This window comes from Priestia endophytica DSM 13796, from assembly GCF_900115845.1.
GTDB lineage: Bacteria > Bacillota > Bacilli > Bacillales > Bacillaceae_H > Bacillus_I > Bacillus_I endophytica.
Genome location: NZ_FOXX01000013.1, coordinates 1 through 57671, shown reverse-complemented (window position 1 = coordinate 57671; position 57671 = coordinate 1). Strand labels below are relative to the sequence as shown.

The 57671-nt window shown below is 36.2% G+C and carries 63 protein-coding genes and 1 pseudogene (1 of these 64 running past the window's edge); 37 read left to right on the top strand and 27 right to left on the bottom strand.

Translation table 11 applies throughout. The annotated features are described in order from the left end of the window. Positions 1-508, top strand: partial view of a non-oxidative hydroxyarylic acid decarboxylases subunit C gene (locus BM012_RS20045; protein ID WP_061802561.1) — the 3' end only. 914 nt of this gene lie to the left of the window's left edge; 508 of the gene's 1422 nt are visible here — the last part of the coding sequence; its start codon lies beyond the left edge, outside the window; its stop codon occupies positions 506-508. Positions 509-523: 15 nt separating this feature from the next. Then, positions 524-751, top strand: coding sequence for a non-oxidative hydroxyarylic acid decarboxylases subunit D (locus tag BM012_RS20040; RefSeq protein WP_019392685.1), 228 nt, complete (start codon positions 524-526; stop codon positions 749-751). A gap of 18 nt (positions 752-769) precedes the next feature. On the opposite strand, the gene BM012_RS20035 is transcribed toward BM012_RS20040, so the two are convergent. Further along, positions 770-2107 carry an amino acid permease gene (locus tag BM012_RS20035; RefSeq protein WP_061802562.1) on the bottom strand — a complete coding sequence of 446 codons (1338 nt, stop codon included), beginning with the start codon at positions 2105-2107 and terminating at the stop codon, positions 770-772. Between the two features lie 521 nt (positions 2108-2628). Here BM012_RS20035 and BM012_RS20030 point away from each other — a divergent pair. Beyond that, positions 2629-3093 (top strand): ribonuclease, encoded by a 465-nt coding sequence (locus BM012_RS20030; RefSeq protein WP_372439965.1) that lies wholly within the window; start codon positions 2629-2631, stop codon positions 3091-3093. 15 nt (positions 3094-3108) lie between these two features. After that, positions 3109-3381, top strand: coding sequence for a barstar family protein (locus BM012_RS20025; protein ID WP_061802563.1), 273 nt, complete (start codon positions 3109-3111; stop codon positions 3379-3381). 81 nt (positions 3382-3462) lie between these two features. Here BM012_RS20025 and BM012_RS20020 read toward each other — a convergent pair whose 3' ends face one another. From BM012_RS20020 to BM012_RS20010, 3 genes are read right to left on the bottom strand one after another with little or no spacing between them, the layout of a single operon-like run. Then, positions 3463-4422 carry a hydroxymethylglutaryl-CoA lyase gene (locus BM012_RS20020; RefSeq protein ID WP_061802564.1) on the bottom strand — a complete coding sequence of 320 codons (960 nt, stop codon included), beginning with the start codon at positions 4420-4422 and terminating at the stop codon, positions 3463-3465. Further along, positions 4422-5630 carry a CaiB/BaiF CoA transferase family protein gene (locus BM012_RS20015; RefSeq protein ID WP_061802565.1) on the bottom strand — a complete coding sequence of 403 codons (1209 nt, stop codon included), beginning with the start codon at positions 5628-5630 and terminating at the stop codon, positions 4422-4424. Before BM012_RS20015 ends, BM012_RS20020 begins: the two co-directional genes overlap by 1 nt. Positions 5631-5645: 15 nt before the next feature. After that, entirely contained in the window at positions 5646-6356 is a 711-nt protein-coding gene (locus BM012_RS20010; RefSeq protein ID WP_061802566.1) for a FadR/GntR family transcriptional regulator, read from the bottom strand. 334 nt (positions 6357-6690) lie between these two features. Here BM012_RS20010 and BM012_RS20005 point away from each other — a divergent pair, with 334 nt between their 5' ends. From BM012_RS20005 to BM012_RS19990, 4 genes are all read left to right on the top strand, one after another. Next, positions 6691-7395: a GntR family transcriptional regulator gene (locus tag BM012_RS20005; protein WP_061802567.1), complete on the top strand. Its 705-nt coding sequence runs from the start codon at positions 6691-6693 to the stop codon at positions 7393-7395. A gap of 385 nt (positions 7396-7780) precedes the next feature. After that, a complete protein-coding gene (locus BM012_RS20000) occupies positions 7781-9229 on the top strand; it encodes an aldehyde dehydrogenase family protein (protein ID WP_061802568.1) in 1449 nt (482 codons plus the stop codon). Positions 9230-9282: 53 nt separating this feature from the next. Continuing rightward, the gene (locus tag BM012_RS19995; RefSeq protein WP_061802569.1) at positions 9283-11040 is read left to right on the top strand and encodes a thiamine pyrophosphate-binding protein; all 1758 of its coding nucleotides are present in this window, start codon (positions 9283-9285) and stop codon (positions 11038-11040) included. Between the two features lie 485 nt (positions 11041-11525). Continuing rightward, positions 11526-12866, top strand: a complete 1341-nt coding sequence (locus BM012_RS19990) for an MFS transporter (RefSeq protein ID WP_061802570.1) — start codon at positions 11526-11528, stop codon at positions 12864-12866. Between the two features lie 387 nt (positions 12867-13253). Here the strand turns inward: BM012_RS19990 and BM012_RS19985 are convergent, their stop codons facing one another. Further along, on the bottom strand, positions 13254-13670 hold the full coding sequence (locus BM012_RS19985) for a hypothetical protein (protein ID WP_061802571.1): 417 nt from the start codon (positions 13668-13670) through the stop codon (positions 13254-13256). 275 nt (positions 13671-13945) lie between these two features. Here BM012_RS19985 and BM012_RS19980 point away from each other — a divergent pair, with 275 nt between their 5' ends. The 6 genes from BM012_RS19980 (at position 13946) to BM012_RS19955 (ending at position 19402) form a co-directional block, all read left to right on the top strand. Next, the gene (locus BM012_RS19980) at positions 13946-14461 is read left to right on the top strand and encodes a mismatch-specific DNA-glycosylase (RefSeq protein ID WP_061802572.1); all 516 of its coding nucleotides are present in this window, start codon (positions 13946-13948) and stop codon (positions 14459-14461) included. 161 nt (positions 14462-14622) lie between these two features. After that, entirely contained in the window at positions 14623-16701 is a 2079-nt protein-coding gene (locus BM012_RS19975; RefSeq protein WP_061802573.1) for a BglG family transcription antiterminator, read from the top strand. 14 nt (positions 16702-16715) lie between these two features. After that, positions 16716-16982 carry a PTS sugar transporter subunit IIB gene (locus BM012_RS19970; RefSeq protein ID WP_040061066.1) on the top strand — a complete coding sequence of 89 codons (267 nt, stop codon included), beginning with the start codon at positions 16716-16718 and terminating at the stop codon, positions 16980-16982. Positions 16983-17024: 42 nt separating this feature from the next. After that, a complete protein-coding gene (locus BM012_RS19965; protein WP_061802574.1) occupies positions 17025-18287 on the top strand; it encodes a PTS ascorbate transporter subunit IIC in 1263 nt (420 codons plus the stop codon). A gap of 23 nt (positions 18288-18310) precedes the next feature. Next, complete coding sequence (alsE, locus tag BM012_RS19960) at positions 18311-19003, top strand: D-allulose 6-phosphate 3-epimerase (protein ID WP_061802575.1); 693 nt, start codon at positions 18311-18313, stop codon at positions 19001-19003. 72 nt (positions 19004-19075) lie between these two features. Next, complete coding sequence (locus BM012_RS19955; protein WP_061802576.1) at positions 19076-19402, top strand: YckD family protein; 327 nt, start codon at positions 19076-19078, stop codon at positions 19400-19402. A 12-nt stretch (positions 19403-19414) separates the two neighbouring features. Here the strand turns inward: BM012_RS19955 and BM012_RS19950 are convergent, their stop codons facing one another. After that, complete coding sequence (locus BM012_RS19950) at positions 19415-20158, bottom strand: PRC-barrel domain-containing protein (RefSeq protein ID WP_061802577.1); 744 nt, start codon at positions 20156-20158, stop codon at positions 19415-19417. A 181-nt stretch (positions 20159-20339) separates the two neighbouring features. On the opposite strand from BM012_RS19950, the gene BM012_RS19945 reads away from it, so the two are divergent. From BM012_RS19945 to BM012_RS19930, 4 genes are all read left to right on the top strand, one after another. Beyond that, on the top strand, positions 20340-20954 hold the full coding sequence (locus BM012_RS19945; protein WP_061802578.1) for a hypothetical protein: 615 nt from the start codon (positions 20340-20342) through the stop codon (positions 20952-20954). A gap of 111 nt (positions 20955-21065) precedes the next feature. Beyond that, complete coding sequence (locus BM012_RS19940) at positions 21066-21299, top strand: hypothetical protein (protein ID WP_061802579.1); 234 nt, start codon at positions 21066-21068, stop codon at positions 21297-21299. 156 nt (positions 21300-21455) lie between these two features. Further along, entirely contained in the window at positions 21456-22565 is a 1110-nt protein-coding gene (locus BM012_RS19935) for a tetratricopeptide repeat-containing glycosyltransferase family 2 protein (protein ID WP_061802580.1), read from the top strand. After that, positions 22552-24084, top strand: coding sequence for a glycosyltransferase family 2 protein (locus BM012_RS19930; RefSeq protein ID WP_061802581.1), 1533 nt, complete (start codon positions 22552-22554; stop codon positions 24082-24084). The genes BM012_RS19935 and BM012_RS19930 overlap by 14 nt, the downstream gene beginning before the upstream one ends. Positions 24085-24240: 156 nt before the next feature. Here BM012_RS19930 and BM012_RS19925 read toward each other — a convergent pair whose 3' ends face one another. The 4 genes from BM012_RS19925 to BM012_RS19910 all read right to left on the bottom strand — a co-directional run bounded on the left by BM012_RS19925 (position 24241) and on the right by BM012_RS19910 (position 27675). Beyond that, positions 24241-24984: an ABC transporter permease gene (locus BM012_RS19925; RefSeq protein WP_328586497.1), complete on the bottom strand. Its 744-nt coding sequence runs from the start codon at positions 24982-24984 to the stop codon at positions 24241-24243. Further along, positions 24968-25888, bottom strand: a complete 921-nt coding sequence (locus BM012_RS19920; RefSeq protein WP_061802583.1) for an ABC transporter ATP-binding protein — start codon at positions 25886-25888, stop codon at positions 24968-24970. The genes BM012_RS19925 and BM012_RS19920 overlap by 17 nt, the downstream gene beginning before the upstream one ends. An 82-nt stretch (positions 25889-25970) precedes the next feature. Beyond that, positions 25971-26975, bottom strand: coding sequence for a sensor histidine kinase (locus BM012_RS19915; RefSeq protein WP_061802584.1), 1005 nt, complete (start codon positions 26973-26975; stop codon positions 25971-25973). Beyond that, the gene (locus tag BM012_RS19910) at positions 26965-27675 is read right to left on the bottom strand and encodes a response regulator transcription factor (protein ID WP_061802585.1); all 711 of its coding nucleotides are present in this window, start codon (positions 27673-27675) and stop codon (positions 26965-26967) included. Before BM012_RS19910 ends, BM012_RS19915 begins: the two co-directional genes overlap by 11 nt. 276 nt (positions 27676-27951) lie before the next feature. On the opposite strand from BM012_RS19910, the gene BM012_RS19905 reads away from it, so the two are divergent. Then, positions 27952-28281, top strand: coding sequence for a hypothetical protein (locus tag BM012_RS19905; protein WP_061802586.1), 330 nt, complete (start codon positions 27952-27954; stop codon positions 28279-28281). Positions 28282-28306: 25 nt separating this feature from the next. Then, positions 28307-28435, top strand: coding sequence for a hypothetical protein (locus BM012_RS27115; protein ID WP_260393133.1), 129 nt, complete (start codon positions 28307-28309; stop codon positions 28433-28435). A gap of 36 nt (positions 28436-28471) precedes the next feature. Here BM012_RS27115 and tatC read toward each other — a convergent pair whose 3' ends face one another. After that, complete coding sequence (tatC, locus tag BM012_RS19900) at positions 28472-29215, bottom strand: twin-arginine translocase subunit TatC (RefSeq protein ID WP_061802587.1); 744 nt, start codon at positions 29213-29215, stop codon at positions 28472-28474. 547 nt (positions 29216-29762) lie between these two features. Between tatC and BM012_RS19895 the strand changes: the two genes are divergently transcribed. After that, on the top strand, positions 29763-31496 hold the full coding sequence (locus tag BM012_RS19895; protein ID WP_139210401.1) for an alkaline phosphatase D family protein: 1734 nt from the start codon (positions 29763-29765) through the stop codon (positions 31494-31496). A gap of 21 nt (positions 31497-31517) precedes the next feature. Further along, complete coding sequence (locus BM012_RS19890; RefSeq protein WP_061802589.1) at positions 31518-31718, top strand: twin-arginine translocase TatA/TatE family subunit; 201 nt, start codon at positions 31518-31520, stop codon at positions 31716-31718. A 61-nt stretch (positions 31719-31779) separates the two neighbouring features. On the opposite strand, the gene BM012_RS19885 is transcribed toward BM012_RS19890, so the two are convergent. Further along, a complete protein-coding gene (locus BM012_RS19885) occupies positions 31780-32460 on the bottom strand; it encodes a YetF domain-containing protein (RefSeq protein WP_061802590.1) in 681 nt (226 codons plus the stop codon). Between the two features lie 151 nt (positions 32461-32611). Here BM012_RS19885 and BM012_RS19880 point away from each other — a divergent pair, with 151 nt between their 5' ends. Continuing rightward, positions 32612-33529, top strand: a complete 918-nt coding sequence (locus BM012_RS19880; RefSeq protein ID WP_061802591.1) for a VanW family protein — start codon at positions 32612-32614, stop codon at positions 33527-33529. Positions 33530-33540: 11 nt separating this feature from the next. Here BM012_RS19880 and BM012_RS19875 read toward each other — a convergent pair whose 3' ends face one another. Beyond that, positions 33541-33828 carry a hypothetical protein gene (locus BM012_RS19875; RefSeq protein ID WP_061802592.1) on the bottom strand — a complete coding sequence of 96 codons (288 nt, stop codon included), beginning with the start codon at positions 33826-33828 and terminating at the stop codon, positions 33541-33543. A 212-nt stretch (positions 33829-34040) separates the two neighbouring features. Between BM012_RS19875 and BM012_RS19870 the strand changes: the two genes are divergently transcribed. Continuing rightward, the gene (locus BM012_RS19870) at positions 34041-34871 is read left to right on the top strand and encodes a hypothetical protein (protein ID WP_061802593.1); all 831 of its coding nucleotides are present in this window, start codon (positions 34041-34043) and stop codon (positions 34869-34871) included. Between the two features lie 30 nt (positions 34872-34901). Here BM012_RS19870 and BM012_RS19865 read toward each other — a convergent pair whose 3' ends face one another. The 10 genes from BM012_RS19865 to BM012_RS19825 form a co-directional block, all read right to left on the bottom strand. Continuing rightward, a complete protein-coding gene (locus tag BM012_RS19865; protein ID WP_061802594.1) occupies positions 34902-35663 on the bottom strand; it encodes an N-acetylmuramoyl-L-alanine amidase in 762 nt (253 codons plus the stop codon). Positions 35664-35962: 299 nt separating this feature from the next. Further along, a complete protein-coding gene (locus BM012_RS19860; RefSeq protein ID WP_235862814.1) occupies positions 35963-36466 on the bottom strand; it encodes a GNAT family N-acetyltransferase in 504 nt (167 codons plus the stop codon). A gap of 187 nt (positions 36467-36653) precedes the next feature. Further along, positions 36654-36881 (bottom strand): hypothetical protein, encoded by a 228-nt coding sequence (locus BM012_RS19855; RefSeq protein ID WP_139210393.1) that lies wholly within the window; start codon positions 36879-36881, stop codon positions 36654-36656. Positions 36882-37150: 269 nt separating this feature from the next. Then, positions 37151-37345, bottom strand: coding sequence for an alpha/beta-type small acid-soluble spore protein (locus BM012_RS19850; RefSeq protein ID WP_061802597.1), 195 nt, complete (start codon positions 37343-37345; stop codon positions 37151-37153). Between the two features lie 109 nt (positions 37346-37454). Further along, positions 37455-37976, bottom strand: coding sequence for an acyl-CoA thioesterase (locus BM012_RS19845; protein WP_061802598.1), 522 nt, complete (start codon positions 37974-37976; stop codon positions 37455-37457). Between the two features lie 141 nt (positions 37977-38117). After that, positions 38118-39188, bottom strand: coding sequence for a dual-specificity RNA methyltransferase RlmN (gene rlmN, locus BM012_RS19840; protein WP_061802599.1), 1071 nt, complete (start codon positions 39186-39188; stop codon positions 38118-38120). Positions 39189-39363: 175 nt separating this feature from the next. Continuing rightward, on the bottom strand, positions 39364-39549 hold the full coding sequence (locus BM012_RS19835; RefSeq protein ID WP_061802600.1) for a hypothetical protein: 186 nt from the start codon (positions 39547-39549) through the stop codon (positions 39364-39366). 101 nt (positions 39550-39650) lie between these two features. Beyond that, positions 39651-40139: a phospholipase D-like domain-containing protein gene (locus BM012_RS25955; protein WP_139210390.1), complete on the bottom strand. Its 489-nt coding sequence runs from the start codon at positions 40137-40139 to the stop codon at positions 39651-39653. A 105-nt stretch (positions 40140-40244) separates the two neighbouring features. Beyond that, the gene (locus BM012_RS25950) at positions 40245-40862 is read right to left on the bottom strand and encodes a phospholipase D-like domain-containing protein (protein WP_061802602.1); all 618 of its coding nucleotides are present in this window, start codon (positions 40860-40862) and stop codon (positions 40245-40247) included. 146 nt (positions 40863-41008) lie between these two features. Beyond that, entirely contained in the window at positions 41009-41329 is a 321-nt protein-coding gene (locus BM012_RS19825; RefSeq protein ID WP_061802603.1) for a general stress protein, read from the bottom strand. A 330-nt stretch (positions 41330-41659) separates the two neighbouring features. Here BM012_RS19825 and BM012_RS19820 point away from each other — a divergent pair, with 330 nt between their 5' ends. Both BM012_RS19820 and BM012_RS19815 read left to right on the top strand, forming a co-directional pair. Further along, positions 41660-42511: an STAS domain-containing protein gene (locus tag BM012_RS19820; RefSeq protein WP_061802604.1), complete on the top strand. Its 852-nt coding sequence runs from the start codon at positions 41660-41662 to the stop codon at positions 42509-42511. A gap of 76 nt (positions 42512-42587) precedes the next feature. Next, on the top strand, positions 42588-43034 hold the full coding sequence (locus BM012_RS19815; protein ID WP_061802605.1) for an ASCH domain-containing protein: 447 nt from the start codon (positions 42588-42590) through the stop codon (positions 43032-43034). 37 nt (positions 43035-43071) lie between these two features. On the opposite strand, the gene BM012_RS19810 is transcribed toward BM012_RS19815, so the two are convergent. Then, a complete protein-coding gene (locus BM012_RS19810) occupies positions 43072-44565 on the bottom strand; it encodes a peptide MFS transporter (protein WP_111922553.1) in 1494 nt (497 codons plus the stop codon). Between the two features lie 230 nt (positions 44566-44795). On the opposite strand from BM012_RS19810, the gene BM012_RS19805 reads away from it, so the two are divergent. The 8 genes from BM012_RS19805 (at position 44796) to BM012_RS19770 (ending at position 51769) form a co-directional block, all read left to right on the top strand. Further along, positions 44796-45269, top strand: a complete 474-nt coding sequence (locus BM012_RS19805; protein ID WP_061802607.1) for a VOC family protein — start codon at positions 44796-44798, stop codon at positions 45267-45269. A gap of 90 nt (positions 45270-45359) precedes the next feature. After that, positions 45360-45794: a GNAT family N-acetyltransferase gene (locus tag BM012_RS19800; RefSeq protein ID WP_061802608.1), complete on the top strand. Its 435-nt coding sequence runs from the start codon at positions 45360-45362 to the stop codon at positions 45792-45794. 231 nt (positions 45795-46025) lie between these two features. Beyond that, on the top strand, positions 46026-46523 hold the full coding sequence (locus BM012_RS19795) for a L,D-transpeptidase family protein (protein ID WP_061802609.1): 498 nt from the start codon (positions 46026-46028) through the stop codon (positions 46521-46523). A 162-nt stretch (positions 46524-46685) separates the two neighbouring features. Beyond that, positions 46686-47666 carry an extracellular catalytic domain type 1 short-chain-length polyhydroxyalkanoate depolymerase gene (locus tag BM012_RS19790; RefSeq protein WP_061802623.1) on the top strand — a complete coding sequence of 327 codons (981 nt, stop codon included), beginning with the start codon at positions 46686-46688 and terminating at the stop codon, positions 47664-47666. Between the two features lie 150 nt (positions 47667-47816). Continuing rightward, entirely contained in the window at positions 47817-48059 is a 243-nt protein-coding gene (locus BM012_RS19785) for a DUF5683 domain-containing protein (RefSeq protein ID WP_061802610.1), read from the top strand. Between the two features lie 264 nt (positions 48060-48323). After that, positions 48324-49334, top strand: coding sequence for an LLM class flavin-dependent oxidoreductase (locus BM012_RS19780; RefSeq protein WP_061802611.1), 1011 nt, complete (start codon positions 48324-48326; stop codon positions 49332-49334). A gap of 340 nt (positions 49335-49674) precedes the next feature. Beyond that, positions 49675-51072, top strand: coding sequence for a C40 family peptidase (locus BM012_RS19775; RefSeq protein ID WP_061802612.1), 1398 nt, complete (start codon positions 49675-49677; stop codon positions 51070-51072). 112 nt (positions 51073-51184) lie between these two features. Next, positions 51185-51769, top strand: coding sequence for a hypothetical protein (locus BM012_RS19770; RefSeq protein WP_061802624.1), 585 nt, complete (start codon positions 51185-51187; stop codon positions 51767-51769). 24 nt (positions 51770-51793) lie between these two features. On the opposite strand, the gene BM012_RS19765 is transcribed toward BM012_RS19770, so the two are convergent. Next, positions 51794-52936: a CAP domain-containing protein gene (locus BM012_RS19765; protein ID WP_201030238.1), complete on the bottom strand. Its 1143-nt coding sequence runs from the start codon at positions 52934-52936 to the stop codon at positions 51794-51796. 215 nt (positions 52937-53151) lie between these two features. Between BM012_RS19765 and BM012_RS19760 the strand changes: the two genes are divergently transcribed. Both BM012_RS19760 and BM012_RS19755 read left to right on the top strand, forming a co-directional pair. Next, positions 53152-55338, top strand: coding sequence for a malate synthase G (locus tag BM012_RS19760; RefSeq protein ID WP_061802614.1), 2187 nt, complete (start codon positions 53152-53154; stop codon positions 55336-55338). 13 nt (positions 55339-55351) lie between these two features. Then, complete coding sequence (locus BM012_RS19755; protein ID WP_061802615.1) at positions 55352-55921, top strand: nitroreductase family protein; 570 nt, start codon at positions 55352-55354, stop codon at positions 55919-55921. Between the two features lie 466 nt (positions 55922-56387). Here the strand turns inward: BM012_RS19755 and BM012_RS26540 are convergent, their stop codons facing one another. Both BM012_RS26540 and BM012_RS19750 read right to left on the bottom strand, forming a co-directional pair. Further along, positions 56388-56558, bottom strand: coding sequence for a hypothetical protein (locus BM012_RS26540; protein ID WP_161939274.1), 171 nt, complete (start codon positions 56556-56558; stop codon positions 56388-56390). Positions 56559-56809: 251 nt separating this feature from the next. Next, positions 56810-57148: a hypothetical protein gene (locus tag BM012_RS19750; RefSeq protein WP_061802616.1), complete on the bottom strand. Its 339-nt coding sequence runs from the start codon at positions 57146-57148 to the stop codon at positions 56810-56812. A gap of 267 nt (positions 57149-57415) precedes the next feature. On the opposite strand from BM012_RS19750, the pseudogene BM012_RS25945 reads away from it, so the two are divergent. Further along, positions 57416-57671, top strand: a pseudogene (locus BM012_RS25945) (IS3 family transposase); the annotation flags it as partial.

Sequence of the window (57671 nt, the reverse complement as noted above, 5' to 3'; positions counted from 1 at the left end):
AGGCATGCCATGGACAGAATGTGATTATATGATTGGGATTAACACATGTGTACCCCTTTATCAGCAGTTAAAAGAAGCATTCCCAGAAGAAATTGTTGCTGTAAATGCTATGTATACTCATGGACTTATTGCCATTGTTTCTACAAAAAGCCGCTATGGAGGATTTGCTAAAGCTGTTGGCATGCGGGCTTTAACAACACCACATGGACTTGGCTATTGTAAAATGGTTATTGTTGTTGATGAAGATGTGGATCCGTTCAATTTGCCTCAAGTGATGTGGGCGCTATCCACAAAAATGCATCCAAAACATGATGCTGTTCAAATTCCTGATTTATCTGTTCTACCGCTTGATCCTGGTTCAAATCCAGCAGGCATTACCCATAAGATGATTTTAGACGCTACAACACCAAAAGCACCTGAAACAAGAGGGCACTACTCGCAGCCGCTTGACGAACCACTTACAACAAAAGAGTGGGAGAAAAAACTTCAGGATATGCTGTCAAAATAAAAAGGAGTGATAAAGATGAAATGTCCGCGCTGTGATCAACATAAAGCCGAAACTGTAGCAAAATCTCCTGTTGAAGGAGCTTGGGAAGTGTATCAGTGTAATCTTTGTTTTTTTACATGGAGATCTTGTGAACCTGAAAGCATTGTAAACGGTGAAAAATATAAAAAGTCGTTTAAAGTGAACCCAGCAGATGTTCCTTTAGCGACAAAAGTACCTGAGGTTCCGCCTCGTTTGGAAGAATAGTTGCAAAAACAAGACGGCTTATGAAGCCGTCTTGTTTTGTTTTCCTTTCTTTTGAATGAAAAAAGCAACAATCGCAATAATGACGACAAAAAGTAAACTTATATAGAGACCAGGTCGTACTGTTTTTTCAAAAAGGGTACCAATAACCGCTGCTAAAATGAGAAGAAGTCCTAACCAAGATAGTATCTTCTGAAAAAGCGAAGACGAAATAAGTCGTAAGGAAGAGGTAATAATAAAAAACCAGTTATACAAAATCATAAGTCCAGCAGCAGTCGTAATGTATTCGTAAATTCTTCCTGGTACAGCAAAAGAAGCAATAATAGAAGCAATTAACCCAACTGTAGCCAATCCTAGAGATGGAAGAGGAAGATCTTTTAGTTTTTTTATTTTTTTTTCAAAAAAAGCTGGTGCATCTTTGTCTTTAGCGAGAGTCACAAGTAAATTGGTCACCCCAAAAAGAGAGGCTGTCATAGCAGAAAAGCCCGCGATAATAACTGCAGCGTTAAATACGTGAGGGAAAAAGGCCAAGCCGTCGTCATTAAGAGCAGTAACAAAGGGACTTTCATCTTCTGTAAAGTTTTGAAGAGACGTCATCATGACCGCTAATCCAATAGACACAGCGTAAATAATAGCAAGCACAAGAAGCATCATCGTTCCTGCTTTTGGCGCGTCTTCTTTCTTCTTTAATTGCATAGCCATCAGGCCAATAACTTCAATGCCTCCAAAGGCGTAGAATGCATAAATAAGAGAAGCCCAAAATCCCTTAAGTCCAGAAGTGAAAAAAGCATCATGTTCCTGAAAACCACCCGTATGTTTTCCAATCCATCCAAATATTACAGCAACTGCTAAAATAATAAACATCACAATTGCAGCTACTTTAATAACGGCGAAAAGGTTCTCAAGCTTGTTAAATCCACTTGTGCCTGTTAAGACAACAATAATAGAGAGAACTGCATAAATAGAAGTAAAGACCCAAAGAGGCACATCAGGAAACCAAAATCGTGTAAGAATGGAGAGAGCCGTAAGCTGACTTCCCATAATTAAGATGTTAGAACACCAATAGTTCCAGCCACACCCAAATCCGACCCCATGACCGTGTGCTTTTCGCGCATAGTAGCAAAAAGACCCTTCTTGTGGATCTTTAGCTGTCATTTTTGCCAATCGATTGTAGACCATATATGTGCTAAACGCAGCAATTAAAAATGATAAAATAATAGCGGGACCTGTCAAGCGAATGCCAATGCTTGATCCAAGAAAATAGCCCGTTCCAATTGTACAGCCAATTCCCACTAAAGAAAGCTGCCACCATTTCATATTTCCTTCTTTTTTTGCATCCTTGGCGCTACAGCTGCTCATTCTGTTCCTCCTCCTCTTAACTTGTATAAGCTTATTTTGAGGCTAGGAGGAGACTTTTATGTATAGAAAGAAGAGGAAGGTTAAAAGCTGTAGGGGAAAACGCAGCTTTTATTCTTCCTCTTTCATATATTCAAGGGAGTTACAAGTGCTTGACAGTCAAGTGTTTTACATAGTGAATCAAGTGATGTAAATCCAACTTTACCGCTATGTTGTTTGATTTTGATGAGAGTTAGTGAGAGAAGTAATTTTTCTCATCTACGCTTAATAGGGCAAAGCGGATGCAAAAAGGAAAGGTGAAAGCTGCCGCAATTTTATTCAACATCGAGTTTTATACATGGTCCAGAGAAAGAAAATAAGCTGCAAAATAAAAGGATGTATTTTTGATTAATATTACTGAATTATTGAATATGATATTAATATTGTAAAGTGGAATTTAAGAATAAGTTAATTTGGTTTGAAAATTAAGAATATTACTAAAATTTGTACTATGATAGAAGAGAATTTAAAAAAGGAGTGGTAAAATGAAAAACACAGTAGGAAAAGGAATGAAAAAAGTTGTTCAGTTTAGTGCAGTTCTGTTGGCAGCTCTTTTATTTTTCACCTTTGCTCCGTTTCAAAGTCCTCTATCAAATAGTGCAGACCAGCGCGTAGAAGCAGCCTCTTATACATCATTTGAAGATGTTGCAAATTATATTGATAGATACGGTGAACTTCCAGACAATTATATAACAAAAAGTGAAGCATATAATTTAGGATGGGAGCCAAGTGAAGGAAATTTAGCTGAAGTAGCTCCTGGAAAAAGTATTGGCGGAGATATTTTCTCTAACCGTGAAGGATCCCTCCCGGAGAAATCAGGAAGAGTATGGCGTGAAGCAGATATAGATTATGTGTCAGGTTACCGTAATGCAAAGCGTATTGTATACTCAAATGATGGTCTTATTTATAAAACAACCGATCATTATAAAACATTTGAAAGAATGAGATAGAAAGGATACTGATGGATGAAGATAGTAGAAATTCCTGGAGAACGTATCGGAACTGAACAAGAACTTCATGATTTTTTAAAAAGCGAGTTAGATTTCCCAAGTTATTATGGAGGAAACTTAGATGCGCTTTGGGACACTTTAATGGCTTATTCTTCAAAGCCTCTTACTATCTCATGGAGAAATTATCAAGAAAGTGAGAAAGAGTTAGGGAAGAGAGCAGAAAAATTTAAAAATCTTTTTGAAGATGTGGAGAAAGAGATGAAGGAGTTTTCTTTTGTTTTAAACTAAGAAAGAGGGAGGAGCTTAATACTTCTCCCTTTTTCTTAGTTTGAGTTAATAAATAGAAGTAGTGAAAAAGTTGATCATGTTTTATTTTTCAAGTTTCTCTTGTACATGAGGTTTGTCATGGAGTTGGGAGAAAGGTCCGGCTTGTAGGATATAACTTCCACCGTCATGACCGATCAATTCACGTATGTTTCTAGCTGCTACAGTCAGTTTATCAAGATTGATTCCTGTTTCAATCCCCATTTCAGCTAATCCATGAGCAAGATCTTCTGTTGCAATGTTTCCGCTTGCTCCAGGAGCATACGGACATCCTCCTAAACCAATGATCGAGCTATCAAAGTGAATAATACCTTGCTGCAGGGCTGCTAAAACATTAGAAAAAGCAAGTCCACGTGTATTGTGTAGATGCATGGAAAATGTCATTTGTGGAAAACTTCTCTTAAGTACCCCGAGCGTCGTATATATTTGTTTAGGATTCGCCATGCCTGTTGTATCAGCTAATGAAACTTCGTTAACTCCCATTTCAGTGTAGCGTTCTACGATGGTGGCAATTCTTTCTAAGGGAACTTTTCCTTCGTAAGGGCATCCAAAAGCTACGGAAATAGAACCTCCAACTTTAACGCCGCTTTTAGCCGCTAGTTCAATGATAGGAGCAAAGCCTAGTTGTGCCTCTTCGACAGAGCAGTTCGCATTTGATAGACTGTGAGAGTCTGTTGCAGAAAGCATAAGTTTTAGTTTTGTAATTCCTGCATCAATCGCTCTTTGTGCCCCTTTTACATTCGGTACTAAAGCACGGAATTTGATATTTGTTAAATCTTGAACGCTTTTTACAACTTGTTCGGCATCTTTTAGTTGAGGAATTGCTTTTGGATGTACAAAAGATGTAATTTCTATCGATTGGATTCCTGTATTCGCTAACTCTCGAACAATGTGGATTTTTCGTTCAGTTGGAATCCAGGTCTCTTCAGCTTGAAACCCATCTCGCGGTGCTACTTCACAAATTACAACTTTTTCGGGTAACTTTATTTCTTCAGCTCTATTCATTAAATAACTCCTTTCTCTTTTAAGAGAGTTAATTCTTCAGAAGATAGACCAAGCTTTCCGCCTAAAATCTCTTCATTATGTTCACCTAGTTCAGGAGCGCGATGCCTGATAGATCCGGGCGTGTGTGAAAATTTTGGAACAACTCCTGGCACCTTAATTTTTCCTAAGCGGGGATGCTCAACTTCTACGATATTTTCTCTTTCCTTATACTGTGGGTCATTAAAGATATCTTCAATACTGTAAATGGGGCTAACAGGTACACCGAATGAGTCTAATTTCGCTTGTAGTTCCTCTTGTGTAAAAAGACGAATCCAACTCGAAACAATCTCCTGAACTTCATGATCATGTTTTAAACGTTCCGAATTTGTGTAGTAATGAGGATGCTCTAACATATCGGTTCTTTCCATAGCTTCTGCTAGGCGATTGAATGTTGAGTCTGTACTACATACAAGTACAACAAACTTTCCATCTTTTGTTTCATACGTACCTGCAGGGCTCGAATGCCCAGCAAGTCCAGGACTTCTTCCTCTAACTTTTCCATTTTGATCATATTCAGCGATTAAAAACTCCATCATACGGAAGATAGATTCATATAATCCCATTTCCACAACTTGCCCTTCAGGTTGATTTTGTACGTCTCTATGATAGATAGCGCTTACACAGGCGAACGCTGTATAAATGCCTGTCACATAATCAAGTAAAGAGTAGGAAGGGCTAACTGGTGGTCTGTCTGGATAACCTTGCAAGAAAGTATGCCCACTAAATGCTGTACCAGGAGTGCCAAATCCGGCTTTTTCTCGGTAAGGACCTGTTTGTCCATAACCAGATACACGCATCATAACGAGTTTAGGGTTTGCTTTTTTCAGTTCCTCATAGCCTAATCCCCATTTCTCCAATGTGCCTGGGCGGAAATTCTCTATCAAAATATCCGACTGACTTATTAATTTTTTAAAAATATCTTTGCCATCATCTGAGCGAATGTCTAAAGTGACCGATTTTTTGTTACGAGCAAGTCCTGGCCACCTTAAAGGTTCTGTGTCTTTCCAGGGACCAACCGTTCTTAGTGTATCCCCTTTGTTAGGTAGCTCAATCTTTGTTACTTCCGCCCCTAAGTCCGCTAACAAAGTAGCGCCAAAGGGAGCGGCAATCATGGTGGAAATATCTAAAATCTTTACTCCTGTTAAAGGTCCGTAATTAGTTGTTAGCATAGAAGCATTCCTCCGTTATGTTGGGTAGTTTTTAAGAACGTTTTCTTTAATATTTTGAAGGTGAAGACAAGTAGCTTTTATAGCTTCTTTGCCATCTTTATTTTTTACAGCCTTCAGAATAGCGCGGTGTTCTTCTAAAGATAGAAGGTACCTTTCTTCTGAACTTAGTGTTTGTTTGCGAACTTGTCGGCTCATACTTAAATTTGCTTTCATCATTGAAACAAATACAAAATTTTGAGTTGCTTCAGCAATAGCGAGATGGAAGCTGCTATCAATCTCTACATTTTCATCTGGATACTTTAATTTCTCTTCCATCTTAAGCAAAACAGCTTCCATTTTTTTTATATCTTCAGATGTTGCCCTTTGGCTTGCTAACTCAGCTATTTTAGGTTCAATTGCTTCTCTTGCTTCTAAAAAATAGAGGACAGCCGATTTCTCAAGCATATCAATAGGATCAAGAGAGAAGAGGGAATCTGTATCTAATTCTACATGTTGAACAAACCTGCCTCCTCCAGGTTTTGAAATGATAAGTCCTTCCGCTTCTAATACTCGACATGCTTCTCGTAATGAAGTACGGCTGCATCCCAATGTTTGAGAAAGGACACGTTCACCTGGTAAGCGATCACCAGGTTTTAATTTTCCATCGGCTATTAATTGTCTTAGTTGTACAACAATTTTTTCATACATTCTTTCATTACGTACACTTGAAAATAATTCATTACTCATGAGTAAACCTCCTTGATTGGATTAGAAACCGGGCCACTGGTTAGTCCAATTAATTCAGATTATATTCAGAAAATTTAAAACTGTCAACACATTTATGTTTCAAGATATATTAAATTTATTTCCTTGTTTCAAAGCTGTTTTTTAAAAAATAAAATATCCTTTGCATGTTATTAAATTTTCTGATAATATCGAAAGTAATCAAACTGGACTGACCAGTAGCCCATTTTAAAGTTTGATAAATAGTCGAATAATGAAAAATAGCCTAACTTTGTTCTCTGATTCACTTGTATACTAGTATTTGGTTAAGCGTATTTGATATTTGGGGTGATAAAAGATGACGTTATTTAAGATTTCTCATCAAAGAAAAACGTTAGGAGACAGCATATATGCTCATCTTCGCAACGAAATTATTTCCCTTCGGTTGAAGCCAGGGGAAATGATCTATGAAAATGAAGTTGCTTCTGATTTCGGAGTTAGCCGTACTCCAGTAAGAGAAGCCTTCCGATTACTTGTTAACGAAGAGTTTATTGAAATCTTGCCGCAAAAAGGGGCTCGCATTTCTTATATTTCAACCAAAAAAGTAAAAGAGGCATGGTTTGTAAGAGAAAGTCTTGAAATAAGCGCTTTTAAGAAAGTGGCCATAGATTGGAATAATGAAGAAGAGCGATTTCAGAAAATGTATAAGAGTATTGTAGAAAATTTAGAAGAACAAAGACAAGCATCACGTAAGCAAGATTACGTTGAATTTTTTCGATTGGACGAAGTTTATCATAAAATTGTAATGGAGGAAGTAGACAATGCAACACTCCTTTCTTTTATAAACCGACTTCGTGGACATGTAAATAGATTAAGATATCTGGAATTCTATGATCGAAAGGATACTAACAGGATTACGGACGATCATCAAGCAATATTCGATGCTCTCATAAATAAAAATCCTGCTAGAGTAGAAGATCTGTTAACTAAACATCTTAGACAATCTCCTAATTATTTGCAAAATGTGATTGATAAACATCCTGATTATTTTCAACTAGACTAAGAGATGTTTAAATCCATAATACGCGGAAATTATGGATTTAAGCACGCTCTTCAGTCTCCGGATTTAATAAAATAAGTATGTTTAATCATCTTGTATACTAGTATAAAGTTAAAATGTAAGCGTTTAATAATAGAGATTTAATAAAAGGCACTTTTAAGGGGGTGAGGACAAACATACTTAATATAAGGTTTGCCTTGCGAAAGATTGGTTACGTTATGAAGCAGTCTGCGCACTAAGAGATACTGTTGAAACCGCTAGTAGTATAGAAAATGCGTAGTTCCTTTTATAATCATGATAAAAGAGCTGAAAATGAATAGGCTACAGCGAAGTAAAGGCAGTATTGAAGAACGAAAAGAAAAAATATTCAGAAAGATGGGTGGTTTATATGTTAAAAACAAACTTTAGAAAATCTCAGCCTTATATTCAGGGAGAGTGGATTTCAGTAGAACGTGAAACGGTTACTATTACAAGTCCATACACAAATGAGGTAATAGGAGAGCAACTATTAGCAACTGAAGAAGATGTGGAAAAAGCATTAGTCTCTGTTTATGAAGCGAAAAAAGAGATAGCAGCTATCCCTTCTCATAAGAGAGCTAAAATTTTGAAGAGAGCAGCCTATTTATTAGAGGAAAGAAAAGAGGAGTTTGCCAAACTTATCTCTCTTGAGTTAGGAAAGCCTCTAAAAAATACATTAGATGAAGTGAGTCGTTCTATTGAAACATTTGAATTATCAGGTGAGGAAGCTAAAAGGCTAATAGGAGAAACGTTGCCAGGTGATGCTTCTGAACGAGGAACAAAAGCTATTGCTTCCACTTTTCGAGTGCCTGTAGGAGTGGTAGCAGCAATCACTCCATTTAATGCTCCTTTAAATCTTGTTTGTCACAAAATTGGACCAGCCTTTGCTGCAGGAAATACCGTCATTTTAAAGCCTTCTTCTCAAACAACTTTAGTTGCTACAGAACTCATCAAGTTGCTACTTGAAGCAGGTTTTCCTGAAAATGCGATTAGTATGGTGCTTGGCAGAAGAGAAGTTGTTCAGCAAATTGTAAAAGACGACCGTGTGAACGTGATATCTTTTACAGGAGGAACAGTAGCGAGCAGAAACATATGTAAACTAGCTGGAATGAAAAAAGTTTTACTTGAGCTTGGCGGAAATGCGGCTACCATTATTCACGATGATTCAGATATTACACGAGCAGCTAAAATGTGCGCTAAAACTGGTTTTAGTAACTCTGGGCAAAGTTGTATTTCTGTTCAACGAATTTATGTTCATCAATCAATAGTAGATAAGTTTACAAATCTGTTAAAGGAAGAAGTACTCAAGCTTAAGATAGGCGACCCACTCTTACCTGATACAGATGTTGGATGTGTTGTTGATCAAAATGCAGCTATGCGTGTGAAAGAGTGGATTGAAGAAGCAGTCGAATTAGGAGCAAAAGTCATTTGTGGAGGAAATCGCTCTGGAGCAACGGTAGAGCCTACTATACTATTGAATCCCCCTAAAAAGAGTAAGGTCATTTGTGAAGAAGTGTTTGGTCCAATTGTTAGTATTGTTCCATACGAAACAATTGAAGAAGCAATTGAAGAAGCAAACGATTCTTCATTTGGTCTACAAGCGGGAATTTTTACAAATCAAATTGATTTAGCTTACAAAGTAGCAAACAAGCTAGATATGGGGGGAGTTGTTATTAACGGTACATCAAATTTCAGACTTGATCATTGGCCATATGGGGGCGTCAAGGACAGCGGAATTGGACGTGAAGGCCCTCGATATGCGATAGAGGATATGACAGAAACAAAAATGATCGTGTTGCAGCTTTCTGATAATGATTAAAAATGGATGCGTGATTAGCTTATGCTTAATTATCCATAAAAAGGAGTAGACATATGAAAAGATTAATTTCTCATCAGCTAGTAGAGTATCTTGAGAACCGTGGCATAGAGCATATTTTTGGACTTTGTGGACATACGAATATTGCCGTTTTAACAGCTTTGGAAGAAAGTAATATTAAATTTATTAACGTTAGACATGAGCAAATTTCAGCACATGCAGCAGATGGATATGCTCGGGTTACAAAAAAAGCTTCCGTTGTTTTGAGTCACTTAGGTCCAGGATTGACAAATGCAGCTACAGGCGTTGCGAATGCTGCCCTTGATTCAGTTCCAATGGTTGTTATTGCTGGAGACGTTCCAACTCATTATTACGGAAAGCATCCACATCAAGAAGTGAACTTACATGCGGATGCTTCCCAGTATGAAATTTATCGTCCGTTTGTCAAAAGAGCGTGGAGAGTAGACAGCCCCGAATTATTTCCGGAAATTATTGAAAAGGCTTTCGCTATAGCTGAAAATGGAAACCCTGGTCCTGTCCTTGTATCTGTTCCAATGGATATTTTTTCTAAGGAAGTAGATGTTTCGTTATTCCAGCGCTTAACACACAATACGAAAAACTTTCAGAAACCATCTATTGATGACATAACCGCTAAAAAGATTATTGAAACGCTTATTAAAGCTAAAAATCCGCTTCTTTACGTAGGAGGTGGGATTATGTTAGCGCATGCAGCAGAAGAATTGAAAGAGCTTGTTGACCATTTAAGTATTCCAGTAGCTCATTCTTTAATGGGGAAATCAGCTTTACCTGATGACCATGCTTTAACATTAGGGATGACAGGCTTTTGGGGCACGGAGTTTATCAATAATAAATGTAAAGAGGCTGATTACATTTTAGCACTTGGAACACGTTTTGCAGAAGCTGATTCTAGCTCTTGGGAATCAGAATATACGTTTAATTTCCCACCAACAAAACTCATTCAAATTGATATCGATCCAACGGAGATTGGTCGAAACTATCCTGTTGAAATGGGTGTTGTTGCTGACCTTAAACAAGCTTTAACAGTGTTAAATAGGGTGGCAAGAGAACTTGTGCCACAAGAGCTAACTAATAAAGAACTAGAGAAAGAAATCTCAGAATATCGCAAAGAGTTTAAAGAGAACAATATGAAATTTATTCAAGACGATGTCTTTCCAATGCAGCCTCAGCGAATTTTAGAAGAAGTACGTCAAGTACTTCCAAGAGATGCTTATATTACAACAGACGTAGGTTGGAATAAGAATGGTGTTGGCCAACAGTTTTCAATCTATGAACCTGGCAGTATTTTAACACCTGGAGGATTTGCAACAATGGGCTTTGGAGCTCCTGCTGCTCTCGGCGCTAAAATTGCTTTACAAGATAAAGTTGTAGTTTCTCTGGTAGGTGATGGAGGATTTGGCCAAAATCCAGCCGTACTTGCTACAGCAGCTGAAGAAAATATTCCGGTTATATGGATTATTATGAATAACTATGCGTTTGGTACAATTGCTGGTTTGCAAAAGGCGCACTTTGGTACAACGCTCGGTACAGTCTTTAAAAAAGATGGTAAAGACTATTCACCAGATTATGCAGCGATTGCTAAAGCCTATGGAGTAGAAGGAGTGAAAATTCAATCTGCAGAAGAATTTAAGCCAACTCTAGAAAGAGCTATTGCAGCCAATAAACCATTTGTTATTGATGTAGCTATGTTAAACAATCCAGTTCCGACAGCAGGTCATTGGAACATTATGGATATATATTCGCCGAATAAAACTATTCATCATGTCTCGGTCTAAAAAACAGTGTTAAGAAGGGATCAAAGAAAAGGAAAAGACAATTTTCTTTAGCTCATCTCATTGTATTAGAGTGTGCACTACCCAAAATGGTATATATAGTGAAATGCTCAGGATATGATTTCGTTAGTCTTCACCCTATTTATATGGTTTTATCTAATGAGCCTAATTACGCTTTTCATAAAAATAAAAAATGATATGAATAGATAATAGGTGTTGAAAGGAAGAAATCACATATAGAGTAGAGGAAACCTTTTATATGAAACAATCTGTCTTGTTCTAGAAAGTAAGATAGACTCATCTCTGTCTTGCTTTCTAGTATCTTTGATTTAAAGTGTTTATGATTAGAAGTCTCGTTCTCATAAGAAAGGGAGATTGAGGTGTGAAGAAGACATAAAGATAAAGAAATTAAAACGGCATGTATCATTCACCAATTTGCGCTAACATACCTTCTTTTCTTAACAGACTTATTTAAAGGAGGAATATCGATGAGCTATCAATTGGAGACACAAAAGGAGAGGCCCATTCAACAAGTTAAAAGAAAAAAACGATCTCGAGCACGTTTTACAATTCTTGCTCTCCTATTTGTAGGAACAGCTATTAACTATTTAGATCGTACAAACATGGCTGTCGCTGCTTCTAGTATCCAAGATGATTTAGAATTAAATGCTGCAACAATGGGGCTCATACTTTCAGCATTCGGATGGACCTATGCTTTTATGCAAATTCCTGGGGGATGGTTTATAGACCGATTTGGTCCTCGACTCATCTATGGATTATCTCTCATCTTATTCTCTTGTTTCACTCTTGCTCAAGGATTTGCTAAAAACTTTGGTACGCTTTTTGGCCTTCGACTTGGACTAGGTTTATCAGAATCACCTGCTTTTCCCGCTAATAGTCGTGTTGTTGCTTCCTGGTTTCCTCAGCGAGAAAGAGCGTTGGCAACAGGAGTTTATACGGCTGGTGAATATGTAGGATTAGCCTTAGCCACTCCATTTTTGTTTTGGCTTTTATCATCTTTTGGATGGCACTCCATTTTTATTGTAACAGGAGTCATTGGACTATTGTTTGCGATTGTTTGGTTTAAAGTTTATCGTGAACCATCGCAAAGCAGGCGTATTAATGAAGAAGAGATGAAGTATATAGAAGAGGGAGGGGCACTTGTTAAAATAGAAAAGGACAAAGAGAGTCATAAAATGAAATGGTCAGACATACAGCATCTGTTCAAATATCGCCAGTTTATTGGGATGTATCTGGGACAGTTCTCAATTGCCTCCACTCTTTATTTCTTTTTAACATGGTTTCCAACTTATCTCACTCAAGAAAAAGGAATGACATTTTTAAAAGCGGGATTTATGGGATCATTCCCATATATTGCAGCAGGAATTGGAGTACTTTTAGGAGGATACTGGTCAGATAAAATGGTGAAGCGTGGTTTGTCTTTAAACATTGCAAGGAAAACGCCTGTTATTATTGGGCTTCTAGGTTCTTGCTCAATTGTATTAGCAAACTATACAGAATCCATAGGATTAGTTATTACGATTATGTCCATTGCTTTTTTTGCTCAAGGTATGTCTAATATTACATGGACACTTGTTTCAGATATGGCCCCAAAGGAGCTGGTTGGACTAGCAGGCGGAGTATTCAACTTTGCAGCGAACTTAGCTGCTATCGTTACTCCTATTGTTATCGGAGTGATTGTAAGCAAGACCGCTTCTTTTAATGGAGCATTAATTTTTGTTAGTGCAGTTGCTTTAGTCGGAGCTTTATCCTACATATTCATTATAGGAGATGTAAAACGAGTTGAAATAGTTGATAATAAAAAGTGAAATATGATGAAGGATTTAGAAGGTGCAAATCATAAAGTGATGGCAAAAAGAATCATTGAATGGAAGGGCTTACAAGAAGCGATAAATTCTATAGTTTAGGAAAGTATAGAATTAAATGGATACCTTAAGAGAAATGAGCCTTATTTACGAGGTGTAACAAGGTACTATTGTTATCTAAGAAGAGTTAAAAAATAGAGATAATCTGTAAATGGTGTGTATAGATGAAAAAGAAGGCGTTTCTTATGAATAACTCAGGAAGAATAAATGAAAAAACGAAATTAATAGGGCTTTTAGCAACTTTAAACACTTATACATTTAGATAGGAAGATAAAAACGAGGGAAGAATATTCTTTCCTCGTTTTTATTTTAAAATAAATGAGTTTTCTTTTAGCTAATATTTTGTACCTTTTTCGTGTGAACAGCTAATGATTCTTGCCTTACCTTCTGAAAAATTCCTCTCTCAACAAAGGAAAGAAGGTCTTCAGCAATATTCCACGCATTTTCTTCAATCTTATATAAGTAATAAGCATCAGCTGTTTCCTCTAGCTTCTTACTCAGAAAAGAAAGCTCTGGATCAAGTGCATGTCCTAATTCATGACCAAAAACAATCCATCGATAGGAGTCTAAATGTTCAAGTGAGCCAAACATATGGCGACACTGAATTTCAATATCATGTTCAAATAGAAAAATTGAATTTGTAGAAGGAACATATTTTCCCCCTACACATCTTTTGTCCGGAAATTCATACTCAATGACAAGTTTTATTGTTGCATCATTTTGATTTATTAACGTCTCAAAATTCATTTCAACACTCGTTTCTTTCTTATAATAAAAGGAGGATTTTAATTAGTCCCTAACAATATATATCATATTGACTTCAAGCTCGCAATGTCCCTGTTCACACTAAATAGTTTGTTCTCTACACTATATGGCCCAAGAGGAGAGGTTATACAGGGCATTAGAAATTTATAAAGAAGTTAAGAAAAGATGCTTTTCTCCTTTATCGATTTTCTGAGTTGTTTCTATGTGGGCTAGTACGATATGATAAGAATTAAAACAATTTTTAAAGGAGTTTTTGTATGGAAAAAGTGGCAGATTACCTTAAAGAAGATCTTGATATTTTGTTTGTAGGTTTTAATCCTAGCATCCGTTCAGGGAACATAGGTCATCATTTTGCACATCCGAGCAATCGTTTTTGGACTATTTTAGAAAAAACTAAATTAACGCCAAGGAAACTTCACCCTACAGAGGATTATAAGCTTTTGGATTTTAACTATGGACTTACAAATATTGTTTCACGTCCAACAAAAGGAGCAGAAGATATTGCAAAAGAAGAATATAAAGAAGGAAGAGAAGAACTAAGAAGAAAGATTAAGAAATTCAAACCAAAGATTGCATGCTTCGTAGGAAAAGGTGTATATCAAGAATATCGGAATGAACGTAAAATACCTTGGGGAATTCAAGGAAAGGGAGTTGTTGAAGGAACGATCGATTTTGTTGCTCCTTCTTCAAGTGGTCTTGTAAGAATGAGCCTTGAAGATATTGTAGCAATATATGGAGAACTAAATCATATCTTAAAACATCTGCATTCGTGAAAACTATCACAAATATTGAAAGCAAAGTTTGCAAAAGTCTAATTTTTGCAAACTTTTGTCGCTTTCATTCGGTCTGTTTTCTTTAGTTAATATCTCATATAGTAAAAGCATAGGAGATAGCAGTAAAACAAAATGCATCAAGATAAAAGGAGTTGATTGCTATGTCCTTAGATCAACGAAGCTCAGCAATTCTGAGAGCGTTAACAAAATCAAGCTCTTGTATCTCTGTAGAAGAATTAATGAAGTTTGCCCACGTATCCAAGAGAACGATTTACTACGATGTTAAAAAAATCAACAGCTGGCTGCAAGAAACTGGCCTTTATCCTCTGCAATATGTAAGAGGAGCAGGATACTTTCTTGATGAAGAAACAAAGCGAAGTGTTGAAAAGGAGGAGATCATAAGAAGTTACGACTACTCTCCAAGAGAGAGAGTGGCCTGGACAGCTATTATTATCTTTATTAGAGAAAAAGAAATATATCTTCATGATTTAATGACGTATTTAAAAGTTAGTCGAAACACAATGCTTGACGATGTAAAAAAACTAAAAAAAATACTTTCATCGTCTCAATTAGAGTTACGCTCTTCAAAGATGACAGGTTATATCATACGTGGGGAAGAAGAACAGAAGCGAAAATCTCTTTCTTGTTTTTTACAAGAAATCATTGTGAAAGAAGGAAGAGAAGGATTTGAAGAAAAGTTAGCACACTATGCGCCATCTTTCTTAGAAGAGCTTACAACTATGTTCGCTCTTTTTATAGAAAGTGAACAAGAGCTCTCCTTAAAATTTACGGATGATGTTCTTTATATGCTTAGTGTTAACACGTTGCTTTTTTTAAAAAGAATGAAGCAAGGAAAATGGATAAAAATAGACTCTGTTGAGAAAAACGTGCTGCAAGAAACAAAGGAATTTCAAAGCGCAAAGACCATTGCTGAAAAACTTAGCAAAAAGTGGGGCATTCTTTTTCAAGAAGATGAAGTATATTACTTAACGACACACTTGCTTGGTTCAAAAGTTAATAATTACACAACTCATAATCTAGAAGAAAAAGATTTTTCTTTCTTTAGAACGATTGTAAGAAATATGGTAACAGATTTTCAAAAATATGCATGTGTAATGTTTCGAAATGAAAAGGAAGTAGAACATAACTTACTTATTCATCTTCGTCCAGCTTTTTATAGAGTGAAGTACGGGCTTCCAGTAGATAACCCGCTTTCACATACGATTCAATCTACCTATAAAGATGTTTATAACATTACGAAAAAAGTTGTCCATCATGTTGAAAAAGCAGCTCACAATAAAATGAGTGAAGACGAAATTGCCTATATTGCCATTCATTTCGGAGGATGGATGAGAAAAGAGGGAACAGTACCAGCCAAAAGAAAAAAAGCGCTCATTGTTTGTGCGAGTGGCGTTGGTACATCAAGGATGCTAGAAACACAGCTTTATAGTCTTTTTTCAACTGTAGATTTTCAAACAACGGTTTCTCTTAGAGAATATGAAACAATGCCATTCCATGTAGATTTTGTTGTCTCCACCGTCTCCATTCCAAACCGAGGTCGTCCAGTATTTCTCGTTAATCCGATTTTAACGGAAGGAGAAAAAGCAAGCTTACTAAAGAAAGTGAGTACAATCATTGAAGATGGTCATGTTCTATCTCATTCTGTCGAAGGAATTATGGATCTTATCCGCGAGCACGCTAAGATTCAAGATGAGAAGCTTTTATATCAAAAGTTAAAAGAACATCTATATCAACCTACTCTACATGGAAAAGGAGAAAGGAGTAAGCCTGTGCTGAGTGACTTATTAATCAAAGAAAATATTAATCTAAAAGAATCTCTTTCAAGTTGGCAAGAAGCAATTCGCCATGCTTCTATTCCACTACTAGAAAAGGGAGATATACAAGAAGAGTATATAAAAGCAATGATAAAAAATATTGAAGAGTTGGGACCGTATATTGTAATTACAACAGATGTGGCTATTCCACATGCAAGGCCCGAGCAAGGCGTCAACAAGCTGAGCATGAGCTTAATGACATTATCACAACCCGTTTCTTTCTCAGACAAAGACAGACATCGGGTTCGGCTTGTAATTGTTCTAGCAGCGATTGATAATGAAACCCATCTCAAAGCATTATCACAGCTCACCACACTACTTAGCGAGCGAGCAAATGTTGAAAAAATAATTAATACAGATTCAAAGGAAGAAGTCACCGATCTAATTACTAAATACTCAAAATAAAGGGAGAGATAAAAATGAAAAAAGTATTAGTTGTATGTGGAAACGGATTAGGAAGCAGTTTTATTGTAGAAATGAATGTCAAAAAAGCGCTAGAAGAACTTGGACTACAAGCGGAAGTTTCACATACCGATTTAGCATCAAGTAAAAGTGAAGAAGCAGATCTTTACCTTGGAGCTCAAGATATTGTTGAAAACTTAGAAGATGGAAACCGAAATGTTGTAGGTTTAGTTAATTTACTGGATCAAGAAGCCATTAAAAAGGCTCTTTCTGAAAACCTTTAAAAGTTAAAGAGGTAATAGAAGAAAGAAGTGGAGGGAAGCAGCATGGTTGATTTTATTATGAAAGACATTTTAGGAACCCCATCAATTTTAATTGGTTTGTTTGCCCTAGTTGGTTTGCTTTTGCAGAAGAAAAGTGCTGCAGATACGGTTTCGGGAACATTAAAAACGGTAATGGGTTTTGTCATACTAGGAGCAGGTGCGGCCGTTATCGAAGGTTCCCTTGGCGTTTTCAGGGGAATGTTTGAAAAAGCGTTTGCAATAGCGGGAGTTGTGCCAAACACAGATGCAATGGCTGCCATTGCTCAAAAGTCATTCGGAACAGAAACAGCTCTTATTATGGTATTTGGAATGATTGCTAATATTTTGATTGCAAAATTTACACCTTTTAAATACATTTTCCTAACAGGTCATCATACTCTCTATATGGCTGCAATGCTTGCTGTTGTCTTAGTAACAGGGGGCGTAACAGGTGTTCCGCTTGTTATTATTGGATCTCTTTTATTAGGAGCCATGATGGTTTTTTCACCAGCGATCTTACAACGTTATACAAGACAAATTACAGGCAGTGATGACTTCGCTCTTGGGCATTTCGGTTCATTTGGATACTTCATGGCTGGATTTATCGGAAAGCTTGTTGGAGATAAGACAAAAACAACCGAAGATATCAAAGTCCCAAAGTCGCTCGGCTTTTTACGTGATACTTCTGTAGCAATCTCCTTAACAATGGCTATTTTATTTTTAGTTGTAGCACCTTTTGCAGGTCCGTCTTTTATTGAAAGCGAGCTTAGTGGAGGAACGAATTTTATCGTCTTTATCTTCATTCAAGCCGTTACTTTCGCAGCAGGAGTATACATCGTATTAGCTGGTGTGCGAATGGCAATTGGAGAAATTGTTCCTGCCTTCAAAGGAATCGCAGAAAAAGTCGTTAAAGGAGCGAAGCCTGCTCTTGATTGTCCAACAGTGTTTCCGTTTGCTCCAAATGCGGTTATCATTGGATTTTTAAGCAGCTTTGCGGGTGGAATTCTTTCCGTTTTTCTTCTTCCGCTTGTCGGTTTAACTGTTATTGTTCCTGGGCTTGTTCCTCACTTTTTTTGCGGAGCAACAGCTGGGGTATTCGGAAACGCTACTGGAGGAAGAAGAGGGGCGATCATTGGGGCTTTTGTAAACGGTATCATCATTTCGTTTTTGCCAGCACTTCTCCTTCCAGTTCTTGGATCGCTTGGGTTAGAAGGAACAACATTTGGAGATACAGACTTTGGTATTATCGGTATTCTACTAGGCAAACTTCTTAGCTTCTTCGGATAAACGTGAAAGAAAGGATGAGAAAAGTGGCATACAAATTTTCTCCATCACTAATGTGTATGGACTTAACAAAATTTAAAGAGCAAATTCAGTGCCTAAACAAGAGAGCAGATTTTTATCATGTTGATATTATGGATGGTCATTACGTGAAAAACATCACACTCTCCCCATTTTTTATTGAACAATTAAAGAAAATTAGCACAATACCTATTGATGCTCATCTTATGGTAGAAAATCCAGCAGATTTTGTTGAATCAACAATTAATGCAGGAGCGGACTATATTAGCCTTCATGCTGAAACCATTACTAAGGATGCTTTTAGACTTATCTATCATATTAAAGACAGAGGAGCGAAATTTGGAGTTGTTCTAAACCCAGCGACTCCGCTTAGTAGCATAAATGAATATATTCATCTTATAGATAAATTAACGATTATGACAGTTGACCCAGGATTTGCAGGGCAAAAGTTCATTGCTGAAATGAAAGAAAAGATTAAGCTTGCTAGAGAGTTGAAAGAAACGAGAGAATATAACTATTTAATTGAAGTTGATGGATCTTGTAATGAACGGACGTTTAAAGAGCTTGCACAAGCAGGAAATGAAGTGTTTATTATTGGAACGTCGGGACTTTTTAGCCTAGATGAACAAATAGACAAAGCGTGGGATAAGATGTTGGAGATTTTTCAACAGGAAACAGCTTGTGTAAACAATAAAGGATAGATAGAAAAAATAGTATAAGAGCACGCTTTTTTCAAATACTAAAATAAAGTCATTTGAAAAGGAGCGTGTTTTATGCGTAAATATGTATTTATTTTTACTCTCTGTTCTTTTCTATTCATGTTTCTGACTCCTGTAACCTCATTTGGAGCTCCTGAAAATACGAATAATGAGGTGAAGCTAACAGAAGAGCAGCAAAAAGAGATTTCAGTGCTACAAAAAGAGCTGTTCACAAAGAAAAAGGAAATCATTACAAAATATATGGAATATGGAGTGATTTCAGAGAAACAAGGAAAAGAGATGCTTGCTCATATTGAGCGTCATTATGAAAAGAAAAAAGAACATAACTTCATGCCACCTAAACATAGACAACATTGCGAGCATGATAAAAAAGGAAGCTAAAAGCTTCCTTTTTTAAATATGTTGTCCTTTATACATATCATCTAACTGTTTTTCAAACTCTTCCGTAATTGGCTCATTTGAGTCATACTCTGGACCGCTCTTGATTCTGTCTTTTGAAAGGTTTATATACACTTTTCGAGTTTCCCAATTCACGTTTGTAATCCAGTTGGGGGATATAAGCACTTTTTTGCCAAACCAAAAGCTTTTTGTGTTAACAACAATATAACGAATTCTCCACGTATCTTCTTCCAAAATAAAGTCTTCTACATATCCAAATTCGCTGTCTGTTGCTTGGATAGAATAGCCAATGACTTCTACTGCACTGCGAAGGTGAGCTTCCTCATTAGCAACAGAAGTTTCAATTTCTTCAGTCTCGTTCTCTCTTTTTGAAATATCTTTTGGATACGAACCTTCTCCCCACAAACCTGTCATTCCCCAATAAGGAACAAATCCATAATAAGTAAGAAGCTCTCTTTCATGCTGACGAGAAATCGGCTTATGAGCATCAATATCAGGGCTGTCTTTTACCTGTTGCTTCGTTAAATTTACGTTAAAATATTTGTCATTCATATTAATAGCGTTCAAAGCAGCGGGAGGAATAAGTACGCTTTTACCTGGTAGCCATTTTTTTGTATTTGCTACAAGATAGCGTAGCGTCCATTTTTCATCATCAAAATAAATATCTTCTACTCTACCAAGTTCATCGTCTTTTGCTGAAAGGGTAAATCCGTGAATATGATCTGTGCTGTATAACATCCATATCACTCTCCTTACTTATCACTACCCTTAATATAAAAAATGAAACAAGTTGTAGAGAAAATTCGGAGAATAGTAGTTATAAATTCAAAAAAGATTCACCCTTCTTATTTTGTTTTTATTGTGGGAAAATTCACACCTAGTAGTGGCTAATGAATATCCTACTTTTGGAGGTGAATTTATGGGGTTTCGTTGTAACAACTGCAGAAGAAGAAGGGAATTTTGCTGTTGTCATTATAGATTCAGAGACTGGGAAGAGTTTGATTGTGGCTGCAATTATGATGATGGAGAGGAGTGTGGAACTTCAACACTTAGAGGCCCCCAAGGTCCACAAGGTCCCCAAGGAATAGGTCTACAAGATGTTGTTCCTTTTAATCCAAATCAAGCTCCTTTTTATCCTGAAGGTCAGCTTGTTACTTATATGGGAAGTCTTTATATTACAAACACACCTTCTCCAAATGGGTTACCAAGTACATCGCCAGATTATACATTAATTGCTGCAGCAGGAGTGCGTGGAGCAACAGGTGCGACAGGGGCAACAGGAGTAACAGGGATCGGTTTAGAGGGCGTTGTTCCATTTAATGCATCCGCTGCCTCAGGTTATTTAGCAGGTCAGCTTGTGACCTATAATGGAAGTTTGTATATAGCAGATATAGCTTCCCCAAGAGGGATACCGGGAAGTTCACCAGATTATACATTGTTGGCATCAAGGGGAGCGACAGGGCCAGCAGGACCAACAGGAGTTTCAGGAGCAACCGGGATTGTCCCTCTAAATGCTTCAAGCCCTGTCAACTAAACAGGTGACTTTACGTTAAATGCTAATGGAACGGTAACAGTAAACGAAACAGGGATTTATACTATTGATTACAGGGTCCAACTTGCTCAAGGATCTAGTGCAGCATTTATTGTGACAAGGAATGGAGCTACTGTTGCAGGAACAGGAGGGCAAGGTCTTAGTCCTAATACTTCAGCAGCAACTACAATAGCCCTTAATGCTAACCTGATTCAATTAAATGCAGGTGATATTGTAGGAGTTCAGCGACAGATAACAGGAACTACAGCCCCCGTAATTACAATCGAAAGTACGGTTGATGGAGTAACTTCTAATAGTAGTTATATTAGGCTTGTTAGAATTTTCTAAATGAAAATAGCGGACCCCACCTTCTATTTTTAACGAAGGAGGGGTTTATTTATATAAGGATATTTAAATTGTTTTTTTAGGAAGTTCTCACACTCCTCATTTTTTATTCATACATATATATAGGTAAATGCCCAGAAAGGAAAGGGAGGTAAAGTAATGGTTACAGTAAGTCTTTGTTTAATCGTGAAAAACGAGGAAAGTACGCTGCAACGCTGTTTAAATAGCGTGAAGGAAATTGTTGATGAAATTGTTATTGTTGATACAGGTTCAACAGATAGGACTATTGAGATAGCGGCACAGTTTACAAATAAAGTATTAGAGTTTCCATGGGAAGACGACTTTTCAAAAGCGAGAAACTTCTCTTTTCAGCAGGCAACAAAAGATTATATTTTATGGCTTGATGCAGATGATGTACTAAACGAAAAAGATGTAGAAAAATTTTTAGAATTAAAAAAGACGCTTTCATCTCAAGTTGATGCAGTAGTAATGGATTATTATCTTGATTTTGACGAATATGGAAATGTGGCAGGGAAAATAAAAAAATATAGACTTGTAAGAAGAATGGCAGGATTTAAATGGATTGGATCAGTTCATGAATATTTAGATGTTGAAGGTAAAGTAGAGAGTAGTAATATTTCGATTATTCATAAGAGTGAACGTCATAGTAAAGAGCGTAACTTGCGTATTTACAAGAATAAGCTTGCAAAGGGAGAAACATTTGAAGCGAGAGATTTGTACTACTTTGCAAATGAGTTAAGAGAAAATGGACTGTATGACAGGGCTATTTTCTACTATAATAAGTTTCTTAATACAGGAGAAGGATGGATAGAAGACAACATTTCAGCGTGCAGTAAATTAGCAGATTGTTATTTTGAGAAAGGTGAACATGATAAAGAGTATATAGCTATTTTAACATCCTTTATTTACGATATCCCTCGTCCTGAATTTTGCTGTAGATTAGGTTATTATTTTCTTGAACGTAATGAACTTAGAAATGCTATTTATTGGTACTATGTCGCAATTCAGCTTGAACTGTCAAATGAATGTAGCGGGTTTGTTAATCCAGCTTTTTCAACATGGTTGCCACATCTTCAACTTTGTGTCTGTTACGACCGATTACAGCAATATGATTTAGCCTATCAGCATAATGAATTAGCAAGGAAATTTCGTCCTGAAGATCCTCAAATTCTTCATAATAAACAATACTTAGAGGTAATGAAAGATAGAAATCTAACTTCATTAGGTGAGACATATGTCGGAATTTAAAAAAAGAGTATTAGTAGGAAGTCCTGTTCACCAAAAGCCTTCTATTTTGGAACCTTTCCTTCGTTCGCTCCAAAGACTTGCTTGCAATACGATTGATATCCATTTTTTCTTTATTGATGATAATGAGAATAATGAATCAAGCGCTATGTTAACGTCTTTTCAAGAAAAAAACCAAAATGTGAAAATTGAGTCATCACAACTTGCGGATGTGTACTTGCGCGACGAACATACACATTATTGGAACGATCGTCTCGTTTGGAAAGTTGCAGGTTTCAAGAATCATATTATTAATCATTGCTTAGAAGAAAAGTATGATTATTTATTTTTAATAGACTCAGATCTTCTACTTGAGCCAGAAACAGTGGAGCATTTGATTCAAACAGAAAAGGATATTATTTCAGAAGTGTTTTGGACTCGGTGGCAACCAAACACAGAACTCTCACCACAAGTGTGGCTTATGGATGAATATACTCAATGGGAGCAGAGACGTGGAGAAGTACTGACAGAGGATGAGAAATATAAACGCCACATGGAATTTATTAATAAATTGAAAGAAAAAGGCGTATATGAAGTTGGTGGGCTAGGAGCTTGTACATTATTAAGTCAAAAGGCGTTAGAAAAAGGGGTAAACTTCAAACAAATTAAAAACCTTTCTTTTTGGGGAGAAGACCGACATTTTTGTATTCGGGCAGCAGCTCTCGGTATTCCATTATATGTAGACACTCATATGCCAGCTTTTCATATTTATCGAGATTCTGATTTAGCATATGTTGATGAGTTCATGACGAAAGAAAAAACGCAGGTTTCAGCAAAAGAAGAAAAGAAAAATAAACTTACCCTTTCCATGATTGTAAAAAACGAAGGAAATCGTTATTTAAAAGAAGCATTAGAGAAGCATAAACAATATATCGATGAAGCCGTTATTATTGACGATGGCAGTACAGATAACACCGTTGATATTTGTTTAGAAACCCTTAAAGGAATTCCGATTCATCTTGTAAGGAACGAACACTCTAAGTTTTCAAACGAGATCGAGCTACGCAAACAACAGTGGGAAGAAACAATCAAGAGAAACCCAGAATGGATTTTAAACTTGGACGCTGATGAAATATTTGAAAGTGGATTTGCTACAGGAGTTAAAGAAATTTTAGACCAAGAAGAATTTGATGTAGTGTGTTTTCGTCTCTATGACTTTTGGAATAAGACCCACTATCGCGAAGATGAGTACTGGAGAGCTCACTTCGTATATCGTCCATTCTTAATACGGTATAAGAAAGATTTTAAATATATATGGAAAGAAACACCTCAACATTGTGGGAGGTTACCTGAGAACGTTTTTGAACTGAAAAGTATGTTGTCACAGTGGAGGATTAAACACTTTGGTTGGGCGGATAAGGAAGCAAGAGTTGCTAAGTATAAACGTTATGCAGAACTAGATCCTGAAAGTAGATATGGTTGGCATGAACAATATGTCTCTATTCTAGATGAGAGCCCTAATCTTGTAAGATGGACGGAATAACAACATGAGGTAATCAAAACGGTCATTTCCCATGAAATATGGTTACTTCTTTTTAAGATAGAAGGAACAAATTAAAAAGGCCCTATAGTATCTCGATAGGGCTTTTAAAATAAACAATAGTATATTTAGAATGAAGGTTCAGGTAAATTAATGACTTTACTGAACATCTTTTCTCTGAAAATAAAAGAGAGCCAAAATTAAGCAAAGGATAGAGGTTGCAAATATGCTCATATAGGATAAAAAAGCAGCGTATTGTTTGAAAAAGTGACCTGTTGTAATCACTTCAACAGCTGACCATGGGTAAAGAGCGCTATATTCACTTCCATAAATCATAACATTAACCATTGTAATCATAATCGTCATGATGATAGGCGCTACGTAATTTCGAATAAGAAGCGTCACTAAAATAATGGGCGTACTTAAAGAGAAGAGGAGAAGACCTCCGGTTATAAATTCTATTAAAGAACGCAGCCAAACAGCAATACTGAAATCGTCTAAATTTGCGATAAAGCCAAAAATAGTAGCTGTAAGAAAGGACACAAGGGTAAGCGTTAAAATCCATAAAAGTAGTAGGAGCAGTTTGCTGAAAACAAGATTAACTTTTGAAACCGGAATGGTTAGTAAGTTTTTTAAAGTTCTTTCTGCATATTCACGATTAAAAAGGTACGTTGTAATGACACCATAAATGGGCACACCAATGAGCATTAAAATATAGAAATTAACATCTGTAAAAAAAGCTTTGAACAAAAACGTCTGATCAGAAAATTTGTGTTGTTTTACAAGCGTTGACACAAATGTAATAAAGGGAGCGGCAACAGCGCCAAGAAGACTAATAAAAAACATATAGGAACGCTTAAGTTTCAAAACTTCTGTATAAAGAAGATTAACCAATTGTCCCACCTCCTACAAGATTAATAAAATAATCTTCAAGATGGTCTTCACTAAGCTTCATCTGAAATACATCAACATTGCCTAAAACCAATTCCTTATTAATAAGATGCTGTTCATAAAGATGTGAATAAACGCGAATTATTCCGTCTTCATGAACTTGATAGCGAGAAATCCCTAGCTTTTCTTCTAAAATATAAGCTGCTTTACTTTCGTCTGAGACATAAAATTCTATATGTTTCTTGTTTAAGGTATGAAGCTTATCCATATCAAGTTCCTCTAGCAATTCACCTTTATGAATAATTCCAATCCGGTGTGCAAGTTGCTCAACTTCAAATAAAATATGACTTGAAATTAAAATTGTAATATTCCGTTCCTGGGCTAGGGATATAATAAGTTTCCTCATTTCTTTAATACCTATAGGATCAAGTCCATTTGTTGGCTCATCTAAAATAAGAAGTTCAGGTTCATGAAGAAGGGCACGAGCAATGCCTAAACGTTGTTTCATACCAAGCGAATATTTCCCAACAAGCTTCTTTGTTTCTTTTTCTAATCCAACTGTTTCTAGGGCCTCTTCAACTGCTCTTTTTTTATGAATTCCTATAATTCGGGCGTTAATAAGGAGATTTTCTCTTGCTGTAAGATTTTCATAAAAGCCAGGTGTTTCGACAATAGCGCCAATCCTTGTAAGCAGTCGCTTTTTATTTCGAAGAAGTGTTTCCCCGAAAAGTTCAATTTCACCTTCAGTTGGTTTTGTTAACCCCAAAAGCATTTTAATTGTTGTTGTTTTGCCAGCTCCGTTTCGTCCTAGAAAGCCGTATATTTCGCCTTTTTTAACGGTCATATTAAGGCGATGAACGGAAACTTGCTCTCCATATTTTTTCGTTAAATTTGTAGTTTGAATAATTGTACTCATACGTAAGCCTCCCTTTTTTATAGCAGATCTTTATTGTAGAAAGAAAACGTGAACTCCTTCTTAAGCAGTTCTTAACTTTTTCTTAAATGTGCAGTTTAGGGAGAGAAAGACGAAAAGCTGTGTTTTGCCAGGGAATGCTTTCTACTTCTAATGCTCCTTTATGTTTCTCTGTTAGCTCCTTGGCAATAAAGAGTCCAAGTCCGCTGCCATTTGAACTTTTTCTCGCATAATCACCTTTATAAAGTCGATCAAAAACATATGGAAGCTCTCTAGCTTCAATCCCTTTTCCTTGATCCTGAAATGCTAGCTCATATATTTCTCCTTTATCAGAAAGCGAGATTTTTAGACTCTTACCGTCTCTACCATGATAAAGACTATTTTTAAGTAAATTCGTCATAATACGAGCTATACTAGTTGCGTCAGCATAGACAAAACAAGGTGAGGGAGGAAGCTCAACCGAAAGAGAGACTTTTTCTTTCTCTATTAGAGGAAGAAATTCAATTAGAACTTCTCTTGTCGCTTCGGCTAAATCAAGTTTCTGAAAGGTAAAAGATACTTCATCAGCATCAAGCTTTGCCATATGAAATAAGTCTTCAATAATCTCTTTTAAACGAGAAGACTTGCTTGATAAGATATGTAAATATTTCTGTTTTTCATCTTCTGAACGAAACATATTGTCTTTTAACGCATCAATATAGCCTATAATCGAAGTGAGCGGAGTTCGGATGTCGTGTGAAATACTAGAGAGAAAACGTTTGCGAGCAAGTTGAGAACGAACGCTTTCAGCTTCCATTTCTTCATATTCTTCAATAAGTTTATTAATTAAAAAAGTGGTTTCGTGAAATATAGCATCAGAACCTGTGCGTAGTCGTATTCTTTTATTTCCTTGAACAGCACCTCTTAAAAGTTCTTCTGTTTCTCTTATCTTCTTGATTACATTGAATCGTTGCATAATGAGGAGAAGAGGAAATAGGAACAAAATACTTTTTAGAATGACAGCTAACAAGGAAGCATTTTCGAGAAAAAACAAAGGGAAAACGAGAAAAAGTTGTAATAGTAAGAGAAGGAACGTTTTATCATATCTCATCTTTTTCACCTTGAAATCTGTAGCCAATGCCCCATACTGTTTGAATAAATAGCGGATCAGAAGGGTCTTTTTCAATTTTTTTACGAAGCTTTCGGATGTGAACCATTACTGTATTATCATCCTCGATATATTCCTCTCCCCATCCTTCTTTAAAGAGCTGTGCTTTTGTAAATACACGTTCAGGATGCGATAAAAAGAGTTTTAAAAGTTTCAATTCTTTAGCGGCAAGGGTCACCTCTTTGCCAAATACTCGCACTTTGTACGTTGTAAGATCCATTTCTATATTTTTATATTTCATAACACTACGCTGCTTTATCGTATTATTTCCTAACACAATAAAGCGTCGTAATAAAGCTTTCACACAAGCAACAACTTCATAAATGCTAAACGGTTTTGTAATATAATAATCCGCTCCAAAACTTAATCCCAAGATCTTGTCACTTTCGTGATCTTTGGCTGTAAGCATTAAAATAGGGACATTTGTTTCTTTTCTTAATACTTGGCATACTTCTATTCCATCTTTCTGTGGCATCATAATATCTAGAATTACAAGATGATACGTATGTTGATGGAAAAGAGTTAGCGCTTCTTCTCCATCTCTAGCAATGTCTACCTTATAGCGTTCTCGTTCTAAGTAAGCTTTGATAAGATGACAAATCTCTTCTTCATCATCAGCTACTAAAATACGTATATTCTCCATAAGAGGGCCTCACTTTCATTTATCACAAAATCCTTTTTCTTACATATTATAAAGTTGATTGTGTAGATTAGTAAATAATATAAAAGTTTAGGTGTTTAATAAATTGGGTACATAGTATTTTATACTTATATTAGTTTAAATTAGTTTCAAAAGTAGAATATTTTGTATACAGGATTAAACGAAAATAAGACAATTTTTATCAGTGCGAAAAAAAATAATACTTTTCATTTTCAGATAATTGATTTAAGATAGGTTAAAGAGGAAAGGAGGGAGAAGATGATTCGTAAAAAGCCGTATATATCACTTTGCTTTATTTTTGTTTTCTCCCTATTTATATTTTCTCATCATGCAGTACCTCATCATAGTGGAGATCATTCAGCTACAGCTGTTGTAGATGAAGCACACGTGCATTCTTTAAAAGATATATCGAAAGACGATAAAAAAGCGGTATTGTGGAGCACTGTAGCAGTTACGCTTTTGCTTGCATTTTTATGGCTAACTCAAGCTGTCAAAAATCCGAGCCTTCACAAAGACCGACATTTTCTTTTATCTGTCTTTTATCAATCCTCGTACTTTGACAAAACATCGTTCGCCTCAGAAAAATAAACAAGATTTAAAGGAGGAATTTACGATGATGTTTTGGATTCGTGCACTAATGATTGGATCTTTTTCACTTACAGCACTAAGCTTATTTGCATTTCAAGGGGTAGAGATCTTTCACGCTTTTGTTAACATGTTCGGAAAAGATACAAACATTTAAAAAATAAAAAAGAAGGATTGCTCCTTCTTTTTTTTACTAAGAGCTGAGCTCCATTTCTTGGAGTTCAGTTTCTTTTTGAAGTTTTTTACGATAAACAAAAGCAGAGACATTGATACTAATCTCATATATGAAAAGAAGTGGAATGAGAACAAGAATATCAGAAATAAAATCTGGTGGGGTAAGTAAAATAGATGTAACCGCTATAATGAAATAAGCTCCTTTTCGTGACTTTTTTAAAATGTGTGGTTTTAATAGACCAAAAGATGTTAAAAACAAAACAATAGCCGGAAGCTCAAATAAAATTCCAAATGGAAGAGTTAAACGAATTAAGAAACTAAAATAATTTTGAGAGGTATAAAACTGTATAAAATGAGCCCCTGCTAAATCTTGCATAAATGAAAGAACAATTGGAAACACAACAAAATATCCAAAAGAAATTCCCCCAATGAACAGAAAGAAAAGGGAAGGAATGAAAAGAAGAGCCCCTCGTCGTTCATGAGGTTTTAAAGCAGGGAGTACAAATTTCCATATGTGATAGCCTGCAATCGGAATTGTGAATGCTATCGCACATACAGCTCCAATTTTAAAGTAAATCCACAACACATCAGATGGGCCTAACAAAGCAAGCTTTACGTCCAATCCTTTGACAAGCAAACTATAAATCTGTTCCACAAAAAAAAGCGATAGGGCAAGTAGCGTTAAAAAGCTCCCAATAACATAAAGAAGGCGCTTCCTCACCTCTTCTAGATGCTCAATAATATTTAATTCTTTAGAATCCATACTCCTCTTCCACTCCTTCTCTAAAACTAGGGTTCATTTCTTAATGATAATAAAAGATTATAAAGCTAGTTTTAATACTTTGTGAAAATAAGGAAGGAGAGAAATTTAAGGAAAAAGGCTTGTTTTTTTCTTTATTTTCACATGATTTCTCTTTTTTCTTTGTTTTTATAGAGGAAGATAGGGCTATCTTTCTTTTAAAACTCTCTTCTTTTTTAGAAAATGTTTGTAAATTTGTAAAGAAGAACTCTTAAACAAATCCAAAAAAGCGCAAATTTTCTTATTTATTGTCAAAATCCCTTATTTATATGTAAAAGTTTTTAAAAGACTACATAAGAAAAAAGAAGTTTCTAACAATAAAAATAAAGTACATATGAATAAAAAAAAGAGGTTATTGTACATTTTTGATTTGATAGTCCTATGACAAAAGTTTGAGAATAGTTATTGTTCTTTACATCACTTCATAATCAATTTACAGAAAGTTCTTATAATGAGGGGGCACCCTAATTTAGAAAGGAGAACTTTCGTGGATAAACAAAAGTTAGAAGGAATGATTCAAGAGTTTAGTGAGGAAACAATACAACAAAAAAAAGTAGATCGACGAGCATTTATAGAAGGCGCAGGGAAAATTGCCGGTCTTTCGCTTGGCTTTGTTATTGCCCAGTCTATCGGTGGATTGGATGTTCAAGCGAAAGCAAAAACGATAAAATTTAGTAGCTATCCTTTTACTCTTGGTGTTTGTTCTGGTGATCCTTCTCCACAAGGAATTGTTCTTTGGACAAGGTTAGCTCCTGATCCGTTAAATGGTGGTGGGATGCCAAATGAAGTAGTGAAAGTAGAGTGGGAACTGGCCAAAGATGAACACTTCCAACACATCGTAAAGAAAGGAAGTGCTACAGCTTCTCCAAATCTCGCTCACTCTGTTCATGTAGAAGTAGAAGGATTAAGGTCTAATGCGATTTATTATTATCGATTTAAAAGCGGGAACGAGCTTAGTCCTGTTGGTAAAACAAAAACGTTGCCAAAGAAAAATGAAGAGGTACAAAAGCTTACGTTTGCTTTTGCTTCCTGTCAACAATATGAGCATGGGTATTACACAGCTTATAAACATTTAGCTGAAGAGGAGCTAGACGTTGTTTTTCATTTAGGTGACTACATATATGAATATGGTCCAAACGAGTATGTCTCTGCTTCTGGAAACGTAAGAACTCATAGTGGACCGGAAATTATAACGTTAGCAGATTACCGAAATCGCTATGCTCAGTATCGCTCCGATGCAAACTTAAAAGCTGCACACGCCGCTTTTCCATGGATTGTAACATGGGATGACCATGAAGTTGAAAATAACTATGCAAATAATATTCCTGAAAAAGGACAATCTGTTCAGGATTTCATAAAAAGGCGTGCAGCTGCTTATCAAGCATATTATGAGCATATGCCATTGCGAAAAACATCGCTTCCAAATGGAGGAGATATGAGTTTATACCGGGATTTTTCTTATGGTCAACTTGCTTCATTCAATGTTCTTGATTCAAGACAGTATCGTGATGACCAAGCAAATGGAGATGGGAGCAAGCCACATTCGGAAGAGTCATTGAATCCTAATCGAACAATGCTTGGTAAACAACAAGAGAACTGGCTTTACAAAAACTTAAATAAGTCAAAAGCTCACTGGAACATTCTTGCTCAGCAAGTTTTCTTTGCACAACGGAATTTTGGGGCAAATGGGGCACAACTTTATAGTATGGACTCATGGGACGGCTATCCTGAAGCTCGCAACCGTATTATTGATTTTGTGAAAAAGAAAGGAATGAATAATTTAGTCGTTTTAACAGGAGATGTTCACGCAAGCTGGGCTTCTAATATTAACACAGACTTTAATGATGCATCTTCTTCTCTTGTTGGGGTTGAATTTGTTGGTACATCTATTACTTCAGGTGGAAATGGTGCAGATAAACGAGCAGACACAGACCGCATCTTAGCTCAAAATCCACACATTAAATTTTTTAATGATTATAGAGGCTATGTAAGGTGTACCGTAACTCCTGAAAGTTTTCAAGCTGATTACCGGGTTCTTCCTTTTGTAACAGAACCAAATGCCGATATTTCTACAAGAGCATCTTTTGTGTACCATAAAGATCAAACAGGTTTAAAACAGATCGTAACAAATGCTGTTCCATATGGTTTGAAAAAATCTACTGAAGTAGAGGAAGATCGGACTATAGCACATAGTAAGGCACATACAAAACAGGTAAACAAACTGAAGAAAAAGGTTGAAAATTAACCAAAGGAGGATGGAAAGCTAATGTTAGCTAATATCGGAATTCCGGGACTTGTTTTAATTGTTATTATCGCTCTTATAGTATTTGGACCGTCTAAACTTCCAGAAGTAGGACGAGCCTTTGGAAGAACATTAACAGAATTCAAAAGTGCAACAAAAGGACTTGTTTCAGATGATGAAGAGACAAAGAGTCAGACAACATTAGAAAAAAAGGAAATTAACTAACAATGCTTTATTGAAAAGGTTATCGAAAAAGCGAAAGAAATGATCCATTTCTTTCGCTTTTTTATTCATATTTTTGGAAGAAGAAAGGTTTTCCTTTTCTCCATTCTGCAAATATAACATCTTTATAATCAAAAATGTTATGTTTGGCAAGTTGCTGTTGCAGCCATTCTTCATTAAAACCTGCTTTTGTTAAATTATCGTAAAGGACTTCTCCATCAATAATGAGTGTAACAGGTAAATAAACCGGTTTAAGTTCTAAATGAAGATCTTCAGTGTTTGGAGGAGCATACTGTGATTTTGGAAGTACACTGATTACACCGTTTGTTTCTAAAATAGCAAATTCGACTTCTTCAATAGAGAAAAAACCTTGTTGACGGAGAAGATTCTGAAGCTGATTAATATCAAGCTTACTTTTAGCGAGTGATTTATATTGCAATTGTCCATGATGAATCACAATAACAGGTTCACCTTCAAGAAGCTTTCGCAATTTCTTAACTTTTTGAGTAAGCATTTCTGTTGTAAAAATAAGTATCCCCCACAAAACAAAAGCAAATACAACTTCTTTTATATTTATCTCAGGATCATATACAGCATTTCCGAGCAATTCTCCTAAAATAAGCGATGAAATAAAATCAAAAGGGGTAATTTGTGAAAATTGATTTCTGCCAAGAACTTTCGTAATCGTAAAAAGAACGATAAATCCAAAGAAAATATCGATTGCAATTGCTAGATAGTGATTCATATTATATACCTACACCTACTTTTAATGTGCTTTTCTTATTGTCTTCTAGGAAGTGTTAATCTAAACAAAAAACCTTTTTCTTCTTCTTTGTATGAAGTACATAAAAAGCAGAAGTGTCGCCCATATTAACAAGGAGAAGGGAGGGAGAACAGTGAAAGTGTTGCTTATCATAGGTATGGTATTTTTTGCGCAGCCTGTTTCATCAAATGTGACCCTACAGTATAAAGGTGAACAGATTAAGAATATCGAATGGAAAGAATTTACGGAAGGTGTTCCAGGTTTTCCACTTCTTAATGAAGAAAAATACGAAGAACTTGTAGAAAACATAAAAAATGAAACATATAAACCAGCCATAGACGCCCACATTAACAAATATGGGGAAGTAGTAAAAGAGAAAACAGGTGAGATTTTAAATAAGGAAAAATTCAGGGATCGTTTTCTTACCCAATTTTATGGAAATGATGGAGACACAATTGAAATACCCATGCATACGACATATCCTAAAGTAGATAGTGAACTTTTAGTAAATATTAAGACAAGGTTAATCGGTCAATATGTTACTTATTTTAATACACGAAATGAAGCAAGATCTCATAATATTGATTTAGCAACAGAAGAGCTTAACAATACGGTTGTTTTCCCAAATGAAACCTTTTCTTTCAATAAAACAGTAGGAAAGAGAACAGCAGATAGGGGATATTTGAAAGCACCTGTTATTGTAAAAGGTGAACTAGCCGAGGATATCGGAGGAGGAATTTGTCAAGTTTCTTCAACCCTATTTAATGCAGTGGAGAAAGCGGGAACTGAAATTGTCGAACGCTATTCCCACAGCAAGCGTGTCACATATGTACCTGAAGGAAGAGATGCAACGGTTAGTTGGTATGGTCCCGATTTCCGATTCAAAAATCAGTATAACCAACCTATTCTCATTCGAGCTCATACATATGGATCACAAATGATTGTGAGAATTTACTCCTCAGAAGAGATTAATTATAACCCCAATAAGGTACCTAACCCTTCAAAAGAGCTCCCAAAAGAAAAAAGAACGATAAAACCTCTCTCTTATTAAGATGGGAGGTTTTATCGTTCTTTCACAATTAGAAGTGAAATTCGATATAAAAGATAGACACCAATATAAGCCCCTGAAATAAGTAGAAAGGGATTTAACAAAATGGCATGAATAGTGGTCATAAATACCCGATCTTCTTGAAGAACGTCATGAATTGCTAATGATACAATGTCTCCAAACAGGAGAAGAGCAAGAAAAGCGAACACATTAAAGACAAAATTAAGCATCGTATATTTCTTCTGTAAAATTAGCATGATGAACGGAAAAATCAGGCTTCCTAGAATTAAAATGATTTTCATTTTATTTCCCCTTTTTATAATAAGTTCGTTTTTAGTATAGCCATTTACGTGAAACCTCTATCCTTACTTTTACTAGTTGGAAAACCAACCTTTTATTAGTTTAATTAAACTATGTTCTAAAAGATAAATATAAGACACCTTAGAAAGTCCAAACTTTTTAAAAATAAAGGAATAGAATAAGTAGAAAGCATACCGGAAAAGGAGAAATGTGAATGCTTGATAAATATAGAAAAATACAAATAGACTTTACGGAATTTGATTCTCTTTACATTCCTCTTGATGTTCCAGTTATTTTGGAGATTGATTGGAGAGGAGTCAGCTACGAGTTTCTTATTAAGTTAAAAAGCGGAGAAAAAAATATGCTTGTTTTAGGCTCAGGTGGAGGAGCAAACATGGAAATGCCAAATGGCCCTCCATATTTCCAGCGTCACTCTTGGATGGGTGATTTTAAAGACTCTGTTATTTACTATAATGATCCAACGCTTTATTTAGGAGAACTTCCACTAGGATGGGGACAAGGCACAGCAGAGCGCTTCTATTTAGAAGAAATTGCGCTTATTTTACTTAAACTCTTTAAAAAGCTCCAATATGAAGCAAAAGATGTTGTTTTTTACGGTTCTTCTGGCGGAGGATTTATGTCTATGATTTTAGCAGGGTATATACGAGGATCTAAAGCGCTTGTTAACAATCCTCAAACCTGTTTAACAAGGTGGTTAAAGACTCCTGTGCAGAGCGTATTTAACTTATCATATCAAGGACTGACAAATGAAGAAATTGTCAATAGATTTGGCAATCGAATTAATGTTGTCCAATTTTTTAAATCTAGAAAGTACGTTCCTGAAATTTACTATCTACAAAATGGAGCATGCGAATTTGATGTTACAAATCATCTTATTCCATTTCTTGATGAGCTTCAACATATGGATGAAAAATATGAAGTGAAAAACGTGAAAATTGATTTGTATTATAATAAAAAAATGGGGCATGCAGCTCTTGGAAAACCAGAAACCGTTTTGTATACCCAAAAAATTAGAAAAAACTAAAGCGCTCTTTACTATAAAGAGCGCTTTCTACTATTGAATGATGGTAACCTCGAATCCTGCATTTTTAGCTCTTACAGATAAAGCTTCAGCATTTTCTCGTGAAGAGAAAGCCCCAATTTGAACTTTAAAAAGATTGTCTTCAGAAGCAATAAAACTCGTAAATCCTTTTTCCTTTGCTTCAGAGGATAACAGTTCTGCATTCTCTCGTGAAGAGAAAGCCCCAATTTGGACTTTAAAAAGTGATGCTTGCTGTTTTCGCTGAAGATTAAAAGCACGAGCCAATCCATTTACATGTCCACGGGCGATAGAGGTAATAAAGTTTGCATTTCTCAACTTAGCAGCATCATTGGCATTATCAATAAATCCATTCTCCGTTAAAATAGCAGGCATATTTGTTTCACGCAAAACATGAAAATTTGCTGTTTTCTTACCTCGATTGGCAAAATCCACAGATTTTAAAATCTCTTCATGAATAAGGTTTTGATATGTTGTAGTAGGAGCGCCGATCCCTGGAAAAACATAATCCTCGTATCCTGTTCCGCCTCCTGCATTAACATGGATTGACAAATAGTAATCTGCATTCCAAGCATTCGCAGCATTTGTTCTTGACGTTAAAGAAACGGTTTGATCTCCTGTACGGCTCATAAGAACGTAAACGTCTTCATATTCATTTAGCAGCATATTTCGAACGGAAGAAGCAATTTGCCATGTTAAGTTTTTTTCTAGTAAGCCATTGCTAGCAGCCCCGCTGTCTGTCCCTCCATGGCCAGGATCAATGAAAATTTTCATTATATCATCACCTCTCTCTATTGTATGAAAGAATAAAAGAAAAAGCTTGTATGAATGTCTTAATAATAGGAAAAATATTCATCATATAAAGGGAGAAGGGACATGATAAGAAAAGTTGTGAAGAGAAAAAAGGATAAAAAGAGTACAAAACTTTCTTTTGTTTAGTAATAGAAAAGATATAAAAGCGCTCTAATAGGAATCGAAACTTTTGGTTAAAAAGAATAAAAGTAAGTTTGAAAGAAGAAGAAAAAGGGAAAAGGAAAAGTGAACAAAAGCGAGAAATAGGATTCTCGCTTTTCTCCTTATGTAAAAAACGGCTTACAAGAAGAGTCAATGTTGCTTGCTAGCTTCTCTTTTACAGCTGGCCACTCTTTATCAATAATACTGTAAAATACAGAATTACGATAAGAACCATCTTTACGAATCATATGATTACGCAAAATCCCTTCTTTGACGCCGCCAATTTTTTCAATTGCCTTTTGAGAACGGATATTACGTTCATCTGTTTTAAATTGAACACGACCAATATCCAATGTTTCAAAACAGTACTTTAAGAGCAAATATTTTGTTTCTTTGTTGCAGTTTGTGCCCCATACAGAGGGAGAGAACCATGTCCAGCCGATTTCTAGGCTTCGGTTTTTCTCTGATATATTTAGAAATCGAGTTGTGCCCACTACTTTATTTGTTTCCCTTTCTAAAATAACAAAAGGAAACTCTATCTTCTTTTGTTTTTGAGATAATGCTTCTTGCACAAAATTTTGCATACTCTCTGCCTTTTCAAGATTATTTGGAAGATGCGTCCAAATTTTATTTTCTTGTGCAATACAGTGTAATTCCTTCCAATGTTCTAAAACCATTGGCAACTAGTGTAATATACGTTCCTTTCCATTTCTCCTGTAAAATATTCATACCATTCGTCTCCTTTTTCTTCAGTATAATAAGAAATAAAAAGGAGAGAGGGAATATTTGTAAGAAAGGATAAAAAAATTACTTTTAGACAGCTGCTTTCATAATCGCATAAATATGATTTGCCGCTTGATCAAGGTTTCGGTACTCTCTAGGAGGTCCTGTTGTTATATACGCAACTTGAAAAACGTCTTTTCGTTTAGAATAACAAACTGACAAAATTTGCATATTTGACAAAGATAGTGTTTTAGTGACATAAGCTTCAGAGAAGGGGGGGACTGTTAATTCAAAAAGCATTTTTTTAATTTCTAACAATGTCATGTTCTCCACGTGCCCCTTTCAAATTATGAGGGGATAGAACAGATTTGTCCCTAATAATTTAGTTTTAAAGATAGTACTTATAAAGCTAGATGGCTTCCTTAATCACAAGTTCATCTCTCATAAACGTAAGGGTATGTATCTTTCCTACAGTATACAGGATATATCAGGTAACTAAAAGGGGATTAGTAATTTCTTTACAATAAAGAAAGACTACCCGAATGACGGGTAGTCTATAGCCAAAACTATTCAATTGCTAATGGAGATTAGCGTTGTGATCCTGATAATTGTTGTTGAGCAGAAGCAACAAGACGTTTTGTGATCTCGCCTCCTACTGAACCATTAGAACGAGCTGTAGTATCAGCGCCTAATTGAACGCCAAACTCAGAAGCGATTTCGTATTTCATTTGGTCGATAGCTTGTTCAGCACCTGAAACGACTAATTTATTACGGTTTGCCATGTGTATCACCTCCTTGTAAGTGTAGAATGTGTTTTTTTTATAGCTCTCATACAATGTAATTTTTTCCAATAAAAGTGCCTTTCACAGAATGTGAAAGGCTCCTGTTATATTATGACCAAGGTTGGTCTGTTCCAATAGCTTGAGCAAGTGCTTGGCTATGCTTGCGTCGGTTTTTTCGTTCCTCTGCTCGTTGTTTTGCTGTATTGTGAAGCATAATTTCCTCATCTGATTGAGGAATAACGCGTGGCACTCTTTTCGGTTTTCTGTTTTCGTCCAGAGCTACAAATGTTAAGAAAGAAGTAGCCGCAAGACGACGTTCACCTGTTTTTAATGTTTCAGCAATAATTTTTACGAACACTTCCATAGAAGATGTTCCAACCCATGTTACGTAAGATTCTAAGCAGACGGAATGCTCAGGTCTTATAGGTGACAAGAAATCAACGGAATCTGTTGAAGCTGTCACAGTTTCGCCTCGTGAATGGCGAGCAGCTGAAATCGAGGCAACATCATCAATATAGCTCATCAATTTTCCCCCGAAAAGCGTGTTATGGTTGTTCGTGTCTAAAGGAAATACGCGACTAGTTCGAACCACTAAAGATTCTTTACAATATTTTTCTGTTTGTTCATTCATGTTAGTTTTCTCCTCGTTTAAAAATGCATCTTTTATAAGTTTTCCACCTTATTTTTTTATTTAAACAAAAACAAGGTAGTTTGTCTTGTTGTTTGTCATGAGATAGACCATAAAAAAACCTCTCATAAGAGGAGAGGTTTTTTAAGAAGTTACTTTGTTCTTTTTGATTTGCTTGCTTCGAAGCTGACCACACGCTGCATCAATATCTGTTCCTTGCTCAGCGCGCACACCACAGTTAATGCCATGTTCCATGAGCGTTCCATAAAATTCAACAATAGCTTCTTTTGTGCTTCGTTGATATTGGTTATGCTCATCAACTGGGTTATAAGGAATAAGGTTAACGTAAGAAAGGTGACGTTTATTTTTTAATAGCTTTGCAAGCTGAATAGCTTCTTCCTTATGATCATTCACATCGTGCAATAGGATGTATTCAAATGTGATGCGTCGATTTGTTTTTTCTAAATAGTAGTCAATGGCAGGCATTAACTTTTCAAGCGGGTATGCTTTGTTAATCTTCATAATGCGTGTACGAAGATCGTTGTTTGGTGCATGCAGTGAAACAGCTAAGTTAATCTGAATATTTTCATCTGCAAACTCACGAATTTTATGAGCAAGACCACTTGTTGATACAGTAATATGACGTGCACCAATAGAAAGTCCCTTTTGATCATTAATAACGCGGAAGAAATCCATCATATTGTCATAGTTATCAAATGGTTCTCCAATTCCCATAACAACGATATGACTAACGCGCTCATCTTTGCCTTGTGCATCAAGATGGTGCTGAACGTTCATAATTTGCTCGACGATTTCACCGCTTGAAAGGTCACGGTTTTTCTTAAGAAGTCCGCTTGCACAGAACGTACAGCCGATGTTACAGCCAACTTGTGTTGTTACACAGACAGAAAGGCCGTAGTTGAATCGCATCAGTACTGTTTCGATTAAGTTTCCATCTTGTAATTTAAAGAGGAACTTAATTGTACCGTCTTTTGACTCCTGTTTTACGGCTTGTTCAAGTGTTTGAATAACAAAATGTTGATCAAGTAAGTCAATACAGTCTTTATTTAAATTTTTCATCTCTGAAAAATCTGTGACACGCTTTTTATAAAGCCAATCCCAAATTTGCGCAGCTCGGAACTTTTTTTGACCGTTCTCTACAAGCCACGAAGTTAATCCATCTAATGTTAATCCATATATGGAAGTTTTATTCATTTCCAACCCTCATTTCGAAACTTTACCTTTACTCACTTTAATATCTTACTGAAAAGTAGGGGGCAGAAGCAACCTATTTATTCATAAAAAGAAAAGGTTTATATAAATAGTGTACCAAAAAGAGAAGATGGAATGCTAGTTATGAATGATTTCCTAGAATTATCAAGACAATAAATCATCTATCATCTCTACGTTTAGCAGGCTCTTCAGGGATTAAAATAAGACCGATAATAAGCAACAGACCACCAATAATGCCAAAGTAACTTCCGTATTCTGTAATATGACGAATAAAATAAGACATAAAAATAAGAACAAGACCTAAAATAGCAAGAAAGACACCGTGAATATTTTGAATAAACATATGCAACCTCCATTTTTTACCTTATTTTCATTTTACCGCTTTTGTTAAGTACCTGAAAGAGGTAAGGCTTGTAGTTAAGGTAAAGTTAAGGATAGGAGGCTTTAAAAATAATATTGAAGAAATTCTGGAACGTTTTGAAACCATTTATTCCAAAAAGGAAGTGATTCAAAATAAGACGGATCAACGTGTTTGGATTTTTCTATATCTTTTTTTAAGCTGTTTTTCATTTTTTGTATAAATTGTTTATCATAAATAATACAATTTGATTCATCATTTAAAAAGAAACTGCGTGAGTCTCCGTTTGCTGTTCCGATATCCATAAATTCTTCATCTTTTATAAGTACTTTCCCATGAAAGAAGCCGTGATTATAAACATAAACATCAGCACCTTTATCTACAAGCATTTTTAATTTTTGATAAGAGGGAGGGCGTGCGAAAAGGCGTGTATCCGTTTTCTCCGGACCGAGAATTGTGACGTGAACTCCTCGTTTTAGTGCTTGTTCAAGCTCATCCATAATAGAACGAGGAGGGAGAAAATAAGGTGTAGCAACGAAAAGGAATGAATTCGCTTCTTTTATCCATTTTTTCATCCAATTTTCTAGCACTGAACCAGAAGTAAATAAAAAACGATAAGAAAACTCTCCACCTGTTACGATGTTGTACGAAGATAAGGAAGGAATGCTCTCTTTACTATCTTACCTCCAATCAAGAAGAAACTGTTTTTCTAGTGTATTTATGCCTTCTCCTGTTATTCTGATATGATAATCATGCCATTTTCCGAGTTTTTTCTCGTATCCAAGGTATTCTTCACCAACGTTGAATCCACCAATATAACCAATAGATGAATCAATTACAGCTATGCGTCGATGGTTGCGATGATGAGCGCTATAAAAAGGGTGTGCGGCTGAGATTTTTCGGCTGAATGAAATTTTTACATCAGACTTTTTTAATTGTTCAATGCTTTCTCTTGTAAGTTCATGACCGCCGATTAAGTCTACAGAAAGATATACGTTAAGTCCCTGACCTGCTTTTTCTTTTAAAAGGGAAAAGAGGCGCTTTGTAAGTGCATCATTGCGAAGAATATAAAAGTAAAGATAAATAGAGCTTTTTGCTTCCTTTATATCTTGAAAGAGAGCCGAAAATAAAGTTTGCCCCTTTTTATAGAGCGAAATATTTCCGTTATAAACAGGAGTTTCCCACGCTGGATGTGTTTCGGTATAGTGTTTTTGCCCTTGTTGAACGTCTTTTATCATAATAAACAGCAGTAATAATAAAATTAAAAGGGCTATTGCACTTCTTTTGATTAGCTTCACTATTATAATCGGCTCCTTCTAAAAAAGCTCATTTTCATACAATGCCCAAAAACGGTAAAAGAATGTATGGCTCCTTCATTCGCTATATATAGAACTAACAATAGAACATAAAAAAAACCTCTCGTTGAAAAGAGAGGGACCCTAATTTAGGTAATGCTTGAAGAAGCTATAATTACGTACTTTCCTTCTTCCAAGTCTTCTATGTACTTTTCTACATCTTGAGAGGAAAGCTGTTCAAACGCTAATACTTTAGCGAGCTGTTCTATCTTTGACGGAAGTATACTATTTACTGTATTTAGTAAAGATTGCGAGCCATAAGGTGAATCTATTAGCAAATTTTTAACACTTTCCTTTGAATGCTTATCTTTATTAACAAGTATTTTTATATCTTTTTCATAGCCTTCTTTGTTCAAATCTTGTAAAGTTTGCTGAAGCTCTTCTTTAATATGAGCAACCTTTATCTTCATAGTAGTCTCTCCTTTCTTATTTAACAATGAACATCCTTATCGTATAGAGAACTCATTCCCTTTTTCTCTTTTTTAAAACTTTTTTGTAAAAGAGGTTTTACCATCTAAAAAAGGGGGTAATTAAAAGCTCGTGTGTAGAAATTTAGGGAGGTAAAGTAGAAAAAGAAAATTTACATATAAAATTAGAACTAAAAGAGATATAAAAACCCTAACATTTCGATGCTATGAGGTTATACTTTGTTATTGTTTTATCGCCATACATCGCATATAGAACGGTAGCAATTTATAGTAAAAACAAAACATATTTAGGGGAAGGGTCAGGAGATTACGATGTATAGAAATGATGATCTTTATAACTTTCTATTAGAAAGAACGTGGGACTTAACTGAAAATTGGTATGCGGACCTGGATAAAGTTGAGCTAGGTGGTGTGTATGCTTCAACAGATCCAGTTGTAGTAGAAACATTGAAAAAGCAAAACCATGAATTTCATAAACGTTTTTGTAAGCTGTTCTCAGAAGAAAGTGATGTTTTTTATGAAGGATTTGAAGAATGGGTTATAGAGATTGCCAAAGATGAAGAACATGCACGAACACCAATTCATCTTATTTTACAAGAATTTTTTAATGTACAAACCCAATATATACAGCTGATTAATGAATTTGCTTCTCAATATAAAGATAAGTATTCATTAGAAGAGATTAATCAGTGGAAAGACATTACAACCAAAGCGTTTAATAAAGTAATTATGTGGTTTACAGAAGAAAGTCATAAGTACTCTGAATCTCGTTTAAAAGCTCAGCAAGAGATGATTAATGAGCTAAGTTCTCCTATCATTTCTTTAACAAAACATGTAGCGCTACTTCCTCTTGTAGGAGATATTGATACAGCTCGTGCTAAGTTTATTTTAGATAGCACATTAACACAGTGTACAGAGCGTGAGATTCATCACTTGCTTGTTGATCTATCAGGTGTTGTAATGATCGACACAATGGTGGCTCAACAGCTCTTTCAACTTATTGAAACATTACATCTAATTGGTGTGACAAGCACGTTTTCTGGTATTCGCCCTGAGATTGCACAAACAGCCGTACAGCTTGGAATTAACTTTAATCGAGTTTCTATTGTTTCAACATTAGAACAAGCTGTAAAATTAAAAGATCTAGAAACCCTTACAAAATAAAAAAGCAGAGACCTTTCTGCTTTTTTATTTTGTTTAAAAGTACATATGGTAAAATATTGATGAGGAGGGGAAAGAAGTGAATGAAAAAGCTCTACATTATTGGAATACATATTGGGGAGAGAACAAACAACCAAAAGAGGTAAGTGCATGGAGCTTTGGGGGAGATCCAGACGGATTAGCAGACCTTGTCATAAAAGGCGTAAAAACAGCGACATGTTCAGGTTATTTGTTCTATGAATTAGAGCAAGAACCGCTTCCTGCTCAGGGGCAATACAGCATTGTGTTAAATAGCAAAGAAGAACCTGTTGCTATTATTCGAATCTCTAAAGTCGAAGTAATGGCAATGAATGAAGTATCAGAAGAATTTGCTTTTGCAGAAGGAGAAGGAGATCGATCATATCAGCATTGGTATTCGGTACACAAACAGTTTTTTACAAAAGAACTTCAAAAAATAGGAAAAGAATTTTCCGATGATATGCTTTTAGTACTTGAGCAATTTGAGCTATTACATATAAAAAGATAGAAAAAAGCCGCAGAAAAAAGATTTTCCACGGCTTTTGTTAACGAATTCCTTTCATTGCACGTTGAATAACCGGAGCAATAAGGAAAAGGAGAATACCAAGGACAATAGAAGCGCCTCCGATAATTCCGAAATATAAGGTTTCTGTTTCAGGTGTGTAAAGATCTACGATTGAAGCGTTTAGAGCCTGAGCTGCTGCGTTTGTTAAAAACCATAAACTCATCGTTTGAGCTGAAAAGGCAGTGGGTGCTAGTTTTGTTGTTGCTGAAAGACCGACAGGAGAGATACAAAGTTCTCCTAGTACCACAACAAAGTAGCTCAGTACAAGCCATAGAGGGTTAACAAGCGCATTCTCTCCAGCGAGCGTGCCCGGAATAAGAATAACCACAAACGAAAGACCAGCAAAAACTAAACCAATAGAGAATTTTTTCGGTATTGTTGGTTGACGATTACCAAGCTTTGTCCATAAAAGGGCAAAAAGAGGTGAGAGGGTGATAATAAACAACGGGTTTAGAGATTGAAACCAAGCAGGTGAAATCGAAAATCCACCAATACTTAAGTCTGTACGATTGTCCGCATATGCTGCTAAAATAGTGGCTCCTTGTTCTTGGATTGCCCAGAACATCACTCCTGCCACAAATAGTGGAATGTACGCTAAAAGTCTAGAACGCTCTACTGTTGATGTTTTAGAACTAAAGTACATTGTCACGAAGTAACAAATTGGGATCAGTATACCTAGTATTCCAATAAACGTAACGAAGGAGTCAATTGTAACCCATCCGCGTGGAATCATAAAAATAAGCGCTGCTCCAATAACGATAAGAGCTATAATCACCACAAGTGCGGTTCTTTTTCGCTCAGCAGGCGATAAGGGATTAGGCACAATAGTACCTGCAAGGCCGAGATTTTTTTTCTTTGTGAGGACAAATAAAAGTAATCCAAAGAACATCCCAACTGCTGCAATCGCAAATCCTAAGTGGAAATTATGCTTCATTCCAACTTCCCCAACAATTAAGGGAGCAATAAAGGCTCCAAAGTTAATTCCCATATAGAAAATACTAAAGCCAGAGTCTCGTCTTGCATCAGTTTCACTATACATATCTCCGACAATACTAGAGACGTTTGGTTTCAACATTCCTGTTCCAATTACGATAAGAACCATGGAAACAAAAAACATTGGAATATTTCCAGGCACAGCAAGAGCAATATGACCAAGCATAATGAAAATACCGCCATAAAATACAGATCGAGATGGTCCAAGTATACGGTCTGCAATCCAGCCACCTATCACTCCAGACATGTACACAAGTGATCCATAAATAGACATAATAGCTAAAGCTGTAGATTGATCAAATCCTAGTCCACCTTTTGACACTTCATAATACATGTAATAAACAAGAATAGCTCTCATTCCATAGTAAGAAAAACGTTCCCAAAATTCAGTGAAAAAAAGTGTAAACAATCCCTTTGGATGGCCAAAGAAGCCAGTCTGAGGAACGCTTGACACAATTTTCTGTTTATTCATTTCTGACATCATGTAACCTCCTTTGTTACTTTACTATAATATATTTGTTTGGTTGGTGATGTCAAAAATAATGGTCTTAACAACTCCTTTATCTAGTTATATTATCTGAAAATAGGAATATATCCTTATTTCAACATAATTAAGCGATAGGGACTTTGGTCATTTTTTTAGCTTTCCTTGCCGAGCTTCTATTAAAATTTCTTGTTTTTTCTATAATAGGAATGAAGAGGAAGATATTTGTGATTAAAAATCTGTACGAAACACATTTAAAAGTAAAAAATCTAGAAGAATCCATTAGCTTCTACAAAAAGTTAGGACTTCAGCTTGCTTTTCAAATTGAGGAAAGAAGACGGGCTTTTTTCTTTATTGGAGAAACGAAACAAATGCTTGGTTTGCAAGAGGTTAAAGAAGGTGAGGAAGTGATTAGAGATCATTTTGCTTTTAGTGTAGAAATGAAAGATCTTGAAGCTAGTTTACAATGGCTACGGGAGAAAGAGATTGAAATTCCAAAAGATTTCTTTGGTAAAGCACCTATAGAGCCAATTGTTCATATGTGGATGCCAGCTGCAAGCGTTTATTTTATTGATCCGAATGGACATAGCTTAGAGTTTTTAACACTTTTAAGTGATGAACCAGTATATAAAGAAGACATTGTTTATTTAAGCGAATGGCGCACATGTTATAAAAGTAGAGGAAATCAAGAGAAAAGCTAGCTCTAGAGCTTCTGTTAAAGGATATCGTTTACAAGAAGCTAGTTTTTCCTTATACTCGTTTTATAAAAATATGAGAGAGGAATGAAGGAAATGGAGGCAGCAAGAATTACAACAGAAGATGAATTAAACCAGGCATTTTCTATAAGAGTGGCGGTATTTGTAGAAGAGCAAGGAGTTTCGGTGGAAGAAGAGCTTGATGAGTTTGATACACTTGATGGCGAATGTGCACATATTTTAGTTTATTACGATGAAACCCCTGTAGGAACAGGAAGAGTGCGAGTTGTTGAGAACATTGGCAAGCTTGAACGGATATGTATTTTAAAAGAGTACAGAAAATACGGTCTTGGTAAAGTTATTCTTGCCAAGCTAGAAGAAATAGCAGCTGAAAACGGCTTGAAGAAAACAAAGCTTCATGCACAAACGAGAGCGCAAGGCTTTTATGAAAAGCTTGGGTATAAAGTGGAATCAGACGTATTTATGGAAGCCGATATTCCGCATGTTTTAATGACGAAAAAGCTTTTTTAACCTTTCCAAACGCGTATATAAGTTCCTGTTTTTCTTGTGAATACCATAAGTTTCTATTGAAGTGTTAGCAATTGAAAGAAGGATAATAAATTAATATATATAAGAGAAAGCCCTCTTCTTTTAGAAGAGGGCTTTCTCTTTTTCGAAAATCTGTAATAAATGTAGACCTAAAAGTGTTTTTCCAACATATGATAAAAAAGAGAATTTCTTTGTATAGAAAGGAAGAGAACGTTGATTCATATCGTAAAGCCGAAAGAAACGTTAACAAGCCTTTCCTTTGATTATCGCTTACCGCTTTCACGTCTTATTGCAGCAAACCCAACTATTGTAAACCCAAATATTCTTTATGTTGGTCAACCTATTACAATTCCTAATTTAAGAGACCCAAGTGAAATTCCTTATCATATCGAAATTTCTATTACAAAGCGAACATTAACGCTAAAAAATAATGAAGCTGTTGTAAAAGTATATCCAATTGCCGTTGGCAAAATGTTAACGGCTACGCCACAAGGTGAATTTGTAATTGTGAATAGAGAGCCAAATCCAGGTGGCCCTTTCGGAGCTATGTGGCTTAGTTTATCAAAGATTCATTATGGAATTCATGGGACAAACGATCCAAGTTCAATAGGCAAATCGGTTTCTCTTGGATGCGTGCGTATGCACAACAAAGATGTGTTAGAACTTGCCAGGATAGTACCAAATGGAACGGCCGTCTCTATTTCCCTTTAGTGAGCAAAAAACATTTCATTTCTCATCTTCTGTTTTTGAAGGAAATACAGGATGAGAAATGAAGTGTTACTAGATCGCTTTTTAAAAGGAAAAATAGATGATGGAATTCAGAAATCTGAAAGAGATGATTTTTTTGAAAACGCTTTCTTTAGGAGGGGTTATTTGAAAAAGGTATGGCGAGTTATTGTGCTTTGTATAGCTATTTTTGGAACATTGTCTTTTTTTAATGAACCTGTTTTTGCTCAATCCTCTTTTATAAATGGAACATACGGAGGGAAAACATACAAGCTTTTCATTCCATCTTCTTATGATGGAAGCAAAGACTATCCCCTCGTTGTGATGCTACACGGCTGCAGTCAAAATGCGGATGATTTTGCAAAAGGAACAAGAATGAACAAGCTTGGGGAAGAAAAAGGGTTTCTTGTCTTGTATCCTGAACAATCTTCATTTGCGAACATCAATAAATGCTGGAACTGGTTTAGTGTCTCTAATCAAAAAAGAGGAGGGGGAGAACCTGCTACTATTGTAGGGATGATCAATAAGGTTAAAGGAACATATAGTATTCAAAATCAAAGCGTTTTCGTTGCAGGACTTTCAGCAGGTGGGGGGATGAGCGTTATTTTAGGTGCCACATATCCTGAGCAGTTTGCAAGTATTGGAGTAGGCGCAGGTCTTGAGTACGGGGCGTCAAGTAGTGCTTTTTCTGCATTTTACGCTATGCAAAATGGAGGTCCTAATCCTAATCTTCAAGGAAAGTATGCATACGAACAAATGGGGAAAAATGCGCGCGTTATGCCTGTTATTGTGTTTCATGGAAATGCGGATAGCACAGTCGTACTGAAAAATGGAAACCAAGTTATTAGTCAATGGGCAACAACAAATGATTGGGCTGATGACGGAATTCTAAACGGAACGATTGACAACCAAGCGGATAGCGTAGTAGAAAAAACAAAACAAGGAGGTAAAGCATATACACAATATAGCTATACAAATGAGAACGGACAGATAGTATTAGAAAAATATATTGTAAACAATATGAAGCATGCTTGGTCTGGCGGATCCCCGTTAGGAAGCTACACAGATGAAGAAGGTCCAAATGCAAGTGAAATCATATGGAGTTTTTTTGAAAAGAGGCTACCTTAAAAATACGCGTTTCTCTTAGAGAGAAACGCGTATTTTTTATAGAAAGTTGTCATATATTTGAAAGAATAAAAGTTATGTATTTTAGGAATAAGGTAGGGAAAAATTCTTTTTTATGTTATGATCTGTAATATTTGGAAAGGAGGAGAAAGGATGGAACAACCAAAAAATCCTGGTTTAGCTGCGGTGCTAAGCTTTTTAATTGCTGGATTAGGACAAATTTATAACGGTCAGCTTGCAAAAGGCATCATTTTTATCATTGTATATTTTTTCAGCTGGTTATTAATGTTTGTTCTTATCGGCTTGATTACAACACCTATCCTTTGGATATGGGGCATGTACGACGCTTATAAAGTGGCAGAGCGTCATAATCAAAGAATTTCAAATGGTATGTAATAGGCGTTATACATAGTTGGGAAAACCTATTAGTGAAAAACTAATAGGTTTTTTTATTTTGATCGTAAAAGAATATCATAAATATGAGGTGAATAATAGACGGTGTAAGCTGATTATTAGACAATTTCTTTCGGTTCTCGTAATATTTATTTTTGAATAAACGACTGGAAAATACCTTAACATAAAGAGAAATTTTTGCCTTATTCAAAATTTTAAAGAAGTCAATTTCTTTCTGAAGTCTTTTATATTAAGAGGAGGATTAGAATGTCAGGAACAATTGAATCAAAAACACTTCATGATATTAAATTTTCTGTGCTTGACCTTGCACCAGTGAATGAGGGCAGCACACCAGCTGATGCTTTCCGTAACAGCTTGGATCTTGCTCAGCATGCGGAGAAATGGGGATTTAACAGGTACTGGGTTGCTGAACATCATAACATGCCTGGAATAGCCAGTTCTGCAACATCTGTTGTTATTGGATATCTAGCAGGGGGAACGAAAACGATTCGTCTTGGTTCTGGGGGAATTATGTTACCGAATCACGCATCTCTAGTCATCGCTGAACAGTTTGGAACATTGGAGTCCATGTATCCTGGTCGCATAGACCTAGGTCTTGGGCGCGCCCCTGGAAGCGACCAAAATACAGCAAGAGCATTAAGACGAACGCTCGGTACAACTGGCGATGAATTTCCACAACAGCTAGAAGAATTGCGCGCTTATTTTTCTGAAAATAGCAGTTTTGTGAAAGCTGTTCCAGGTCAAGGATTGAATATTCCAATTTGGCTTCTTGGGTCAAGCGGATTTAGCGCGCGTCTATCAGGGCGTCTTGGTCTTCCGTTTGCTTTTGCAAGCCATTTTGCACCAAATTATACGATTCCAGCTTTAAAAACGTATCGGGATCATTTCACGCCATCAGAACATTTACAAACTCCATATGCGATGGTAGGTGTAAACGTTGTTGCAGCAGATACAGAAGAGGAAGCAAAGCGTCTTGCAACATCTCAGCAACAGCAGTTTTTAAGCTTAATTCGTGGTACACCAACACAGCTTAAGCCGCCAGTTGATGATATGGAACAAGTTTGGACTCCTTATGAAAAGTCGATTATTGCAGAAAAATTAGACTCTACAATTGTCGGAACAAAAGAAACGGTGAAAGCAAGACTAGAGCAATTTCTAGCTGATACAAATGCAGACGAAATGATTATTAACTCCCAAATTTTTGATCACAAAGCCCGTCTTCGTTCTTACGAAATTATTGCTGAATTAATGAGCTGAAAGAAACCAGCATAGAAGTCTTTTTCTGTGCTGGTTTTTTATTGTTTTTACCAAACTCAGTACCATTTCACTAATATTACATTATTGAAATGAAATTGTAATATAATTAATCTCCTTTTCATCATTTCTCATGATATACTTTTTAAAGAAAAAAATGTTGGTTTTAGTCGTTTCTTGCCAGTCTTGCCAGTATTGGCTTTTATAAATAAACAATGATCGATAATATAAATAACCTGAAGATTCTCTTCTTCCTCATACATATTAACAATACATACTGACACGTGAACTATAAAGAAGGTAATGGAATCATCGAACGGGAAAGAAAGCGGAGGAAAATGTTTTGAAAAAGAAAATGATCGCATTCAATGCAACGGTAATGTTAGGGCTAAGTGCTGTACTCTCAACACCGACATATGCCCAAACAATGAGCGAAATGCAAGCTCAAAAACAAGAAGTTCAGAAAAAACAAGCTGATGTTCAAAGCAATTTGAAAGAAGCAGAAGACAAGCTTAGCAGTCTGAAGGGTGAACAAAAAGAATTAATTGCTCAGCTTAATCGTTTAAATCTAGCAACAGAGAAAAATAACGAAAAAGTAGAAGAAACAGAAAAGCAAATTACAGAAACAAATAAAAAAGTAAAATCACTAGAAAAAGAGATTGATGAATTAAAAGAAAAGTTAGCACAACGCGAAGAAGTCATTAAAGAGCGTGCTCGTTCTCTACAAAAAAGTGGTGGAAACGTAGACTATGTTTCTGTTATTCTTGGATCTGCGGATATCGGTGACCTTATTGGTCGTGCTTTTGCAGTAAATACAGTAGCTGAAGCTGACCGTGATCTTTTACAAGAAACAAAAGATATGCAAGATAGCTTAGAAAAGAAACAAAAAGAAGTAAAAGATAAACTTTCTAGCTTAAAAGATATGAAAGCAGAGCTTGAGGAAATGCAAGCACAGCTTGATACACAAAAAGCACAAAAAGACAAAGTAATGGAAGATCTAAAAGCGCAAGAGATGGACAGCGCAGATATTAAAGCAGCCTTAGAACAGCAATCAAGTAGCTTAAAAGATCAAGAGTCCAACCTTGATGAAAGCATCTCAGCTGAACAAAAGCGTCAAGAAGAAATAAAGGCGCAGGAGGCAGCGAAAAAAGCAGCCGAAGAGGCAGCGGCAAAAGCAGCAGCTGAAGCGAAGCAAAATACAGAAAGCAGCAGTACTGAGGTAGCACAAGCACCTCAAGCGAAATCTGCTCCTGCAGCATCATCAAAATCAACAACTACATCTGAAGAACGTTCTTCTGTGAAAGCAGAGACTACATCTACACCATCTTCAAATGTCAGTTCAACGCCAACATCTGGAAATGTCGTAACAGTAGGAAACAAATGGATCGGTAACTCTGCTTATGTATTTGGTGGAGGACGTACACAGTCAGATATTGATAATGGACTTTTCGATTGCTCTAGTTTTGTTCGATGGGCATATGCTCAAGTTGGCGTAGACTTAGGACCAATGGGGGCTGTTAGCACAGATACGCTCAAACATAAAGGAACAAAAGTATCAGCAAGCAGCATGAAACCAGGAGATCTTGTTTTCTTTGACACATATAAAAAAGATGGACATGTTGGTATTTACGTTGGTGGAGGCCAATTCATCGGTGCACAAAGCTCAACAGGCGTTGCTATTGCTAATATGTCTAGTGGATACTGGGCTGATCACTTCTCAGGTCACGTTGTGAGAATCTAACTATTCTTTGAAAAGCGCTCTTAGTGAAAACTAAGGGGGCTTTTTTTATCAGTTTGAAAAGCGCTGCTTAATGCACTATTATAATGAAGAAAGAGATTTAGGAGGAGTATGGATGTTAAAAGAGAATGTAATGAAAATGCTAGAAGAAAAGCAAACTGCTCAGGATTCAATAGAGCTTTACAAAGACGAAATAGCATACATAAATGAAAAAGAGCTTATTTCTGAGATATCAGTGACAGAAACTGATTCGTACACTCGTTTTTTTGATGCGTATATCGAGCGAGTGAATAAAGAAACAGAGGAAATGATAGCAGAAGAAACACCTTCAAATTTTCTAGACAAGCCGCTCTCTTTTTTAAAAGAGAACATAGAGGAGTTTGCATACACTGAATCGCCTCTATTTGAGATGATTGGAGTTGAAGGGGTAACACTTGAGCTTGATGATGTTTTTCGTTACTATAATGTTCTTCTTGGACTAAAAGTACAGAAGAAATGGCATGATGTGATTAAAACGTATCTTTCAGAAAAAATAAGTGGAGGGAAATTCGAGCTTAGCTTTAATGGGAATGATGGCCTCTGGGATGTAAACTTTGCTCTTGATGGAGTGCAAGGTTTTCACGAAGGAATGAGTATTGGAGAAGCATATAAGCTTATTTATACCTTTCTATTTAATCTTGTTGCTGAAACAGAAAAATAAAAAAGCAGGTTTTTACCTGCTTTTTTATTTTGTGAAAAAGTTTTCTGTATAATATGGCTGTGCTTCTTCATTAAAAGCAACGCCAACGCCTAACTGTCTAAAGTCAGGTTGTAAAATGTTTTTACGATGACCGAGCGAGTTCATTAGTCCTTCATGTGCAAATATACTGCTGAATTGCCCGTATGCAAGGTTTTCTCCTGCTACCGTAAAGCGAATATTATCCTCTTTCATACGATCAAATGGAGATTGACCTTGAAGATTTTGGTGATCAAAATAATTATGTTCAGCCATATCTTCACTGTGAGCGAGAGCCGTTTCTTTCACTTGATCGTCCCATGTTAAAATAGGAAGGCCATGATTTACTCTGGCGGCATTTGTGAGATCAAAAAGTTGATATTCAAACCCTTTTTGAAGAGCTTTACTGCCTTTTGTATAAAAGTCTTGTTTATCTTCTTCAAGGTTTTCGTTCATAATCTGGATCGATGTAACTGTATTGTTTTCATGCTTGTCATAGAAGATTGTAACGAAACTATGATCAAGTTTGTACATATCATAATCTCGGTCTTTTTCTAATTTATAGTACACAAACCCTTTGCGTATTTCTGTAAGGGGCTCACCAAGCGTGTTCTCAACCGTTTCTTTTGTTGAACCACGTTTGATGCCTTTTGTAGAAGAAATTAAATCTTGGTTCGTATACAGTCCAACAACTTGATTTTCTTGATTGTACGCTACCATCATAAAGTGCTCATAGTTTTGGTGATAAGCTACCCATTCTACTCCATATTCATTAAGCGTTGAACGCTGTGGTTGTCCAAGGGTTTTCTCAACACTTGTTCGATCATCTCCAATCTCAACATTATAAACAGAAAAAGTTTGATTTTCTGGCACGTCTAGATTAGGCGTCTTCACTTCTTTTGGTTTCTGTTCTTCCGAAGTAAAGGGAAGGGCAGCAATTGCCTCATCAACTTTACCTGAAAGTTCTGTGAGGCCTGTGGAAAGTTTAGCGAATGTATCTTGGACATCAGGATTATCTTCAATTGTTTGAATTTTAGATGTTATATGGTCAATGGCAGACTGTGGAGAAGGATTTTCCGCAATCTTTTGTAAAGTGGGCCAAGAAAAGTACAGCACAGCGATGAGAATAATCAAAGAGAATAGTTTCCTCAATATGTCACCTCCTATGTTCTATTGTACCTAAAAAGAGGATAAAAGGAAAAGAGAAAGGAAAGAAAAGAAATTCTGTTAAAAGTTGAATATTTAGAAAATTATTGAAATAAAAAAGCGTTCATGCTATATTTTTAATAAAATAGAGAAGCTGTGCTATTTATTCTCTTATGCCCTTTGCCCCAAATTCGCCTAAGACCTAAAGGAGGAGAGTTATCATGGAATCATACGTTAAAGTTGGGAACCTTCGTGTGTCCCCTATTTTATATGACTTTGTAAATGAAGAAGCTCTAAAGGGAAGCGATGTTAAGAAAGAAGAATTTTGGAAAGGGTTTCAATCTATTGTCGAAGAACTAGCACCTAAAAACAAAGCGTTGCTAAAGAAGCGTGAAGACCTCCAAAAGAGCATAGATAAATGGCATAAAGAACATAAAGAAGGAACTTCAATTTCTGATTATAAAGCTTTTTTAGAACGTATTGGTTATTTACAAGACGAAGGAGACGATTTTAAAGTCACAACAGAAAACGTTGATGAAGAGATTGCTACAATGGCAGGTCCACAGCTTGTTGTTCCTGTTAACAATGCACGCTATGCTCTTAATGCAGCGAATGCCCGATGGGGAAGTTTATATGATGCGCTTTACGGTACAGACGTTATTCCAACAGAAGGTGGAAGTGAGCGGGGAAAAACATTTAATCCGTTAAGAGGAGATAAAGTTGTTTCATATGCTAAAAAGTTCCTTGATGATATTTGCCCTCTCGCAATTGGGTCTCATGAGGAAGTAACCAAATATACGGTTGACCGCGGCATTCTTGCAGCAGTACTTCAAGGGGGAGGCCGCACATCTCTCAAAACGGAAAAGCAGTTTGCTGGCTATCTAGGAAGCCCCGAAAGCCCCACATCTCTTCTGTTAAAAAACAATGGTCTTCATTTAGAAATCCAAATTGATCGTTCCTCTCCAATTGGGAGTAGTGACCGAGCGGGTATTAAAGATATTGTCATGGAATCAGCATTAACTACAATTATGGACTGCGAGGACTCTGTTGCAGCTGTTGATGCAGAGGATAAAGTTGATGTTTATCGCAACTGGTTAGGACTTATGAATGGCACTTTATCTGCTACCTTCCAAAAAGGAAATGAAACGGTTACAAGAACATTAAATAAAGACCGCACGTACACGTCTCCAGAAGGAGGAAGCGTTACGTTGCCAGGTCGATCTCTTCTTTTTGTTCGCAATGTTGGTCATTTAATGACAACAAATGCTGTTTTGAACGAAAAAGGAGAAGAGGTACCTGAAGGAATTGTTGATACAGTGATTACATCCTTAATTGCAAAACACGATTTTTTGCAAAGTGAATCTTTTCGCAATTCCAAGAAAGGTTCGATTTATATTGTAAAACCTAAAATGCACGGCCCTGAAGAAGTAGCGTTTGCTAATACGCTTTTTAATCGAACAGAAGATATACTTGGTTTAGCTCGAAATACAGTGAAGATTGGTGTAATGGATGAGGAGCGCCGCACAACGCTAAACTTAAAAGCGTGCATTCGTGAAGTAAAAGAGCGGATTGTTTTTATTAATACAGGGTTTTTAGATCGAACAGGCGATGAAATTCATACTTCAATGGAAGCAGGCCCAATGATTCGAAAGCAGGATATGAAATCTTCTCTTTGGCTTGGAGCTTATGAAAAGTCAAACGTAAGTGTTGGTCTTTCTACCGGCTTAAAGGGAAAGGCGCAAATTGGTAAAGGAATGTGGGCAATGCCTGATAAAATGAAAGATATGCTCCAGCAAAAGAGTGCACATTTAGAGGCGGGAGCAAGCACAGCATGGGTTCCTTCGCCGACGGCCGCAACGCTTCATGCTATCCATTATCACCGTATAAACGTAGCAAGTATTCAACACACTTTAATGCGCCAAAATCAACATGTACGAGATGATATTTTACACATTCCTGTAAGTAAGAATAAAGCTTGGACAGACGAGGAAATTCAAGCAGAACTTGATAACAATGCTCAAGGAATTTTAGGATATGTTGTGCGTTGGATAGATCAAGGCATTGGATGTTCCAAAGTGCCGGATATTAATGACGTTGGATTGATGGAAGATCGAGCAACGCTGCGTATTTCGAGCCAGCATGTTGCAAATTGGCTTCATCATGGGGTTTGTACAAAAGATAGGGTAGAAGAAACGTTAAAAAGAATGGCAAAAGTTGTGGATGAACAAAACAAAACAGATCAAAACTACAAACCAATGTCTGCTGATTTTGAAGGGTCTATTGCTTTCCAAGCAGCTCGTGACTTGATTTTTAAAGGATATGAACAACCAAGCGGTTACACTGAACCTATTTTACACAAGCGTCGTCAAGAAGCAAAAAAGAAGGAAGTAGCTCAAAAGACAAACTAAAAGGAGAAAAATAATGAATGTGTTTGAAGCAATTAAAACAAGAAGAACAGTTGGAGTTGTGAAACAAGATCCTGTTCCTCGAGATGTAACAGAGCGGATTCTTCAGTCTGCTGTATGGGCTCCAAATCATTTTCGAACAGAGCCATGGCGCTTCTTTGTGTTAGAAGGAGATGGACGTAACAAGCTAGCAACCGCTTTAGTAGAAGCCATTAAAGAGGATATGGAAGATGTAACAACAGAGGAAAATCAAAAAAGAATTGAAAAACAACAAAATAATCCATTTCGCGCTCCTCTTGTTATTGTAGTAGGGGTAGAGCCAAGTAATGAACCAAAAGTTCCGTTAAAAGAGGAGTACGCAGCTGTAAGTGCAGCGATCCAAAATATGTTGTTAACGGCACATGCGAGTGGTCTTGGTGCGATTTGGCGTACAGGGGATATTTGTTATCATCCTAAAATTGCTCAGTCTTTTGGTTTATCAGAAAGAGGAGAAGTAGTTGGATTTCTCTATATTGGGTATCCTGTCAAAGAACCAAAAGCCGTTAAAAAGACTGATGTATCAACATATACAAAGTGGTTTTCGTAATGACAAGAAGGCTTCCTTATCAAAGGGAAGTCTTTTTTAATGAACAAAAATCAACAAGGGTTTCAAATAAATAGGGTATACTAAGGGATGGCATTGGTCTGTATCAGCCAGTGTTATACTCACAGAAAAAAGCCTCCTACTCATTGTGAGTAAGGGGCTTTTTGATTGAATACCTTGGAGAGGAAAAACACTTGTTACTGGAGGTCCTTGTTTATAATATGGAATGAAAATCGAGTTTTTATTCACCCTTTGTCTAATTCCCTAAATAGTGGTTTATAATTTGAATAATAAGGAGTTCTATCTTACTCTTTCTGGATCTAATGATTATTGTTATGTAAGGGACTTTACCATTAGTAAAAAAGCCCCCTACTCTTAATGAATAGGGTTTTTGGGTATTTGAGTATAACCCTAATAGGCAGACGTGTTTGAGAAAACATTTATAGTATAATCGAAAGAGAAAATTGTATTACTTTCGCAAAAGCTCTTCAAGTTTCTTCTCTATATTTTTAAACTTTCGATTGTAATGTTTAAATGTTAAGTAACCTGTAAAAGCTTTAGCCAAAAAAAATAAGATAACAGCCGAAATGATAATCCAAGAGTTGTTTGTAAACTTATTTAAAATCTGACCAAATTCCATTTGTAACATACCACCGCCTTTTTTTGTATTTTTTATCAGCTTCAACGTGATTATGCTGAGATTTTAAGAGCCATCCATATAAAGATTGGAAGGTATTAGTTTCATTTTCTTTAAGAAAGGTGGCGGGGGAGCACAAGTTATTCAAAAGAAACCAACGAGAAAAGGGGAATAGTGAAACATTTATCGAGAAGGTGTTTTCTCAGAGAAAAGTAAAAGAGGGCGGTTCCTTTGAATAGAACCAACCTCTTTGCTTACTGATCTTTACTATCTTTATCACGCATATCTTCTTGATCTTCTACTGGATCTTCCTGATCTTGATTTCTATCCTTTTCATCATCTTTATTTATGGAATCATTTTCATCAACACCAGGAGCATTCCCATTTCTATCCTGATTATTTTCAAAGTTTATATCGTCTGCATCCTGATTATTTTCATTGTTTGTGTCATTTCCACCTTCGTCATTTGGAGCTTGTTCTTCATTTTGTTGCTCATCTTCTTGAGGCGAATCTTGATTATCATTTGCTGTACAACCTGTAATCAGCGTAATAGCAAATAGCCCCCCTAATGATTTTAATAACCATTCCTTCATTTTTGTCTTACTCCTTCCTTATTAAATTCTTAAAATGCTTTTATATCTTTTCTATTTTATCTCTTTTTATTCAATTAAATATTTCCTTTTTTGTTGAAGGGAATAATCTCCAATGTTTTGAACCATATACAAATTTATGTATTTTATATAAATAAAAAAGCCCCTGCTGTCACGGGACTGACCCCATAGAGTGAGACAAATAAAAAACACCTTTAAGTTAAAAAACGGGTATGTAGTACCTAACAATAACTTGGAGGTGTTTTTTCTATGGGAAAAAGAGTGAGCAATCCAGTAGAAGTGAAATTAAAAGCAATTGAAATGAGATTGGCAGGAGTACCGGTCAAAGAAGTTATGGAAGCTTTACAAATCCGCAACCATACACAACTCAAAACATGGATGAGGTGGCATAGAAATGGAGCTTGGCACAGCCCGTTGGGCAAACATACACCCATCAAAAAGGGCCTCATTCTCAAGATACTCCATCAAAGTTACAAGCTGAAAATCGATATTTAAAACCACAGAT

Excerpts from the sequence above, each read along its gene's own strand:
- BM012_RS19980 (WP_061802572.1), top strand. The coding sequence starts at position 13,946 with ATGGAAAAAGTGGCAGATTACCTTAAAGAAGATCTTGATATTTTGTTT.
- BM012_RS19985 (WP_061802571.1), bottom strand. The coding sequence starts at position 13,670 with ATGAATTTTGAGACGTTAATAAATCAAAATGATGCAACAATAAAACTT.
- BM012_RS19770 (WP_061802624.1), top strand. The coding sequence starts at position 51,185 with ATGTTAAAAGAGAATGTAATGAAAATGCTAGAAGAAAAGCAAACTGCT.
- BM012_RS20000 (WP_061802568.1), top strand. The coding sequence starts at position 7,781 with ATGTTAAAAACAAACTTTAGAAAATCTCAGCCTTATATTCAGGGAGAG.
- BM012_RS19800 (WP_061802608.1), top strand. The coding sequence starts at position 45,360 with ATGGAGGCAGCAAGAATTACAACAGAAGATGAATTAAACCAGGCATTT.
- BM012_RS19850 (WP_061802597.1), bottom strand. The coding sequence starts at position 37,345 with ATGGCAAACCGTAATAAATTAGTCGTTTCAGGTGCTGAACAAGCTATC.
- BM012_RS19825 (WP_061802603.1), bottom strand. The coding sequence starts at position 41,329 with ATGAAGATAAAGGTTGCTCATATTAAAGAAGAGCTTCAGCAAACTTTA.
- BM012_RS19755 (WP_061802615.1), top strand. The coding sequence starts at position 55,352 with ATGAATGTGTTTGAAGCAATTAAAACAAGAAGAACAGTTGGAGTTGTG.
- BM012_RS19945 (WP_061802578.1), top strand. The coding sequence starts at position 20,340 with ATGGGGTTTCGTTGTAACAACTGCAGAAGAAGAAGGGAATTTTGCTGT.
- BM012_RS19955 (WP_061802576.1), top strand. The coding sequence starts at position 19,076 with ATGCGTAAATATGTATTTATTTTTACTCTCTGTTCTTTTCTATTCATG.
- BM012_RS19785 (WP_061802610.1), top strand. The coding sequence starts at position 47,817 with ATGGAACAACCAAAAAATCCTGGTTTAGCTGCGGTGCTAAGCTTTTTA.
- BM012_RS20020 (WP_061802564.1), bottom strand. The coding sequence starts at position 4,422 with ATGAATAGAGCTGAAGAAATAAAGTTACCCGAAAAAGTTGTAATTTGT.
- tatC (WP_061802587.1), bottom strand. The coding sequence starts at position 29,215 with ATGGATTCTAAAGAATTAAATATTATTGAGCATCTAGAAGAGGTGAGG.
- BM012_RS19810 (WP_111922553.1), bottom strand. The coding sequence starts at position 44,565 with ATGTCAGAAATGAATAAACAGAAAATTGTGTCAAGCGTTCCTCAGACT.
- BM012_RS19875 (WP_061802592.1), bottom strand. The coding sequence starts at position 33,828 with ATGAAAATCATTTTAATTCTAGGAAGCCTGATTTTTCCGTTCATCATG.
- BM012_RS19910 (WP_061802585.1), bottom strand. The coding sequence starts at position 27,675 with ATGGAGAATATACGTATTTTAGTAGCTGATGATGAAGAAGAGATTTGT.
- BM012_RS19820 (WP_061802604.1), top strand. The coding sequence starts at position 41,660 with ATGTATAGAAATGATGATCTTTATAACTTTCTATTAGAAAGAACGTGG.
- BM012_RS19915 (WP_061802584.1), bottom strand. The coding sequence starts at position 26,975 with ATGAGATATGATAAAACGTTCCTTCTCTTACTATTACAACTTTTTCTC.
- BM012_RS19895 (WP_139210401.1), top strand. The coding sequence starts at position 29,763 with ATGATTCAAGAGTTTAGTGAGGAAACAATACAACAAAAAAAAGTAGAT.
- BM012_RS20015 (WP_061802565.1), bottom strand. The coding sequence starts at position 5,630 with ATGCTAACAACTAATTACGGACCTTTAACAGGAGTAAAGATTTTAGAT.
- BM012_RS20025 (WP_061802563.1), top strand. The coding sequence starts at position 3,109 with ATGAAGATAGTAGAAATTCCTGGAGAACGTATCGGAACTGAACAAGAA.
- BM012_RS19950 (WP_061802577.1), bottom strand. The coding sequence starts at position 20,158 with ATGTTATACAGCACAGATCATATTCACGGATTTACCCTTTCAGCAAAA.
- BM012_RS20030 (WP_372439965.1), top strand. The coding sequence starts at position 2,629 with ATGAAAAACACAGTAGGAAAAGGAATGAAAAAAGTTGTTCAGTTTAGT.
- BM012_RS20035 (WP_061802562.1), bottom strand. The coding sequence starts at position 2,107 with ATGAGCAGCTGTAGCGCCAAGGATGCAAAAAAAGAAGGAAATATGAAA.
- BM012_RS19835 (WP_061802600.1), bottom strand. The coding sequence starts at position 39,549 with ATGTTTATTCAAAATATTCACGGTGTCTTTCTTGCTATTTTAGGTCTT.
- rlmN (WP_061802599.1), bottom strand. The coding sequence starts at position 39,188 with ATGAATAAAACTTCCATATATGGATTAACATTAGATGGATTAACTTCG.
- BM012_RS19995 (WP_061802569.1), top strand. The coding sequence starts at position 9,283 with ATGAAAAGATTAATTTCTCATCAGCTAGTAGAGTATCTTGAGAACCGT.
- BM012_RS19975 (WP_061802573.1), top strand. The coding sequence starts at position 14,623 with ATGTCCTTAGATCAACGAAGCTCAGCAATTCTGAGAGCGTTAACAAAA.
- BM012_RS19845 (WP_061802598.1), bottom strand. The coding sequence starts at position 37,976 with ATGAATGAACAAACAGAAAAATATTGTAAAGAATCTTTAGTGGTTCGA.
- BM012_RS19965 (WP_061802574.1), top strand. The coding sequence starts at position 17,025 with ATGGTTGATTTTATTATGAAAGACATTTTAGGAACCCCATCAATTTTA.
- BM012_RS19935 (WP_061802580.1), top strand. The coding sequence starts at position 21,456 with ATGGTTACAGTAAGTCTTTGTTTAATCGTGAAAAACGAGGAAAGTACG.
- BM012_RS19890 (WP_061802589.1), top strand. The coding sequence starts at position 31,518 with ATGTTAGCTAATATCGGAATTCCGGGACTTGTTTTAATTGTTATTATC.
- BM012_RS19760 (WP_061802614.1), top strand. The coding sequence starts at position 53,152 with ATGGAATCATACGTTAAAGTTGGGAACCTTCGTGTGTCCCCTATTTTA.
- BM012_RS19990 (WP_061802570.1), top strand. The coding sequence starts at position 11,526 with ATGAGCTATCAATTGGAGACACAAAAGGAGAGGCCCATTCAACAAGTT.
- BM012_RS25955 (WP_139210390.1), bottom strand. The coding sequence starts at position 40,139 with ATGAAAAAATGGATAAAAGAAGCGAATTCATTCCTTTTCGTTGCTACA.
- BM012_RS19780 (WP_061802611.1), top strand. The coding sequence starts at position 48,324 with ATGTCAGGAACAATTGAATCAAAAACACTTCATGATATTAAATTTTCT.
- BM012_RS19930 (WP_061802581.1), top strand. The coding sequence starts at position 22,552 with ATGTCGGAATTTAAAAAAAGAGTATTAGTAGGAAGTCCTGTTCACCAA.
- BM012_RS20040 (WP_019392685.1), top strand. The coding sequence starts at position 524 with ATGAAATGTCCGCGCTGTGATCAACATAAAGCCGAAACTGTAGCAAAA.
- BM012_RS19885 (WP_061802590.1), bottom strand. The coding sequence starts at position 32,460 with ATGAATCACTATCTAGCAATTGCAATCGATATTTTCTTTGGATTTATC.
- BM012_RS20005 (WP_061802567.1), top strand. The coding sequence starts at position 6,691 with ATGACGTTATTTAAGATTTCTCATCAAAGAAAAACGTTAGGAGACAGC.
- BM012_RS19905 (WP_061802586.1), top strand. The coding sequence starts at position 27,952 with ATGATTCGTAAAAAGCCGTATATATCACTTTGCTTTATTTTTGTTTTC.
- BM012_RS27115 (WP_260393133.1), top strand. The coding sequence starts at position 28,307 with ATGATGTTTTGGATTCGTGCACTAATGATTGGATCTTTTTCACTTACA.
- BM012_RS19870 (WP_061802593.1), top strand. The coding sequence starts at position 34,041 with ATGCTTGATAAATATAGAAAAATACAAATAGACTTTACGGAATTTGAT.
- BM012_RS20010 (WP_061802566.1), bottom strand. The coding sequence starts at position 6,356 with ATGAGTAATGAATTATTTTCAAGTGTACGTAATGAAAGAATGTATGAA.
- BM012_RS19920 (WP_061802583.1), bottom strand. The coding sequence starts at position 25,888 with ATGAGTACAATTATTCAAACTACAAATTTAACGAAAAAATATGGAGAG.
- BM012_RS19970 (WP_040061066.1), top strand. The coding sequence starts at position 16,716 with ATGAAAAAAGTATTAGTTGTATGTGGAAACGGATTAGGAAGCAGTTTT.
- BM012_RS19750 (WP_061802616.1), bottom strand. The coding sequence starts at position 57,148 with ATGAAGGAATGGTTATTAAAATCATTAGGGGGGCTATTTGCTATTACG.
- BM012_RS26540 (WP_161939274.1), bottom strand. The coding sequence starts at position 56,558 with ATGGAATTTGGTCAGATTTTAAATAAGTTTACAAACAACTCTTGGATT.